Genomic DNA, 53,455 nt, shown 5'->3' with positions numbered 1-53,455 from the left:
GAAGGTGACGGCGACGGGCTTGTCACCCTTGCTGACGAGGTAGACGCCGCACTGCCGGACACTCTTGCCGGGCTGAACCATGCCGTAGGGCACGGATGATTCGCAGCCCTTGGGGCCGTTGCTGCCGATCGCGATGAGGGTGAGCGGGCGCAGGGCCTGGCCGCTCGCGGTGCGCAGGAAGACCGCCCTGTCCATGCCCGGGTACAGCTTGGAGGTGCCGTTGTTGCGGTACTGGAGCGTGACGAAGTACGCCGTGGCGGCCTTCTGCCTGGCGTTCAGGTTGTAATCGGCGAGCGCGTCGGGGCCGGCCTTGCGCACGCTCTTCGGCGTGACGGTCAGCGGCACCTCCTTGTCCCGCGCGTCCTTCCACGTCACCTCGGCCGACTTGCCCGAGGGCAGCACGCTGCTGCCGGTGTCGCCGCCCTCGACCTTCCACATCTGGATGCCGGACTCGTCGCTGTAGGAGACGGTGGCGGGCTGGGTGTCCTTGGGAAGCATCACGACCCGGCACTCGGTCGCCGCCTGGCCTGCCGCCAAGGCACTCGGAGCCTTCGTGCCGTTGCACGTCTCCAGCGGGCCGCTGCCGGGCGAGGCCAGGGGGTTGCTGCTGAAGAACGAGACGCGCTCGCCGGCGGTGCCGTCCGCGAGCGCCAGACAAAAGTTGTTGACCACCTGAGCGCTCTTGACCTCACCGGATCCGGTGTTGGTGATCGACACGGTGAGGTAGTGCGGCACCATCCCACGTACGTCGTCGTCGAGCCGCACGTCCTTGAGGTCTTCGGCCGAGCCGAGCTCGAGCAGGGTCGGGTGGAGCGTCAGCTCGTGCGCCTTCTTGCCGCGGTCGGTGTAGTGCGCACGCCGCGGTGCGGTGTCGAGTGTCAGCGGCGTAGCCGTGGACGCGGCCTGGTCCGCCTCCGGCTTGTCACCGCTGACGTTCTTGCTGGTATCGGAGCCTCCGCAGCCGGTCAGGAGCAAAGCGAGAACGCCCGCCCCGGCGATGGTGCTGACCCGTCGGCTGACGCGCTGCACTGCGACTCCCGTCGTTTCCGTGGTCCTCTGCAACCCCCGTTAGGTCGGGGACCACCCTAATACTCCGGTGACAGTTCGCGATCATAGGGTCGGATTTGCGCTGCCCGGTAGGACCCTCTTCCTATTCTCCTGGCCACGCGGCCAGGATCTCGATACCAATCACCCGGCCGCTCTCGTCCAGGTCGAAGTTCACCATGGGACTGTCCACCATGACCGTCCGCGCCACGTCACCGGGCGCGATCGGTCCCCGCAGGTAGATGTATGCGGCCTTCGCCTCGGGATCGTAGGTCCACGTGCCGGGATGCTCTTCCAGAGTCACGGAGTCACCTGTTCGCAAGATCGACGAATTGTCCTGACAAACACAAAGCCCCTGAACCGGAAACACCAGTTCAGGGGCTTCATCGTGAAGAGCCGACGTGGGGAATCGAACCCCAAACCTTCTGTTTACAAGACAGATGCTCTGCCGATTGAGCTACGTCGGCACGGCCTATCAGTGTAGACGGTCACCGCCGTCGATGACGAGCCACTTCGTACAAGGTCACCCCTGCCGCCACCCCCGCGTTGAGCGACTCCGCCGCCGCGCGCATCGGGATGCGGGCGACCACGTCGCACTGCTCGCGGACCAGCCGTGACAGCCCTTTCCCCTCGGAGCCGACCACCACGACCAGGGGCTCCGCCAGGAGGTCGACGTCGCCGATCTCCGCGTCGCCCGCGCCGTCGAGACCGATGACGAAGAGGCCTTCGTCGCGGTATTCGCGGAGGGCGGCGGTGAGGTTGGCGGCGCGGGCGACGCGCAGGGTGGCCAGGGTGCCGGCGGAGGTCTTCCAGGCGCCGCCCGTCACGCCGGCTGAGCGGCGGGACGGGACGAGCAGGCCGTGGGCGCCGAAGGCGGTGGCGGAGCGGGCGATGGCGCCCAGGTTGCGGGGGTCGGTGACGCCGTCGAGGGCGACGATGAGCGGGGTCTCGGCCGCGTCGCGGGCCAGCTCGACCAGCTCCGCCGGGTGGGCGTAGTCGTAGGCCGGGATCTGGAGGGCCACGCCCTGGTGGACGGCGCCCTCGGTCAGCCTGTCGAGCTTGTCGCGGGTGACCTCCATGAGGGCGATCCCGCGGTCGGCGGCGATTTTGACGCTGTCTCGTACGCGGTCGTCGTTGTCGACGCGGTGGGCGACGTAGAGGGCGCTGGCCGGGACGCCGGCCTGGAGGGCCTCCAGGACGGGGTTGCGGCCGCCGATGTATTCGGGGGCGTCGTCGGAGCGCCTGGTGCGCGCGGGGGCGCGGCGGGTGCCGCCTCCCTGCTCCTCGCGGGCGACGCGCTCGGCCCTGGCCTTGTCCTTGTACCAGTGGCGCATCTCGGCGGGCGGGGTCGCGCCCCTGCCTTCGAGGCCGCGGCGACGCTGACCGCCGGCGCCCTTGGTCGGGCTCTTCTTCTTCGCGGGCCTGCCCGGCTTACCCCCTGCTGCCATGGAATCAAGGGTACTTGCGCCGCCAAGTCCCTTGGCCCGCCTAGGTTGGCGGACGTGGACCTGAATTACTACGACACGCTCATCGCGGTCGCCGAGGACACCGAGGTCATCCGGGCCGAGGTTCCGCTGCCGAGGGGTGGCAAGCCGACGGTCGCGAGCGTTCAGTACGAGTTGCTCGCGGCCGATCCGGGCGCCCTCACCCAGGAGGACGTGCTGTTCGAGAGCTGGCTGCGGCGCCAGGACGACCCGGAGCCGCCGCAGGACGTGCGGGACGAGCTGCGCGACCGGTTCTTCAGCAGGTCGCAGGCCTGCCTGCGGGCCTCGCCCCTGCCGAAGAAGCACGGCTGGGGCCTGCTCTTCGACGGGGCGGGCCGCATCACGCTGTGTCCGATGGAGTCGGACGAGTATCAGCGCATCGTCGCCGGCGAGGTGGCGGGTGTCCGCGTGCTGAAGGCGATGCGCACCCGCCGCCGTTAGCCGCGCAGCTCCCAGCGGGCGCCGTGCGGGGTGTCCTCGACGGTGACGCCCGCCTCGGCGAGCTGGTCTCTGATCGCGTCGGCGGCGGCGTAGTCCTTACGGGCCCTGGCCGCCTTGCGCTGCTCCAGAGCGACCACGACCAGCGCGTCGACCACCGGCTTGAGGTCGGAGCCGGCCGTGCGCCACTGCGGCGAGCGCGGGTCGAGGCCCAGCACGTCGAGCATGTTCTGGGTCTCGGCGAGCAGCCGGGCCACCGCCTCCTTGTCGCCCTTGGACAGCGCGACGTTGCCCTCGCGGACCACCTCGTGCACGACCGCGAGCGCCTGAGGCGTGCCGAGGTCGTCGTCGAGCGCGTCGGCGAACGCCTGCGGGAGCGGCGCGTCGGCGTCGACGTCGTGGATAACCTCGGCGGCGCGGGTCACGAACCCCTCGATCCGCTGGTAGGCGGTCGCGGCCTCCCGCAGCGCCTCCTCGGAGTAGTCGATGGAGGAGCGGTAGTGGGGCGCGGCGAGGTAGTAGCGCAGCTCGACCGGGCGGACCTTCTGCACCATGTCCGGGACCAGCAGCGAGTTGCCCCGCGACTTGGCCATCTTCTCGGCGCCGATCTTGACCAGGCCGTTGTGCATCCAGTAGCGGGCGAAGCCGTCGCCCGCCGCCTGGGACTGGGCGATCTCGTTCTCGTGGTGCGGGAAGATCAGGTCGAGGCCGCCGCCGTGGATGTCGAACGTCGGGCCCAGGTATTTGGTGGCCATCGCCGAGCACTCGAGGTGCCAGCCGGGACGGCCGGGGCCCCACGGGGTCGGCCAGGTGGGCTCGCCGGGCTTCTCGCCCTTCCACAGGGCGAAGTCGCGCGGGTCGCGCTTGCACGACTCGTCGTCGGTGTCGCCGGCCGCGCGCATGTTGTCCAGCTTCTGGTTGGAGAGCTTGCCGTATTCGTCCTCCCAGGAGCGCACGTCGAAGTAGACGTCGCCGCCGGAGGCGTAGGCGTGGCCGCGGTCGATGAGCCGCCGCATGAGCTCGATCATCTCCGGCACGTGGCCGGTGGCGCGCGGCTCGACGGTCGGCGGCAGGCAGCCGAGCGTGTCGTAGGCCCAGGTGAAGGCGCGCTGGTTGCGCTCGGCGACGACGAACCACGGCACCCGCTCCTCGGCGGACACTCTGATGATCTTGTCGTCGATGTCGGTGACGTTGCGGCAGAACAGCACGTCGTAGCCGGAGCGCATGAGCCAGCGCCGCAGCACGTCGAAGTTGACGCCCGAGCGGATGTGGCCGATGTGCGGAGGGGCCTGCACGGTGGCGCCACACAGGTAGATCGACGCCCGGCCGGCTTCGAGCGGGACGAATGCGCGAATGTCGCGAGTGGCGGTGTCGTAAAGGCGCAGGCTCACAAAAGCAAGGCTAACGCCTCAGCCACCGTCGTGGATGCGATTACCGCGCCACCATGTGCGATGACGGTCGCGTTGATCGGCCCGGGAGTGCATTGTTCTGTAGGCTCGAACCGCCATGGACGTGACTCCCCCCTCTACGCTCCGCCGCCTGGGCATCGCCCTGGCCGGACTCGCCGTCGCCGCGCTGACGGGCGCCGCGTGCGTGCTCTCGTTCGACGATCTGCGGGCGCTGGCCGTGCACGGCGGCGCCCGTCCCGACCTCGCCTACCTCTACCCGGCGGGGTTCGACGCGCTGCTCGCGGTCACGCTGATCTGCGTGCTGCTGCTGCGCTCCGCCCGCGCCCTGGTGCGCGCCCAGGCCGCGGTGGTGCTGGTCCTGCTCATCCTGGCTGCCGCCGCGGTGAACGTGGCCACGGCGCTCGGCCACGCGTTCCCGGCCTCTCCGACGGCCGTCGGCGTGGCCGTCGCGCCGTGGGTGATGCTCGCCCTGGGGCTGTGGCTCTGGATGCTGCTGATCAAGCACGTGCAGGACGGCCGGGGGTCCGCGCGCGACCACGACGGTACGGGGGAGCACGACATCGTGCCGTTCCATCGGGGCGCCGAGGCGGACAGGACGGTCGAGCTGCCGCGCCCGGCCGCCGGGCCGCGGCCGTCCGAGGAGCCGCCGCCCCTGGCCGCCGCCGCCCCGGCCGCGCTGGAGACGACGCCGGTCGTCGGCCCCACTCCCGCCCCGGAGACGCCGCCGGTCTCGGAGCAGGTCACCCGCTGGCCGGCCCACCGTCCCGACGAGGAGACGGCCCCCTCGCCCGCACCGGATTCGGCCCCCGAACCGTCCGCGGCCTCGCCCGTACCGGATTCGGCTCCTGAACGATCCGCGTCCTTATCGGAACCGGCCCCCGAGGAAGCCCCGGAGCCGGAACCGGAGCCCGAGCCTGAGCGGCCCGTGCGGTGGGGTGATCGGGTCAAGCCGAGAGACGTCCTGGTGCATCCCCGCGCGGCCACGGGCGCCGAGAAGGGCGCCGACACGCAGCCCGTGCCCGTGGTGCGGGACGACGAGCCGGACCCGGGGCACGGCCGGGAGGCCGCCGACGCCGGTGAGCGCGGGCAGGACGGCCGGGCCGCGGACGCCCTGGAGGACACCGCCCCTCACCCCATCGTCGAGGAGAACGACGGCCACCGGCCGTCCCCCGGGGAGGCGCCGTCGGGGCGGCTGCGCAGCACTCCCCTGCCGCCGGAGGACTGAGAACGCCGCCTGACATGCGGAAGCCCGCCCGGCATCAGTGCCGGGCGGGCTTTGCGCGTGTTGCTCCGTGCTCTCGGGATCAGGCACGGTTCCCGGGGTCACAGGCCCCGGCTAGATGCTTGTACCGCGAGGTCCACGGCGTAGGCCGGCGACGATGCCGACGCCCACGACCGCCAGGACGACCTGCAGCACCAGCTCTATCCAATCGATGCCGGGGGTCGTCTCGACGCCGATGACCTGAGCGATCATCGTGCCGATGAGGGCGGCGACGATGCCGACGACGATGGTGAGGATCCACCCGATGGCCTGCCGGCCCGGAAGCAGCAGACGCCCGATGGCGCCGATGACGGCGCCGATCACGATGGCGCCCAGGATGGACTGGATTGTCATGACACAAACCTCCCCGTGAGGATGAGCGGTTCATCCTCACGGGGAGTGGGATACCCGATCTCCAGCCTTTATGCCGGGGATTTACAAATTTGCAGCTCAGGTGGTGGTTCGTCCTCTTCCGCCGCCCTTCCCCCTGGCCGATCCGGCCACGATCGACACTCCGATCACCGCCAGCACGAGTTGGAGGATGTGTTCGAGCCAGTCGATGCCCCTGGTGTCGGCCCAGCCGAACAGCTGAGCGATCAGCGTGCCGAGCAGAGCCGCCACGATGCCGACGATCAGTGTCAGGCCGATGGACATGTTCTGCCTTCCCGGCAGGATCAGCCGGGCCAGCGCGCCGACGATGGCGCCGATGATTACCGCGGAAACGATCGCGCCGATCATGTATAGCTCCCCCCGAAAGCGTCTTTAGAGGGACATACCCGGCATTTCAGCAAGTTATCCCTGGTAGACGGCGATCCGCACCGCGCCAGAGCGGACCGCCGTCGGCCATGGAACAGGCGGGCGGCAGGTTGCCCACCGGTTAAAGGACGGCTGATCCCGGCGTGAGGTTGACGACGAGCGCGGTCGCGACCGCGGCGATCCCTTCGCCGCGTCCGGTCAGCCCGAGCCCGTCGGTGGTGGTGGCGCTGAGGCTCACAGGAGCCCCCAGAGCGGCGCTGAGCGCCTTCTCCGCCTCCAGGCGCCGGGGAGCCAGTTTCGGGCGGTTACCGATCACCTGGACGGCCACGTTGCCGATCTCGAAGCCGGCCGCCCGCACCTTGCGCGCGGTCTCCTCCAGCAATGCGGCGCCGGACGCGCCCGCCCAGCGCGGGTCGGCAGTGCCGAACAGGCCGCCCAGATCGCCCAGGCCCGCGGCGGACAGCAAGGCGTCGCAGGCCGCGTGCGCGGCGGCGTCGCCGTCCGAGTGGCCGGTCAGGCCGGTCTCGCCCGGCCAGTGCAGGCCGGCGAGATGCAGCTCCCGGCCCGATGCGAACGGGTGGACGTCGACTCCGACGCCCACCCGTGGAACGATCGCGCTCAGGAGTTCAGGACCTCGTCGAGCAGGGCCTCCGCCTTGTCCTCGTTGGTCTTCTCGGCGAGCGCGAGCTCGCTGACGAGGATCTGGCGAGCCTTGGCGAGCATGCGCTTCTCGCCCGCGGACAGGCCGCGCTCGCGGTCTCGGCGCCACAGGTCGCGGACGACCTCGGCGACCTTGTTCACATCACCGGACGCGAGCTTCTCCAAGTTGGCCTTGTAGCGCCGCGACCAGTTCGTCGGCTCCTCGGTGTGCGGCATGCGCAGCACGTCGAAAACGCGCTCCAGGCCCTCCTGGCCGACAACATCGCGCACCCCGACGAGTTCTGCGTTTTCAGCTGGCACCTGGACGGTAAGGTCGCCCTTGTCGACCTTGAGCACCAGGTAGGTCTTTTCCTCACCCTTGATGGATCGCTTCGTGATTGCTTCGATCCGAGCAGCCCCATGGTGGGGGTAGACGACAGTGTCGCCGACCTGGAAAGTCATGTGACAAGTACCCCTTCCGCTGTACTCCAGAGTACCACGCATCCACAGGGTCCCGGAACAGTGAAATCATCATAACTGCAGGTCAAAGCCGCATATTGGGGATTGACAAGAGGTCAACTCTGTGAATCGCATATCCGGACATACCGAATGACCTGCGGGGGTGTGGAAATGACCTTGGAAACAGGTGGATATGGTAGGCGCTGCCCATCCCCATGTGCGAACCAAGGAGAACCCGCTCGTGACCAGCCGTCGCTGGATTGTCGCCGCCGCCGCGTTCCTGGCAGCCCCCGTACTCGCCGGCTGTTCTGTTGGTTTCGACGCCAACACCACCAAGCCGTACGCTCCGGTGGAGGCGGCGGCCCTGATCAACCAGGGCGCCTACGGCAAGCAGAGCATCCACGTGCCCCAGGCGTTCATCCTCGGCCCTGAGCCCGGCGGCAGCATCCCGTGGCGCGGCTCCGTCCCCGTCCACCTGACGATGCTCAACAACGGCGACTCCCCCGACACGCTGCAGTCCGTCAGCGCCGGTGACGCCGCGAGCGCCAAGCTGGCCGCGCCCGTGCAGCTCCCGGTGGGCCAGCTCGTCAAGGCGGAGGCCGCCACGCCGCAGATCACCCTGGAAGGCCTCAGCAAGGCCCTCAGAGGCGGTGAGGCGCTCCGGCTGGACCTCCAGTTCGCCAACGCCGGCACGATCACCCTGGACGTCCCCGTGATGCCGCACAGCCGCGAGTACGCGTCCTACCCGGCGGTCGAGGGCGCCGTCCCCGCACCGACCCCCTCGCCCACGCCGACCGAGGCGGCCGGGGAAGAGGCCCACTGACCCCAGGACACGCCAGAACCCTTTCGTCCCGTACGCGCACTCGTACGGGACGAAGGGGTTCTGTCAGTCTTCGGCGGTGTCGAACTTGTAGCCGAGGCCGCGCACGGTCAGGATGCAGCGCGGGCTCGACGGGTCGGCCTCGATCTTCGCGCGCAGCCGCTTGACGTGCACGTCCAGGGTCTTGGTGTCACCGACGTAGTCGGCGCCCCACACGCGGTCGATGAGCTGGCCGCGGGTGAGCACCCGGCCGGCGTTGCGCAGCAGCACCTCCAGCAGCTCGAACTCCTTCAGCGGGAGCTGCACCGGCTCGCCGCGCACCGCCACCACGTGCCGGTCGACGTCCATGCGCACCGGGCCGACGGCGAGCACCGCGGTCTCCAGCTCCTCAGGGGCGTCGCCCTGCCGGCGCAGCACCGCGCGGATGCGCGCCACCAGCTCGCGCGAGGAGAACGGCTTGGTCACGTAGTCGTCGGCGCCCAGCTCCAGGCCCACGACCTTGTCGACCTCGCTGTCCTTAGCGGTCAGCATGATCACCGGGACCTTGGAGCGCTGCCGCAGCGAGCGGCAGACCTCGGTGCCCGGCAGGCCCGGCAGCATCAGGTCGAGCAGCACCAGGTCGGCGCCGTTGCGGTCGAAGGTGTCGAGGGCCTCGGGCCCGGTCGCCGCGACCGAGACCTCGAAACCCTCCTTGCGCAGCATGTAGGAAAGGGCGTCGGAGAAGGACTCCTCGTCTTCCACGACGAGTACACGGGTCACGGGGCGGCCTCCAGAGGGATTGCAGGTTGTGCCGGAATGGCCGTCCCGCCGAAGGCGGGCAGGCGCAAAGTGAAGGTCGAACCGGAGCCTTCTTTGCTCCAGACGGAGACCTCGCCCGCGTGCGAGGCGGCCACGTGCTTGACGATGGCCAGGCCGAGACCGGTGCCGCCGGTCGCGCGCGAACGGGCGGTGTCGACGCGGAAGAAGCGCTCGAAGATGCGTTCCTGCGCCTCCTCCGGGATGCCGATGCCCTGGTCGCTGATGCTGATCTCGACGCTCTCCCCGGCGGGGCGGGTGCTGACCACCACGCGGGTGTGCTCCGGGCTGTAGGCGATCGCGTTGTCGATGAGGTTGCGCAGCGCGGTCACCAGCAGCTCCTCGTCGCCCCAGATGCGCAGCCCGTCGGTGCCGCCGGTGACGAGCGTGATGTCCTTGGCGCCGGCGCGGGTGTTGCAGTGGTCGATGGCGACGCCGATGGCCTCGTCGATGGAGACCTGGGCGGGCGCCGGGATGGGCTCGGCACCCTGTATGCGGCTCAGCGTGATGATGTCCTGCACCAGGTAGGTGAGCCGGGCCGCCTCGTGCTGCATGCGGGCCGCGAACCGGGTGACGGCCTCGGGGTCGTCGGCGGCGTCCTGGATCGTCTCCGCCAGCAGACTCAGCGCGCCGACCGGGGTCTTGAGCTCGTGGCTGACGTTCGCCACGAAGTCGCGGCGCACCGCCTCGACCCTGCGCCGCTCGGTCTGGTCCTCCGCCAGCACCAGCACCTGGCCGAACGAGCCGAGAGGCGCCACGCGGACCGCGAAGCTCGTGGTCTCCTGGCCGAACTTGTTGCCCGCCACGTCGATCTCCGTCTCACGGATCTCGCCGTCGCGCCGTACCTGCCGCGCCAGCGCGAGCAGCTCGGCGACCATCAGCCGGTCACCCTTGACGAGCCCGAACGCGCGAGCGGCCGAACTGGCCCTCAGCACGCGGTCGTGCGCGTCGAGCACCACCGCCGACGAGGGCAGCACCGCGAGCACCGAGGCCACACCCTGCGGCAGCGCCGTCACCCCCGGATCGGAGACCTCGCTCTTCCTGCTGGGCGCCTCGATCTGGTTACGGTAGAACAACACAGCCAGAGCCCCCACGACGAAGCCGGCCAGGGCCGCGAAGCTCAAGGCCATCTCACTCATGTTCCCGATGGTAGGCGGCGCCCCCGCGCGCACAGACCCCTCACCAGGGAGATGAACCGCCCTTTCCCGGAAAGTTCACCTCCGAGTCGGAGTTCGTTCACAGACGTCGCCGTACGGTGACGTCATGCGTGACGCGTACCACGAAGAACTAGACGCCCTCACTGACAGGCTGGTCGAGATGACCAGGCTTGTCCGCTCCGCCATCTCGCGCGCCACCACCGCGCTGCTCGACGCGGACCTCCAGCTCGCCGAGCAGGTCATCTCCCGCGACGAGGAGGTGAACGCGCTCTACTCGGGCATCGAGGGGTCCATCTTCGACCTCATGGCCAGGCAGCAGCCGGTGGCCGTCGACCTGCGCCTCGTCATCACCGCGCTGCGCATGGGCGCCGACCTGGAACGCATGGGCGACCTCGCCGTCCACGTCGCCAAGGTGGCCCGCCTGCGCCACCCCGACTCCGCCATCCCCGCCGAGATCCGCTCCACCATCATCGAGATGGGACAGATCGCCGAGAACCTGGTCACCAAGGCCGGCGGCTGCATCGCCTCCCGCGACGTCGAGGTCGCCCTGGAGCTGGAGCAGGACGACGACGCGATGGACCGGCTGCACCGGCGGCTGTTCCGCACCATCCTCAGCAAGGACTGGAGCCACGGGGTGGAGCCGGCGATCGACATCACGCTGATCGGGCGGTACTACGAGCGGTACGCGGACCACGCGGTGAGCGTGGCGCGCGACGTCGTCTACCTGGTGACGGGGACGCGGCCGGAGTGATCGCCCGCCTTCCGAGCGGGCTTCCCGGCCACCGGGCTTCCGGACGGGCTTCCGGACCGGCTTCCGGACGGGCTTACCGGGCGCGGGCGAGGCGGGCGCGGGCGAGGCGGGCGTCCCGATCGGGCGACAGTCACGAGCTTTTCGGGAAACCCCTCGGGCCGGGCGCCGTGACGCGTGCCTGCGGCCCGCTCATCCCGCCGTAGCCGAGGTCCTCGGTCTCCTGCGGTGCGCGGCGGCCAGGGCGAGGGCGGCGTACCCGCCGGCCACGGCCAGCCCCGCCCAGGGCGGCAGGGGGTAGTAGCCCACGATCGGCGACCGGTCCACGTCCACGTGCGCGAAGGCGGGCACGCTCTGGGTGATCGCAAACCCGGCGGCGGGAGTGATCGTCAGCAGCCACGGCGCCAGCCCGGCGGTGGCCAGCAGGTAGGGCACGACGATCAGCGCGACGGCCGGCACGACGGCCACGACGGCCCGCTTGACCAGCGCGGCGAGGCCCGCGGTCAGCACGGCGGCGACCGCGGTGAACACCGCCCAGCCGACGACCACCCGGAGCCCGGTGGCCAGGGTGATCGGCTGGATGGGGTTCTGGTTGGCCCGCAGCAGGATCAGGCCGACGGGGATCACCACCCCCGAGGCCGCCAGTCCCGCCACGAAGGAGGCGCCGCCGACCACCACGCCCGTGGCCACCGGGGTGCGCCCGCCGCCGGCTGTGACGAACGCGGCGGCCGCCACGAGCACCGGGACCAGCCCCAGGACCCCGCCGGTCAGCAGGAGGTCGGCGCGCAGTCCTGCGCCTCCCGTGGCGGGGCCTATGTCGCCGCTCCCGGTCACGGCGAGCCTGCCGCCGGACTCGACGACGCCGCCCGGGTGGTGCGGGGTCTTGCCGCCGAGCGTCAGCTGGGCGCCGACGTCGTCACGCAGCCACGGGCCGTTCGCGCCCCGCAGTCCGATGTGGTCGAAGACGGCGGTGGCCTCGGCGAAGGCGCCCGCCATCTGCCACACCACGCTCGGCGAGGCGGCGAACAACCCGATCTCGACCGTCTCCGGCAAACCGGTCAGCTCGGCCGTGCCGACCTCGGTCCACGCCTTGCCGTCGACCGACTCGTACCCGGTGATGGTGTCGCCCGATCTGGTCAGCCGCAGCCAGCGCGGGCCGTCCACCGGGCCGCCCGCCACGTCGTGGACGAAGTTGTGCTGCATCCGGACGCCGTGGCCGCCGGTGACCATGACGGCCGCGTACGGGGTGCCCTGTTTGAGGCTCTGCCTGATCAGGAGCCCGGCCTTCGCCCACGGCACCGTGCCGCCCTTCACGTTCCGCACACCGGGCGTTTCATCCGGCATCCTCATCTGGCCGGTCATGTCCGACACCCTGGCGGTGATGCCGCCGTCGCCGGTGAGCGGCTGGTGCACGAAGTAGTGCTTGTCGTTCACCGCCGTGCCGTCGGGCCCCACCAGCGGCGCGGGGCAGGCGCCGTCGCCCTGCCAGGTGACGCAGCTGCTGCGCGCGCCGCCGGCGATCAGCAGTCCGATCGACACGGTGATCAGCGCGGAGGCCGCCATGGCGAGGGCCCAGCGGCGGGCGGAGCGGAACCTCGCCCACTCCGCGCGCAGGGCCTGAGGGAATCGGTGTGTGCTCATGCCGGTGGTTTCTACGCGGTGCGTGGTTCCGGGACGGTCGCGGCGGCCGCGACCCGGCTGGAACCCGGCATCTGGCATCGTCGAGGCATGGCACCTCGATCCGGCGGCGGGTTCGGCCGCGCGACACGATGAGGGTCCTCGTCGTCGAGGACTTCGAGATCCTCGCCCGGTCCATCGGGACCGGGCTGCGCCGCGAGGGCATGGCCGTGGACGTCGTCCTGGACGGCACCGCGGCCCTCGACCGTCTGGCGGCCACACGCTACGACGTGGTGATCCTGGACCGCGACCTGCCCGGCGTGCACGGTGACGAGATCTGCCGCGGCCTGGCCCAGGACCGCTCGGAGACCCGCGTGCTGATGCTCACGGCGTCCGGCACGATCGAGGACCGCGTCGACGGGCTCAGCCTCGGCGCCGACGACTACCTGCCCAAGCCGTTCGCGTTCGCCGAGCTGGTCGCCCGGGTCCGTGCCCTGGCCCGCCGCGCCGCGCCGCCGCTGCCGCCGACTCTGACATGCGGGGACATCACGCTCGATCCGGCCCGCCGGGTCGCGTTCCGGGCGGGTCGCCGCCTGGAGCTGAGCCCGAGGGAGTTCGGGCTGCTCGAATGCCTGCTCGCCGTGCCGGGCCTGGTCATCCCCGCTGAGGAGCTGCTCGAACGCGTGTGGGACGAGGCCGCCGACCCGTTCAGCAGCGCCGTCAAGCATGCCGTGCACCGGCTGCGGGCCAAGCTCGGCGACCCGCCCGTGATCGAGACCGTCCGCGAGGCCGGCTACCGTCTCCGGCCGTCATGACGACCCGGCGGTTCGCCAGGAGGTCCCTGCAGAAGCGGCTCGCCCTCGCCTACGCGGCCGGCATCTACGCCGCCGGGGCCTTCGTGCTCGTCTTCGTCGGCGTCCCGCTCGTCAGCATCGACGCGGCCACGCCCGACGGCGCCACCTCGGGGCCGGTCGCGGAGACCGGGATCAGCCTCCCCCAGTTCCTCGTCGGGTCCGCCGTCGCCCTGGTGCTCCTGGTGCCGGTCGCGCTGGCACTGGGCTGGTACGTGGCCGGACGGTTCCTGCAACCGCTGCGCGCCATCACCGGCACGGCCAAGAGCATCTCCGCCGGGGACCTGCACCGGCGCCTCGACCTCGGTGAGCCGACGGACGAGCTGACCGAGCTCGGCCACACCCTCGACGACCTGTTCGCCCGCCTGCAGGCCGCCTTCGACGCCCAGCGCCACTTCGTCGCCAACGCCTCGCACGAGCTGCGCACCCCTCTCGCGGGCCTGCGCACCCTTCTCGAGGTCGTCCTCGCCGACCCGGACGCCGACGCCGACACGCTGCGCTCGGCGTGCCGGGAGGCGCTCGCCCTGGGCGAACATCAGGAGCGGCTCGTCCAGACCCTGCTCGAACTGGCCGTCAGCGAGCGCGGCGCGGCCCGCTGGGACACCCTCGACCTCGCCCGCGTCGCGGAACGAGTGCTCGCGGCACGCCGCGACCAGGTCGCGGAGCGGGACGTCGACCTCGCCGAGCACCTCGCGCCCGCCGTGACGGCCGGGGACCTCGGACTGGTCGAGAGCCTGGTCGCCAACCTCGTCGACAACGCCGTCCGGCACAACCATCGAGGCGGGGACATCCGGATCACCACCGGGACCTCCGGCACGCAGGCGACGCTCACGGTCGCCAACAGCGGGCCGGTCATCCCCGGCGACCAGATCCCGCGCCTCTTCCAGCCCTTCCAGAGACTCGCGAAGGATCGCCACGGACGGCACGGCTACGGACTCGGCCTCGCCATCGTCCACGCCGTCGCCCACGCCCACGCCGACCTGACGGCCACGGCCCGCCCGGAAGGCGGCCTGGTGGTCACCGTGCGGTTCACGGCCTCTACGGCGGGCTGAGCGGGCCGCAGGCACGCATCACGGCGCCCGGCCCGAGGGGTTTTCCCAAAGCTTTTGATGTCGTGAACCTGGGGACGGCGGCCACACTGGATCCATGGACTACGTCGGACGGGTGCCTGATCCGCCGCTCGACCGGTTCGTCGACGACGTCTACTGCCTGACGGGCGTGCCGCGGCATCGCCTGATGAACGTGCCGCCGATGCCGTCGGCGCACCTGATGGTCAATCTGGGCGGACCCGTCCGCCTGTGGGACTCGGACCCTTCGGTGCCGCCCGCGACCGTCACCGGCGGGTGGTTGATGGGGGTCTGGACCAGGCGGTTCCTCATCGAGTACCCCGCGGCGGTGCGGGTCGTGGGCGTGCACTTCAAGCCGTGGGGGCTGTCCCCGTTCGTCGACGTGCCGCCGACCGCGCTGCGGAACCGGTGGGTGCCGGTGGACGCGGTCGACGCCGTCTGGCAGCGGTCCCTGGACCGGATGCGCGACCGGGCCGGCGCGCTCGCGTCGCCCGCCGAGACGCTGCGGATCGTGGAGGAGGAGCTGCGCTCGCGTCTCGCCGAGGCGCCGTCGCGCAGTCTCGACCTGGTCCGGCACGTGGGCGGGCAGCTGGCCGCCGCCTGGGGCGCGGTCCCGGTGGGCGCGCTGGCCGACACCGCCGCAGTGAGCGGCAACCATCTGGCCACGCTGTTCAAGTCCCATGTCGGGGTGACGCCGAAGCGGGTGGCGCGGATCTACCGTTTCGCGCGGCTGATCCTGTCCGTCGACGCCCCGCGTCCCGTCGACTGGCCCGCGCTCGCGCAGGCCGTGGGCTTCGCCGACCAGGCCCACTTCAGCAGGGAGTTCAAGGAGTTCACCGGCCACACCCCGACCGAGTATCTCGCCCTGCGGCGCCGCTTCCCCGCCGAACGTGACTTCCCGCCCGACAACGGCCCGATGCCCATTGATGGATTTTCTTCAAGCCCGGACGCCCCGGAGACCGACAGGATCGACGGCGAACACACCAGCGGATCCGAGGAGAACCTGTGGGCAAAGTGATCATGCACAACGTGATGTCGGTGGACGGCTTCATCGCCGACGAGAACGACGGCGTCGGGCCGCTGCACGACTGGTACTACAACGGCGACACCCCGCTCGCCGAGCAGGACGAGCAGGGGTTCGACCACTCCGAGGGCGGCAACGGTTTCAAGGTCTCCCGGGCGTCGGCGGACTACGTCCGGAAGATGTGGCGGTCGATCGGCGTGATCGTGATTGGCCGCCGCCTGTTCGACCTGACGAACGGCTGGGAGGGCAGTCCGCCCACGGGCGACCACGTGGTGGTCGTGTCCCACCGCCCCAAGCCCGAGGGCTGGCATCCGGAGGCTTCGTACCATTTCGTGACCGACGTGACCGCCGCGATCGCCAAGGCCCAGGAGCTCGCCGGGGAGCGGACCATCAGCCTGAACGCCGGCGACGTCGGCGGCCAGATCCTGGCCGCCGGCCTCGTGGACGAGGTGGCGATCGACGTGGTGCCGGTGGTGTTCGGGTCGGGCCGGCGCTACTTCGGCGGCATCGGCGGCCAGCACCTCCTGGAACAGCCCCACCTGGTCGTCCAAGGCGACGGGGTCCTGCACCTGAAGTTCAAGGTGCGCCGCTGATGAGCCCGGATGACCTCGACGCGCACGCCCGCGCGCTCCTCGACGCCAACCTGTATATGACGCTCGGCACCGTGGACGCCGAGGGGCGGCCGTGGGTCTCGCCGGTGTACTTCGCGACGGCCGACTATCAGGCGTTCTACTGGGTGTCGTCCCCCGACGCCGCACACTCGCTCAACCTCGCACGGCGCCCTGAGGTGAGCATGGTCGTCTTCGACTCGGGGGTGCCGCCCTACCACGGCCGCGCCGTCTACCTCTCGGGCACGGCCGCCGAACTATCCGGGAGCGACCTCGACCACGGCGTCGGCGTCTACCCCGGCCCCGCGACCCGAGGCGGGAGCGCGATCACCGTGGACGACGTGACCGCGCCGGCGGCCTGGCGGCTGTATCGCGCCACCGTCACGGAGGCGTTCGTGCTCTGCCCGCGAGAACCCCGCCGGCCGTGCCCGCCGCACTCCATCAACGCCGACCACCGAACATCCATCGTTCCATGGCGGCGCGAGTAGTTGTTCTCTGTTTTTCTGTTCTTTCCGTGACGAGATATCTTTCCGCGGCTGCACGTCTTTGTGGTGACACGTTTGCGGTGACACGGCGCATGGCCGCCGTGGGCGATCGGCGGGCGGGCGCGTGCTGGGCGGGACCTGTCGTCTTGGTTCACAACCAGAAACCTTTGGGGAACCCCCTCGGGCTGGGCGCCGTCATGCGTGCCTGCGGCCCGCTCAGCCCGCCGTAGGGGGTGGCGATGCTGTTCCTGCGCAGGCGCGTGCTCACGCAGGCACTCTGAGGGGCTCGAGGGCGGCCAGGACGAGGTCGAGGCCGAAGGTGAACTCCTCCGCCGGGTCGTAGCCGGCAGCGGCGAGCACCGCGGCGGACTCGTTGAGGTAGGGGAACTCGTCAGGAGGAAGCTGGGGCAGGAAGACGTCCTCGGCCATGTCCGCGAGCTCGTCGGCGGTGTCGAACGGCAGGCTGGCTTCCTGCAGGGCGAAACCGTAGACATAGCTGTCGAGCAACCAGTTGGCGTGCGTAGTCATCACGACCGAGAAGCCGGCCCTTCGCAGGCAGGCGGTGACCGCTTCGCGGTGGCGGAGGTTCGCGGGCCCCGGCGATGTCCGCGACTCCATCAGGCCGATCGCCCACGGGTGGCGTGCGAGAACCTGTCGGGCGGATATCGCCCGACGTCGCATCGCTGACTGCCAGTCGGTCTCCGCAGGCGGGAGCTCGATCTCTTCGAACACGACGTCGATCATGGCGTCCAGCAACTCTTCCTTGCTCGCCACGTAGTAGTAGAGCGACATCGCGCCCGCGCCGAGCGAGCCGGCCAGCCGGCGCATGCTCAGCTCGCCGACCCCCTCGCGGTCGGCGAGCCGGACCGCCTCGTCCACCACCCGCTTCTTGCTCAGCCCCGCATCTGACGCGACCTGGCGTCGTTCCCTCGCAGACAACGGGTCTCCTCGCTCCTTCGAACGGCTTGACAAGCGTTCAACGTAGGGTCATGGTACAGCGTACGAGCTTAGTACGGTGTACGACGTACGGTGTACGAACTAGGTCGTAGCTCGGACGTGAGGAGGCTTCTGTGGGGATCGAACAGCGATCGAATGCCGGAGCACGCCTGGTGCCGGGGGCGAGTCCACCGAGGGCGACGACGACGCGGGCCGCCGCCCCAGCACCGCTACGGCCTGCCCTCAGTGCTCGCGTCGTCCGAGGTCCGGGCTACCGCTGCCCGGTCGAGGCGATGTGCCCGTCCAGGTGAGGTGCTGGTCACGGGCACGTCGTCGTCACCGTCTGACGACCGGACCGACGAGAACGACCCGACCCCGTGCGTGTGTACGTCCCAACCTGCCGCCACTCCGGCGGACGGACCGCTCCTCCCGAAAGAAGAACCGATGACCATCCAGACGAAAACTCCGACCCTGCTCGCCAACCCGCCGGTCCCCGTGCAGGTCAAGCTCGCCGCCGCATGGACCAGCATCATGTTCCTCTACATCTACGTCGATTACTTCCACCTTTACAAGCCTGGCACCGTCGACAACATCCTGGCCGGCGTCGTCTTCGAGTTCGACATCAGCGCGACCTTGTTGACCGTCATGCTCGCGTCCATGGCGATCCCGGCCCTGATGGTGATGCTCTCCGTGACGCTGCCCGCCCGGGTGAACCGCGCCACGAACCTCGTCGTCGCATCGCTCTACATCCCCTACTCGGCGTTCAACGCGGTAGGGGAGTCCTGGGAATGGGCCTCCTTCTACGGCCTCTCCATCGGAATCGAGGTGCTGCTCCTGGCCTTCATCGTGCGCTCCGCCTGGACATGGCCTCGAACCCCCGCCGACCCGGCCGGTCCCGCGACGACCGGCCTTCGACAGGATCTTCGACAGTAGGTATCCGGGTGAAGCCCCGCGGCATGAAGCCCGCCGCCGCGCTGAGGGCTTCCCTGGACATGAACGACCGTCGAGCACACGCCCTTCACCCCCTACGGCGGGCTGAGCGGGCCACGGGCACGCATCACGGCGCCCAGCCCGAGGGGGTTCCCAAAAAGATCTTCAGGTTTTTCCGGAAGCGGCGGTCCGGTCAACGCCCCTGGTTGGCGACGGCTTCGGCGGCTGCCTTGGCGGCCTCCGGGTCGAGGTACTCGCCGCCGCGCCGCAGCGGCCGGAAGTGCTCGTCCAGGTCGTAGCGGAGCGGGATGCCGGTGGGGATGTTGAGCCCGGCGATGTCGTCGTCGCTGATGTCGTCGAGGTGCTTGACCAGGGCGCGCAGCGAGTTGCCGTGCGCGGCCACGAGGACGGTCCGGCCCGCCGACAGGTCGGGCACGATCTCGTCGTACCAGTACGGCAGCATCCGGTCCACCACGTCCTTGAGGCATTCGGTACGCGGCATCAGCTCGGGCGGGAGGAGGGCGTAGCGGCGGTCGCCCACCTGGGAGAACTCGTCGTCGTCGGCGATGGGTGGCGGGGGCGTGTCGTAGGAGCGCCGCCAGAGCATGAACTGCTCCTCGCCGAACTGCTCGCGGGTCTGGGCCTTGTTCTTGCCCTGGAGGGCGCCGTAGTGGCGCTCGTTGAGCCGCCAGGAGCGCTTGACCGGGAGCCAGAGGAGGTCGGCCTCGCCGAGGGCGAACTGGGCCGTCTGGATGGCCCGGTTGAGCAGGCTCGTGTGGACGACGTCGGGGTAGAGGCCGGCGTCGGTGAGGAGCTTGCCGCCCCGGCGGGCCTCGTCCTCGCCCTTCGCCGACAGGCTCACGTCCACCCAGCCGGTGAACAGGCCCTTCGCGTTCCAGTCGCTCTCGCCATGCCGTAGCAGCACCAAAGTCGCCATGCGCCCCATCCTAGGGCGGCCTGGTTCAGGAGCGCTCCGGGTCCGCGAAGCGGGCGAAAGCCTGCAGGTTGGCGAGCGATTCGCCGCGTTTCTTGCGCCATTCCCACTCGCGCCTGATGGAGGAGGCGAAGCCGATCTCCAGGGCGCGGTCGAACGACTCGTCGGAGTAGGTGAGCACGCAGCCGAGGATGCGGTCGATCTCCTCCTCGGTGACGGCGGTGAGGGGCATGCGGCCGACCAGGTAGACGTCGCCGACGGGGTCGACGGAGAAGTGGACGCCGTACATGGAGCCGTTCCTGGCGAGCAGCCATTTGTAGAACTCGGCGTGGTTCTCGTCGGGCTGGCGGCAGAAGAACGCCTCGATGTGCAGGACCCGTTCGCCGACGATCAGCCAGGTCATGGTGGCGAGTTTGTGCCGGCCCGGCAGCTTGGCGAGGAACGCTCCCGGCCGCGGCTCGTCGTGTTCGACGTCCGCGGCCTTGAGCGCGGCTTCGATGAGGTCGCGCATGCGCTACAGCCTACGAGTTCACCGCCACCGGCTGCCGGTGCAGGTGGGCGACGGCTTGCGCGTACACGTCCATGAGGCGTGCGGAGGTGGCCTGCCAGCCGAAGGCGGCGGCGTGCTCGCGCGCCCCCGCGGAGAGGGCGGCGAGGCGGGCCGGGTCGGTGAGGAGGCCGCCGATGGCCTGCGCCCAGTCGTGCGGGTCGTGCCCGTCGACGAGGAGCCCGGAGACGCCGTCGCGGACGGCGGTGCGCAGCCCGCCGACGGCGGCGGCGACCACGGGGGTGCCGCAGGCCTGGGACTCCAGGGCGACGAGGCCGAAGGACTCGCTGTGGGAGGGGACGACGGTGAGGTCGGAGGCGCGGTACCAGTCGGCGAGCTCGTGCTGCGGCGCCGGCGGCACGAGCCGGACGGTGTCGGCGAGGCCGAGTTCGGTGGCGAGTTCGGTGAGGATGGACGGCCTGGCCAGGCCGTTGCCGGAGGGTCCGCCGACGCAGGCGACGACGAGGCGGCCGCGCAGTGACGGGTCGTCGATGAGCATGCGGGAGGCGGCGCGCAGCAGCACGTCGGGGGCCTTGAGCGGCTGGATGCGGCCGACGAACAGCAGGACGCGCGCGCCCTGCGGCAGGCCGAGCCGCTGCCGGGCGGCGCCCTGTGAGGCGGGCTGGAAGACGGTCAGGTTGACGCCGGGGTTGACGACGGCGACGCGCTGTTCGGCGGCCCCGTACAGGTCGATGAGTTCGTGCGCCTCGTCGGCGGTGTTGGCCACGAGGCGGTCGGCGATCTGCACGACCTGTTCCTCGCCGACGACGCGGGCCTGCGGCTCGGGCCGGTCGCCCTCGGCGAGGAGCCGGTTCTTGACCTTGGCCATGGTGTGCATGGTGTGCACGAGCGGGACGCCCCAGCGTTCCTTGGCGAGCCAGCCGACCTGGCCGGACAGCCAGTAGTGGGAGTGGATCACGTCGTAGTGGCCGGGCTCGTACATGGCCTCGATGCGCAGCACCTCGGACAGGAACGCGCACATCTGGCCGGGCAGGTCGGCCCGGTCCATCTCCTCGTACGGTCCGGCGGTCAGGTGACGGACCAGGACACCGGGCGCCAGTTCGGCGACCGGTGGCAGGTCGCGGGCCGTGGCGCGGGTGAAGATGTCCACCTCCACGCCCGATTGAGCCAGCCGTTTGGCGGATTCGACGATGTACACGTTCATGCCGCCGGCGTCGCCCGTACCGGGCTGGTCGAGCGGTGACGTGTGCATGCTGATCGTCGCGACCCGGTTGACCCGTCGTCGCCTCACCCGACATCACCTCCAAGTGACTTACAACTGTCCAGATTTTTTCGACATTCCCGACAAGGCGTCACAGTGGGGGTCCCCGAACGGCGGCCTGGCAGGATGTGGCGCATGAAGAGAACGGCTGTGGTGACCGGCGCGAGCAGTGGCATCGGCGAGGCGACAGCGCGGCGGCTGGCCGCCGAGGGCTACCACGTGGTGGCCGGAGCCAGGCGGCGCGACCGGCTGGAGAAGCTGGCGGCCGAGGTGCCCGGCGTCACTCCGGTGACGCTCGACGTTACCTCCCAGGAGTCGGTGGACGAGCTGGCGGCCTCGCTGGATCGCTGCGACGTGCTGGTCAACAACGCCGGCGGCGCGCTCGGGCTGGAGCCGGTGTCCGAAGGCCGGGTGGACGACTGGCAGCGGATGTACGACACCAACGTGCTCGGCTCGCTGCGCGTCACCCAGGCGCTGCTGCCGAAGCTGATCGGCTCGGGCGACGGCGTGCTGGTGATGCTGACCTCGACGGCGGGGCTGGTCTCGTACGAGGGAGGCGGCGGCTACTGCGCGGCCAAGCACGCGCAGACGTCCATGACCGAGACACTCAGGCTGGAGCTGGTCGGGCAGCCGGTGCGGATCGTGGAGATCGCGCCCGGCATGGTGCGCTCTGAGGGGTTCGCGCTGACCCGGTTCCGCGGCGACGCCGAGCGGGCGGACAAGGTGTACGAGGGCGTGCCCGACCCGCTCAGCTCCGACGACGTCGCCGACGCGATCGCCTGGTGCGTGACGCGGCCCGCGCACGTCAACGTCGACCGCCTGGTCATCCGCCCCCGCGCCCAGGCCGCCCAGCACAAGGTGCACCGCGTCAGTGGCTAGACCGGTCGGCTCGATCACCCGGGGCACGACCGGCCACAACCGGCTGCGGCGCGCCGACCGGTGGATCGCCGCCGTCCACGGCCGGCTGCTGCGCGCCACCGCCAGGCCGCTCGTGGTGGACCTGGGGTACGGGGCCTCGCACGTGACGACGCTGGAGCTGTTCACCCGGCTGCGGCGGGTGGCGCCGGACGTCGAGGTGGTGGGGATCGAGATCGACCCGGCCCGGGTGGCGGCGGCCAAGCCGTACGAGCGGGAAGGGCTGAGCTTCGCGCTCGGCGGCTTCGAGCTGCCCGTCGCCCGGCCGCCGGTGCTGGTGCGGGCCTTCAACGTGCTGCGCCAGTACGGGGAGGCGGAGGCCTGGCGCTACTGGCGGGCGCTGCTGGAGAGGCTGGCCCCCGGCGGCGTGCTGGTCGAGGGCACCTGCTCGGAGGTGGGGCACCGGGCGGTGTGGGTGGGACTGGACGCGTCGGGCCCGCGGACGCTGACGTTCTCGGCCCGGTTCGACGCGTTCGAGCGGCCTTCGGACCTGGCCGACCGGCTGCCGAAGACGCTCATCCACCGCAACGTGCCCGGGGAGCGGATCCACGCGTTCCTGCGCGACTGGGACCACGCGTGGGCGGTCAGCGCCCCGTACAGCTCGCACGGCGCGCGCCAGCGCTGGATCGCCGCGGCGCGGACCCTCGCGGCCACCTGGCCGATCCCCTGTCACCCGCCGCTCGGCGGCCGCGCCCGCTGGCGCCTCGGCGAGCTCACCGTGCCCTGGCCGGCGGTGGCGCCGGACGTCCGGGACGCGTGACGGTCACAGCGCCGCTTCGAAGGTGGCGTACGCGGTCGCCTCGAACAGCACGAACCGCACCTCCGCCACCGACGCCACCGACACCGCCGACGCCAGCGAGGTGCGCACGGCGTCGATCGCGACGCGGGCGCCGTCGGCGAGCGGCCAGCCGAAGATGCCGGTGCCGATCGCCGGGAACGCCACCGACTCGGCGCCCAGCGACCCGGCCACCCGCAGCGACTCCCGGTAGCACGAGGCCAGCAGCTCGGAACGGTCCTCGAACGGCGAGTGCACGGGCCCGACCGTGTGGATCACCCAGCGCGCGGGCAGCCGCCCGGCGGTGGTGGCGACCGCTTCGCCGGTCGGCAGGCCGCGCCCGTACTGGGAGGCGCGCAGCCTCCGGCACTCCTCGATGATCTCGGGCCCGCCGTTCCGGTGGATCGCCCCGTCCACCCCGCCGCCGCCCATGAGAGAGGAGTTGGCCGCGTTCACGATCGCGTCCACTTCCTGTTTGGTGATATCTCCCTGTACCAGCGTGATATCCATCTCACCAGGATCCCGGATGGCTGCTCGACGCCGTGTAGTACTACGCTGGAGCGTGTGAAGGGTCTTGGCGAGCTTGAACGCAGCATCATGGATATTTTGTGGGTGGAGAGCATCCCGCTGACCGCCCGCGAGGTCGGCCGTCTCATCGCCGACCGTGACCTGGCGCCGACCACGGTCATGACCGTTCTCGACCGCCTCACCCGCAAAGGCTTCCTCCGGCGCACCCGTGACGGGCGTGCCTGGCGCTACGAACCCGCGGAAAGCCGCGACAGCTACATCGCCGAGCTTATGCTTGGAGCTCTCGACATGACGGGCGACCGTTCCGCCGCCCTGACCCGTTTCGCCCAGGCCGTCTCCGGAGACGAGGCGGAGATCCTGCGCAGAGCCCTTACGGAGCTGGAGGAAGAGTGATCACGGCAGCGGTGCTGGCCGCGCTCGCCACGGCGTGCGCGATCGGCTCCTGGCGTCTCACCACCGCTCGCTGGACCTACCGCGCGCCCCGGCTGGCCATCATCCTGTGGCAGTCGCTGGGCGTGGCGTGGGGGCTGGCCACCACCGGGGCCATGCTCGCCTTCGGGGTGCAGCCCTACGGCATAGGCGTGCTGCCCGGCCTGGTCGCGTTCGTCCAGGGCGAGGCGCCCGGCACGGCGTGGGACCCGCTGCACGTGCTCGCCATGATCGCCGGCCTCACCTCGCTGACCGTGCTGGTCGTGGTGCTGATCTCGGCGGGGGTGCACGCGCTGCGCGCCCGCAGGCGCCACCGCACGCTGCTCGCGCTGATCTCCCGCGACGACCCCGGCGTGCCGGGCGTGCGGGTGCTCGACCACCCCGGCGCGGCGGCGTACTGCGTGCCGGGGTTGCGCTCCCAGGTGGTGGTGAGCGAGGGCGCGCTGCGGCTGTGGTCGCGCGACGAGCTCGCCGCCGTGCTGGCGCACGAGGCGGCCCACGTACGCGAGCGCCACGATCTGGTGCTGTTGCCGTTCGCCGCGCTGCGCAGGGCGTTGCCCTGGTCGAAGGTGGTGTGCGAGGCGCAGGAGCAGGTGGAGCTGCTCATCGAGATGGCGGCCGACGACCGGGCCCGCCGTTACTGCTCGCCGCGCCGGCTGGCCACGGCCCTGCTGCGGTTCGGCACCGCGGGCGCCATGCCGGCCCCCAGCGGGATGCTGGGCCTGCACGCCAGCAACGTCATGGCCAGGGTCGACCGCCTGATCAAGCCCGCTCCCGAGCTGCCGCGCAGGGCCCGGGCGGGCATCGTCGCGCTGTCCGTGACGTTGGTCACATCGACCCCGTTCCTGTGGATTATCCAGCTCTAGCGCTTGCAGGTGTTAACCAGTTCGTTTGCAACTGCAAGCAACGGGCGGCATAATCGAGGTATGGCACTTCCCAAAGTCGGCTCGATCGGCGAATACATCCGCGAGCAGCGGCAGCAGGCGAAGATCTCGCTGCGCCAGCTGGCTGCCGCGGCGGGGGTGTCCAATCCCTACCTGAGCCAGATCGAGCGCGGCCTCCGCAAGCCGAGTGCGGAGATCCTCAACCAGATCGCCAAGGGCCTGCGCATCTCGTCGCAGGTGCTCTATGTGCAGGCCGGTCTCATCGAGGATCACGAACCTCCCAGCGACGTCATCACGGCGATCCGCGAAGATCCGCACATCACCGAGCGGCAGCGCCAGGTGCTGATCGACATCTACGAGTCGTTCCGGAAGGAAGGACCGGCCGGGGACGAGCAGACCTCCCAGAACGCCCACCCCCGGCCCGCCTCCGCACCGGACGACGAACAGCCGCTGCCGCCCGAACTCCTCGCCGCACTTGAGCCCTACGCGGCGGGCAACGGCAACGGCCCCGTCAACCAGGAAACGAAGGAAGGTTAACCCATCATGACGCTCGCCACCGAAGTGAAGAAACTCGCCGACACCAAGCCGTTCTACGCGGTCGCGGGGGCCGGCGACTACGCCGTGGAGAAGCTGCGCGAGCTGCCCGAGCGGCTGCAGAAGCTGCAGTCGCGCCGCGCGGAGCTGACCAGGGAGCTCCCCGAGAGGGCGCGCGCCTACGCCGGCAAGGCCGAGGACATCGCGAAGGATCTCCCGGAGAGGGCCCGCGAGTACGCCGGCAAGGCCGAGGGCATCGCCAAGGAGCTCCCGGAGAAGGCCCGTGAGTACGCCGACGAGTTCACCAACCGCGCCGTCAAGGTCTACGAGGAGTTCGCGGTCCGCGGCCGCAAGGTCGTCAGCAAGACCAGCGGCGAGGCCGCCCTTGAGCTGGAGGAGATGTCGGAGGCCGCCGAGCCGCCGGTCGCCCAGCCGGTCAAGAAGACCCGCACCACCAAGGCCAAGGCCTGACCCACCCGGCGAAGCCCGTCTCCTCGCGGAGGCGGGCTTCCGCGCGTTTCCGGCGCTCGAGCGGTGCCCGTGGAACACGGGCGGCCATTAGGCTGAAGCCCGACTCATCGCGGCATTGGGCGGGAGCCAACACATGCAATTCATCAACCTGGTCTTCAACCTCCTCTTCTCGGTGCTGTCCCTGATCGTTCTGGGCATGTCGGGATACGCGCTGGTGCATGCGCTCCGGGTGCCGGCCGACGCGTTCGTCTCGGCGGGCAAGCTGCAGAAGAACATCTGGCTGATCATCCTGATCCTGGCCACGCTGTTCTCGGCCGCCGGCGCCTACTCGTACGTGATCAACTTCCTGGTCATCGGAGGCCGTGCCTTCCTGGGCATCGGGCTGGGGCTGTTCTCCATCGCCGCGGTGATCGCCGCCGCCATCTACATCGTGGACGTCAAGCCCGCGGTGAAGGGCATGGGCGGGCGCGGCGGCAACAGCGGCCCCTACGGCCCCTGGTGACGCGCGGCATGACCACCGAGCTGCACGGGCGCACCGAGCGCCTCGAACTCTCCGACCAGAGCCTGCGCGACTTCGAGGCCGTGGTCCTCGACGCGACCCCCGAGGGCATCGTGGTCAACAGGTCGGCCTTCTACCCCGGCGGGGGCGGCCAGCCCGCCGACCACGGCGTGCTCATCTGGCAGGGCGTCGAGACCCGCGTCGTCGGCGTCCGCAAGGGCGACGACCTCCAGCTGATCCCCGCCGAGGGCGACCCGATCCCGCCGGTGGGCACGGTCGTGCGCGCCGCCGTGGCGGACGAGCGGCGCTCCGCGCTGATGCGCACCCACTCCGGCCTCCACGTGCTGTGCGGGGTGGTCTTCCGCGACTTCCGCTGCCCGGTCACCGGCGGCAACATGGAGCCGCTGACCGCCCGGATGGACTTCAACCTGCCCGAGGTGCCGCCCGGCTTCAAGGAGGCCGTCGAGGACGCCTGCAACGCCGAGATCCTCGCCGACCGCCGCATCGACGTGCGGGTGCTGCCGCGTGACGAGGCGTTCGCGATCCCCGACATCATCCGCACCGCCACCAACCTGGTGCCGCCGGAGGTGCGCGACGTGCGGATCGTCGACATCGTCGGCCTCGACACCCAGGCCGACGGCGGCACCCACGTGGCCTCCACCAAGCAGATCGGCCGCATCAAGGTGACCAAGGTCGAGAGCAAGGGCCGCGGCTTCCGCCGGCTGCGCATCGCGATCTCCGACTGATCCAGACACCTACGGATGTGTCAGGCGGACCCGATACGATGACCGGCCATGACGGGTTTCAGGCTGACGCTGGCCGCACTGGTGACGACCGCTCTCGCGCTGATCGCCGCTCCCGCCATGGCGGCGAACGCCGGCATCACCGCCGACGTCACCATGACCCTGGGCAAAGGCGGCACCGTCCACGTCGTCGAGAAGCTCGAGGGCGGCTCTGGCGAGCTGAAGCGGACGTTCCTCACCCGCACGCGCCACGACGACGCCAACGACCGCCTCTACGAGATCTCCAACGTCAAAGGCGGCACCTACGCCGACGGCGTCCTGACGGTCACCTCGCCCGCGACCGTCGAGTACGACGTGAAGGGCGCGGTCGCCCCCGCCGGTGACGCCGAGGAGCTGCGCTGGTTCGCGGTGAGCGGCTGGGACACCGCCGTCGACAAGGCCACGGTCAAGGTCACCGGCCCCGGCCTGGTGCAGAACCTCTCGTGCTTCGCCGGCGAGCTCACCTCCGCCATCGGCTGCACCTCCGCGGCGATGGACCACACCGGCACCCAGGCCGACTTCGAGCAGGAGGGCCTCGCGCCCGGTCAGGCCCTCACCGTCGTGGTGGGCTTCCCCGAGGGCGCGAGCGGCGGGCAGCCGATCCTCGACAAGCGCTTCTCCCTGGCCGGCGCGTTCGCGCTCAACCCGGTGACCGGCGGCGCGCTGGCGGCCCTGCTGGTGCTGCTGCTCGGCGGCGTGGCACTGCTCTACTGGACGCGGGGCCGTGACGCCCGCGTCGTCAGCCACGAGACGGGCGCGGTCAACCCCGTGCGGAACGGCCACTTCTCCCCGCCCGACGGCGTCCGTCCGGGCCAGATCGGCACGCTGGTGGACGAGCAGGCCGACGTGGTCGACGTGACCGCGACCATCGTGGACCTCGCCGTACGCGGCTATCTGCGGATCGACGAGCAGCCCCGGCAGGCCTACGACGCCCCCGACTGGCTGCTGGTGCGGCTGCCGCACGCGCCGTCCCACACGCTGCTGCCGTACGAGCAGGCGCTCTACGACGCCATCTTCGAGGGGCGTGAGGCGGTGCTGCTGTCGCAGCTGTCCGGCTCGTTCGCGGCCCACCTGGGCAAGGTCCGCGACGCCCTCTACACCGACGTGGTGCGGCAGGGCTGGTTCGCCCGCCGTCCCGACGCCGAGCGCACCCTCTGGACCACGGTCGGCGTCGTGCTCCTGGTCGCCGGCGTGGTGTCCACGGCCCTGCTCGCCTGGTTCACCTCCTACGGCCTGCTGGGGCTGGCCGTCATCATCGCGGGTGGCGCGCTGGCCGTCGGCGGCCAGTACATGCCGGCCAAGACCGCCAAGGGGGCGGCGGCGCTCGCGCACACGCTCGGCTTCCGCGACTTCCTCTTCTCCGGCGACGTGGGCAACGTCGCGGAGAAGGACCGGGTCGAGCTGTTCTCCCGCTATCTCCCGTACGCCGTGATCTTCGACGGGGTGGAGCACTGGTCGCGGCTGGTGGCGTCGGTGACCGGCAACGGACACCAGGCCGACAACCTCTACTGGTACCACGGCCCGGCGGAGTGGGACCTGTCGAAGTTCGCCGGCTCGATGCGCACGTTCACCACGACCACGTCGGGCGCGATCTCGGCGAGCCGTCAGTTCCGCACGCTCTGAGGTCAGCGGTGGGTGGTGCGCACGCGCAGCTCGCCCACCGGCTCGCCGCCGCCCATCACGCGGTGGACGGCGAGCCCGTCGAGCGCCGGCGAGGTCAGGCCGAGCGAGCGCAGCGCCGCCACGGTGAGCGGGGTGCGGGCCCGGCCCGAGCCGTCCTCGATCTTGATGACGCCGGTCCTGCCGTCCTCGAACACGAACGCCTGGAAGCCCTCCGCGCCCGCCTTCACCAGCAGGCCGGGCAGCGCCCGCATGAGCGCGGCCTCCGGCCGATGGGTGCCTGACGTCCACTCGGGATGGGCGCGCATCGCGTCGAACACGGCCCGCTCCCTGCTGTCGTCGGCGGCCAGCGCGAGCGACCGGAACGCCTTGGCCACGCCCAGCATCGAGACGAAGAACAGCGGCGCCCCGCACCCGTCGACGCCCGAGGCGGTGATCCGCTCGCCGGTCAGCTCCTCCACGGTGGTCCGGATCGCCCGCTGCAGCGGGTGGGTGACCGCCAGGTAGGAGGCGGTGGGCCAGCCGTTGGCGACGCACGCGGCGAGCATGGCGGCGTGCTTGCCCGAGCAGTTCATGTAGAGGCGGCCGCGCTCGGTCACCGCCCGGTCCTCCGGGTAGTCCTCGGGACAGAGCAACGCCGACTCGTCGAGCCCCGCCCCGGCCAGGATCTTCGTGACGCCTTCGACGTGGAAGGGCTCGCCCGCGTGGGAGGCGCAGGCCAGCGCCAGCAGCTCGCCGCTCAGGTTGAGGCCGTTGTGGAGCATGGCCAGCGCCTGCAGCGGCTTCATGGTCGAGCGGGGCGAGGCCGGCACGTGCACCGCCCCGTGCGCCTCGGCGGGGCTGCCCACGGTGTCGAGGGCCAGCATGCGCACCTCGTGCCTGGACTCCACGAACCCGGACCGGACGACCTCCACGACCAGCGACATCACGCACCCCTTTCGTCACGAGTCTACGGAGGTCTCACGGCTGGGCCAGAATGGGATCCCATGCGAGCAGTCGTTCAGCGGGTGAGCTCCGCCTCGGTGGCCGTCGACGGGCAGACGGTCGGCGCGATCGACGAGCCCGGCCTCCTCGTCCTGGTGGGTGTGACCCACACCGACACGCGGGCCCAGGCGGCCAAGCTGGCCGCCAAGCTGTGGGGCCTGCGCGTCCTGCACGGCGAGAAGTCGTGCTCCGACGTGGCCGCGCCGCTCCTGGTGATCAGCCAGTTCACCCTGTACGGCGACGCCCGCAAGGGCAGGCGCCCCACCTGGCAGGCCGCCGCGCCGGGACCCGTCGCCGAGCCGCTGGTCGATGCGGTGGTCGAGGAGCTGCGCGGGCTGGGCGCGCACGTGGAGACGGGCAGCTTCGGCGCCGACATGAAGGTGTCGCTCGTCAACGACGGCCCGATCACGCTGATCGTGGACGTCTAACCGCTATCTGATGCGCCGCCGCAGCCCCGGGTCGATGCTCACGTTGCGGCCCGCGTCGGGCGGCACCACGACCTCCTGGGCGGCCGCCACGCCGCCCGCCAGAAGCTGGGCGTCGACCGGGACCGTCCGCTTGATCACCGCCAGCGCGATGGGCCCGAGCTCGTGGTGGCGGGCCGCCGAGCCGACGGTGCCGACCTCCTGGCTCTCGAAGATCACCGGCGCGCCGTGCGCGGGCAGCGTGTCGACGCTGCCGTCGAGGTGCAGGAAGACCAGCCGCCGCGGCGGGTGGCCCAGGTTGTGGACGCGGGCGACCGTCTCCTGGCCGCGGTAGCAGCCCTTGGTGAGGTGGACCGCCGGGCCGATCCAGCCCACTTCGTGGGGGATCGTCTTGTGGTCGGTGTCGAACCCCAGCCGCGGCCGGTGCGCCTCGATCCGCAGCGCCTCGTACGCCCACAGGCCCGCGAGCGGCTTGCCCAGGTGGTCGCCCAGCTCGGCGCGCGGCACGTAGGAGTCGCCGGCGGCGGTGGACAACACCGCGAGGTCGTCGGCCCGCGTCACCTCGACCCTGAGCATGAACCGCATCCGGTCGAGGTAGCCGATCAGGGCGTCGGCGGTGCCGGGCTCGACGTGGGCCAGCACGGACTCACCGTCGTCGACCAGGGTCAGGTGGTGTTCGACGCGGCCTTGGGGGTCGAGCACGAGCGTCTGCGTCCACTCGCCCGGCCGGAGGGTGTCGAGTTTCTGCGAGGTGAGGTCGTTGAGCCAGGTCAGCCGGTCGGCCCCGGAGACGCGCACCACCTCGCGGTTGCTCCGGTCGACGACCGCCTCGCCTTTGACCAGCGCGCGCTGCTCGGCGAACAGGTCGCCGTAGTGTGCCGCGACGTCGGCGTCGGGGGCGTCGGCTGCGACGGCTCCCGGCAGATCCAGCAGTGGGCTACGCATACCTCCCAGGCTATCGGCACTCGCGGCAGCGCCCGAAGACGGTCAGGTGGTGGACGTCGGCCGCGAACCCCAGCTCGTCGTCGAGCCCGCGCACCAGCCCTTCGGCCAGCTCGGGCCGGACCTCGATGACCTGGCCGCAGCCCCGGCACACCAGGTGGACGTGGTCGGCCTCGGCCGCCAGGTGGTAGGTCGGGGCGCCGTGACCCAGGTGGGTGTGGGTCACCATGCCGAGCTCTTCGAGCAGCTCCAGAGTGCGGTAGACGGTGGAGATGTTGACCCCGCGGGCGGTCTCGCGTACCTTGCCGCAGATCTCCTCGGGCGTGGCGTGCTCCAGCTCCTTGACCGCCTCCAGGACGAGCTGGCGCTGCGGAGTGACCCGGTAACCCTTGGCGCGAAGCTCCTCATGCCACTGCGTCTCCGTCATGCCCCGAGTCTACGGCCGGACGTTAATCGCTTGCCCTGTCAGCCGGAGACCGCATAGCTTCGTGAATACGCGGAAAGGAGGTGGTCCACATAATGGTTAGCCATAAGAGGACCAGCGAGGTGGTTGTCCGCTGACGACGCGGGCTGTTGTCTCGCAGTCGTTCGCGAGTACGAGGCAACCACCGGGGCCCCTGGCAGCCGGAGGGCGTGACACCTGTCATCGCCTTTGGTCCATCCGGCCCGCTCTCCCCGAGAGCGGAACGTCGCCCGGGGCCCTTCTTCGTTTCTCAGCCGACCTTCTTCAGCTCCGCCGACATGTGCGACGTGAGCGGATGCCCCACCGCGGCCATGTCGTAGGCCCACATCAGGTTGCCGTTGACCAGCCCGTAGAGGCGGCGGCCCGCGGTGTACTCCTTGGCCGTGACCGTGCGCGCCACCACATCCGTCCGCAGGTCGATCTTGTGGAAGACGACCTCGCCGACGTAGATCTCCACGATGCCGGTCGGGTGCGACAGCACCACCTCCAGCTGCCGTTCCGGCAGCGCCCGCCAGTAGCCCGACTCCGTGGCCAGCGGCCTGACCCGGTTGCCGTCCTGGTCGAGCAGCCAGGTGCGGCTCACGTACGTCAGGAAGGGCTTGCCGTTGTGGCCGAACTCGATCTCCTGACCGAAGTTGAAGCTCTCGATCGTCGGGTAGCCCCCGACGCCGGCGCCTTCCCACCGTCCGAGCAGGAAAGCGATCGGTTCCAGGTCAGGATGCACCTGTGGTTCCTCCATATGCAGAACCCTAGTGGCGCGGGGCGGGCGGGTGACGTTCTAGGGTGGCGGGCATGGCACGATCACTGGTGATCAAGGTGACGGCGGGCGCCGACGACCCCGAGCGCTGCAACCAGGCGTTCACGGTCGCGGCCGCGGCGCTCGCGAGCGGGGTTCCCGTCTCCGTCTGGCTGACCGGCGAGTCCGCGTGGTTCGCGCTCCCCGGCCGGGCCGAGAAGTTCGAGCTGCCCCACGCGGTCCCGCTCGCCGAGTTGCTCGGCGCGGTGCTGGCCGGCGGGCGGGTGACGCTCTGCACGCAGTGTGCGGCGCGGCGCGAGATCACGGTCGAGGACGTGATCGAGGGCGTGCGCATCGCCGGAGCGCCCACGTTCGTCGAGGAGGTGACGGACGAGGGCGTCCAGGCGCTCGTCTACTGACCTACTGGGCCAGCACGGCGCTGAGCCGTTCCTGGCGGAGCTGCTCGTAGCGGGTGTCGTCGAGCGGGGCCAGCTCGCCCACCCGCCACGACAGCAGCAGGTCGGCCAGCGCCGGGTTGCGGGCCAGGGCGGGGCCGTGCAGGTAGGTGCCGACCACGTGGCCGGCGTAGCAGCCCTCGAAGCCGTCGCCGTTGCCGACGCCCTTCACGGTCCTCGACAGCGGCTTGACGCCGGGGCCGAGACGGGTGACGCCCATGTGGTTCTCGAACCCGGTCAGCGTCGGCAGCCCGAGCGCGGCGTCGACCTCGGCCACCAGCTCGCCCACGGCCCTCGCGGGACCCCGGGCGCTGGCGAGGTCGAGCAGGCCGATGCCGTCGACCGGCTGGCCCTCCTCGCCGCCGAACGTGCTGCCCATGATCTGGTAGCCGGCGCAGACGGCGAGCAGGGAGGCGCCGCGGGTGACCGCGCGCTGCAGGCCGCCGTCGCGGCGCAGCCGCTCGGCCGCGAGGATCTGCGGCCGGTCCTCGCCGCCGCCGATGAGGTAGACGTCGCCGGTCTCCGGCACCGGGTCGGAGGAGCGGACGTGGACCGTCTCCGTCTCGATCCCGCGGCGCTGGGCGCGATGCTCCAGGACGAGCACGTTGCCCTGGTCGCCGTAGGTGCTCAGCAGGTCGGGGTAGATCCAGACGATGCGCAGGGCGCTGTCAGACGGCACGGCCGAACTCCGATCGGATCTGCTGGAAGGCGGTGTAGTTGGCGATCACGTCGACCCGGCCGGGCGGCTGCATGGCCAGCGCCTCCGAGAACGACGCGCAGAGCGCGAACGGCACGTCGGCCACTTCGAGCCGGAGCGCCAGGTCGAGGCGGCGCTCACCGGTCACGAACACGGGCCGCCCGCGCAGGATGCGGTAGTCGACGTCCCACAGCCAGGAGGTGTCGCGGCCGTCGGGGCCCTGCGCGTTGACCGACAGGATGATCGGCAGGTTGGGGTCGGAGACGTCGAACGCCTCCAGCCAGCCCGCGGGGTTCTTGGACAGCAGCAGCCGCGCCTGGCGGCCGTCGCGCTCGACCGTCGTGTAGCGGCCGGCGACCGAGGTCACCTCGCGCAGCCGGGGCATCGCCCGCTCCACCGACAGCCCGAACGCGTCGGCGACGGCCAGCGCCATCGCCGCGTTGGACCGGTTGGCCAGGCCGGGAAGCTGGATGTCGATCAGCCAGCGCTGGCCGCGCGGGTCGATCACCGCGTCGTCGTCGAGCACCCACTGCGGCTCGGGCCGGTGGAAGGTGCACTCGCGGCAGGCCCAGTCGGCGTCCTTGCGCTCCAGCGGGCCGCCGCACTCGGGGCAGCTCCAGGAGTCTTCCTTCCAGCGCTGCCCGCCGGCCACCCAGGTGACCTTGGTGGCCGTGGAGGCGCCCCAGGTGACCAGCGGGTCGTCGCAGTTGGCGATGACGTGGGTGGGCTTGCCCGACAGGGCGTTGCGCCACTTCTGCGCCAGGAGCCAGATCTCGGCGGCGCGGTCCATCTGGTCGCGGCTGAGGTTCATCAGGCAGACGACGCCCGCGCCGGTGGTGTCGAGCACCTCGGGCAGGTATTTCTCGTCGACCTCCAGCACGCCGTAGGGCGCGTTCTTGTGCGTGGAGAGGGCGGAGACGTGGCCCGCGGGCATGTTGGCGCCGAACGCGTTGGTGGCCACCTCCCCCAGCTCCAGCAGTGCGGACGTGATCAGCCGCGTCGTGGTCGTCTTGCCGTTGGTCGCGCTGACCAGGGCCAGCTTGCGGTCGCGGGCAAGCTTGCGGAGCAGGTCGGGCTCGAGCATCAGGCCGACCCGCCCGCCGATCACCGAGCCGTCGCCGCGCCCGGTCATCCTGGACAGCGTGGCGGCACTGCGGCCCAGGGCGCTCGCGAGCTGAGCCCGCAGTGAAAGCTGGGTCATGCTGACAAATCCTAGTCCGGATCGGACATGCCCAACCGCTTACTCGCGATCACCGGACCTGTTCCGCCAGGTGAGGCTCCGCGAACGAGATCTCGGGCGCGCTGTCGTGCCCGAACGGCAGCACGAACCTGTGCGGCCACGCCAGCACCCCTTCCAGCCACCCGGCCCCCATGATCTGGCCGACGTGCCGGAGCCTGGCCTGCGGCTCGACGCCGATGGCCACCGCGTCGACGTCGCGCCTGACGCCCTCGTGCTCGTCGTCGCCCAGGATGACCCGCCAGGCCAGCTCCCTGTTGTGGTCCATCTCCATCGACAGCGGGTGGTGGCGCAGCGCCTTGGCCCGGTGGCCGAGCAACTCCCCGTGGGGCTCCGGGTGCGGGCCGTCGCCGTTCTGCCGGAAGATCGCGTACTCCATCGGCGGGGCGGGGGTGCGCAGGTCCGGCGCGGGCCGCCCGTACGGGAAGAGCCTGTCGACCTCGTGCAGCCAGCGCACCTGCGGGAGCACCCACGAGGCGCCGGGGCGCTCGCCGCCCCCCTGGCCGCCCAGCAGGCGGGTGGCGGCGGCGGCCGCCTTCTCGGTGAGCAGCGCCGGGTCGAACCAGCTCCGCAGCGCCCAGGCGCGGCGCCGCACCGAGCGCTCGACCAGCGTGGCGAGCAGGCACTCGGCGCGCCGGGCCGGCAGCTCGGCCCAGGCGGCCGCGAGCGCCCGCGGCACGCCGGGCAGCGGCCGGTTGCTGACGAAGGCGAGCACGACCGTGTCGCACCAGATGCGCAGCCACGCCCACTCGGGCGCGTCGGCGAGCACGTCGGCCTCGCGCAGCTCCACCAGCGTGCAGGCCTGGCCGGTGCGGCACGGCGCGCCGCAGGCGGCCGAGCGGCGGCCCCTGATCGGCGGCGGCGGGCCGGCCAGCGCCTTCTCGCGCGACTCGCCGAGCGGCACGCGCACCCGCAGCGGCCGGTCCATCCCGTCGGCGAACACGGCCGCGTCGCCGGGCGGCAGCGAGACGACCTGGCGGGACTGCTCCTCGCTGAGGTTCATGGCCGCGCCGACGAGCTGCCGGTCGTCCTCGGCGGGCAGCCGGTGCACGACCTTGAGCGCGGTGTTCTTGACCACGTCGGAGACCAGCTTGGTGGGGATCTGCTCGGCCACCACGATGCCCTCGCCGTACGCCCTGATCTCGGCGAGCATGCCGGCCAGCAGCTCCACCGCGTGCGTGGCGGCCCGGCCGGTGCCGCGGTCGCGCAGCAGCCGGTGCGCCTCCTCGATGACGATGACGTGCCGCAGGCCGGCGCTCTTCTCCTGGCGGGCGCGCATCCGCAGATGTTCGACGACCCGGATGATCAGCGTGCCCATGAGGAACGCCTTGTCCTCGTCGTTGGCCACGTCCTCGATCGCCAGCACCACGTTGCGGCGCAGCAGCCCGCCGATGTCGGCAGGGTGGCCGCCCTCGAAGAACCGGCCGGCCGAGCCGACGCGCAGCGAGCGCAGCCGCAGCGAGATGAACCCCTCCACGTCGGCCTGCACCTCGCGGCCGTAGCCGATCTCCTGGATGACGTCCATCGCGTGCCGCTGGAGCTGCTCCAGCGTGGGCACGCTGGGCGGCACCTTCGACCCGGGCACGGCGCCGCCGGTGACGACGTCCCAGCCCGTGGCCTCGTACACGCGCTGCAACGCCAGCGACATGATCTGCGGGAACGGCTCCTCGGCGTCGAACGCCGCCATGAACAGCGCCCTGATCATGTCGATGTGCGCCTGCACCGGGTAGCCGGGCTCCGGCTCCAGCGGGTTCACGCTGAACGGCACGCCGTCGGGCGCCGACGGGTTGATCACGGTGACCTGCGCCGGTTCGACCCGCCCGGCGATGGCCGCGTACTCGGACTTGGCCGCCTCGATGGCCAGCCACGGGATGCCCGCGTTGCTGAGCTGCTCCAGCAGGTGCCTGACGGTCTGCGACTTGCCCGAGCCGGTGGCGCCGGTGACGAACGCGTGCCGGTTGAGCGTGGCCAGCGGCACCCGGAACGAGCCGACCGGCCGGTCCTGGCCGTCGAGGATCTCGCCCAGCTCCAGCTCGCCCTCCCCGGCCTCGGACGTCACGTCGAAGAACCCGGAGTCGAGCACCCGCACGCCCGGCACCTCGCGCCTGGGCAGCCCGGCCAGCGCCGCCAGCGCCCCCGCCGTGGCGGCGAACGGGGCCGCCGCGCCGTCGGCGGGGTCCTGCATGGTCAGCGCCAGCGCCTCCGGCAGCGCGTGCACCGCGCCGTGCGCGCTGCGCAGCCGGTACGGGTGATGGCTCATCTCCACCGACCCGACCAGGACGGGCGCGATCTGCCGCAGTTCGTCGGGGTTGGCCGCGCCGGCCAGCACCCGGACGTTCCAGAGCCCGGCCTCGCGGAAGGCGTCGAGCTCCTGCATGCGCCGCTCGGCCCGCTCGGCGTCGAACCTGGACCGCTCGGAGGCGTCGCCGTACTGCCTGAGCACGTTGAGCTGGGTGCGCAGGTGAGCCACCTCGGCGTCGAGCAGGTCGGTCGGCTCGGCCACGACCAGCCACGCGAAGGGCCGCGACATCAGCGTGACCAGCGTCGCCTCGAACAGCGTCGGCCTCTTCAGCTCGTCGGCGTCCGGCTCCCTGCGGCCCCCGAGCGGCGGCGCCTGACGGCCGGGGCACGGGGTCCAGACCAGGTCCGCCAGGTCGGCCAGGTAGCCGTCGTCGAGCTCGACGCCGCGCGCGCCGCCGGGGAAGAGCAGCGGCTGCGGCCCGGCCGGGCGGTCGGTCGACTCCGGCGAGCGGCGCGGCTGCCGGGGCGGCGACAGCGGGCCCGCGTTCGTGATCAGCTCCAGCGGCGCGCCCGACCCGCGCGAGAGCCAGCCGATGACGAACGGCCTGTCGCGCGCCGCCGCCGACAGCGCGGCGGGCAGCACGGTGACGAAATCCCACTCGGCCGACGAGCTGCGCGAGGGAGCGGCGATCGACTGGATCCGGTACCAGGGTCCGCTCAGCGACACACTCGGCTGCATTTCATCCCCCCACAGACGGTTGTCAGTAAACTCCCGCCGAACGCCAGCGCATCACGTGGACTTTGACCATTTCCTTGCCTGTCATTGCCTGTCCTTGCGCCAGTCGAGGCGTGCCGGTGGCGGGCCGAGGTTCGGCGGCGGCTCGCGGTGGCCGTTCTCGGAGGGCTCCTGGATCGTGGTCTCGCGCACCTCCTCCAGCTCGGCGAGCGTCGTCTTGGGGAAGGTCAGGATAGCCGGGTTGGCGTCGGCCAGGCGGACCCGCCGGCCGTGCGCGGTCGCGTCGGTGACGATCACCGACGTGGTGGGGAGCTGCTGGAGCTGGTGCGGCTCGACGAGGAACTCGCGCGAGCGCTGCAGCACCCGCTCCTTCTCCGAGATCTTGTCGGCGGTGCGGCCCCACTCGGTCGACTCGGTGATGTCCTCGGCCAGGTCCGCGGCGCTCTCGTCGGGCCGCCCGCCGGCGTCGTCGAGCTGCTCGATGGTGGAGGTGTAGCCGCCGTCCAGGCCCGGCAGCGACTCGCTGATCGTCTCGGTGAGCTGGGCCAGCTCCAGCCGGTGCTCGGTGCCGACGTGCTCGCTCGCCACCCTGGCGTCCTCGGCGTTGCCCAGCCGCATGAACGCGACCGCCGCGTGGCCGCGGCCGAGCCGCTCGCGCACGGTCGGCGTGAGCGAGCGGTAGGTCAGCACCAGTCCGGTACGGGACGTCTCGCAGGCGTCCATGAGCCGGTCGAGCACGTCGCCGCGGAGCTTGTCGGCGCCCGCCACGATGATCGTGTGGTACCACGGCCGGTCGGAGGCGGGCGACTGGCGCAGGATGTGGGTGAGCGCGGTCGCCACGTACGTGCCGAGCACGCGGTTGCCGAACACCCCGGCCTGCCGGTCCATGCTGACCACGCGCAGCCGGGCGGGCGGCAGCCGGACCGCCTGCGTGCCGAGCGTCTCCAGCTTGCGCAGCTGCGACTCCAGCGCCCAGGCCCGCTCGATCACCACCCGGTCGCTCACCCCGCGCCCGAACAGCGTGCCGATGCGCTCCAGCTGGGTGGCGGTGATGAGGCCGAACCGCAGGTCCTCGCGCGGGTCGCCGACCTGCGCCAGCGCCCGCAGGGCGGCCGTCACCTGGCTGATCGTGGCGTTCTCGCCGAGCACCTCGAGCACCCGCTCCAGGATCGCGTTGTCGAAGCTGAGGTCGCGGGTGGTGCGGTGCTCCTCGCTCACGCTGACCACGTGCGCGAGCACGTCGGCGAACGCCTCGGGCTTGAGCGTCGCCCCCAGGTCGAGCCGAGGCAGGTCCACCGGCAGCACCCACACGAGCGGGTCGTCGCCGCCCTTGCGGGCCAGCTCGATCAGGTCCTTGGCGATCGCGCCCTCCGACAGGTCGAGCACCGTCAGGTGGCCGCCGCTGTAGAGGCGGGTCGCGCCGAGCAGCGTGATCAGCGCCGACCAGCCCGGCAGCGTGCCGCCGGCCACGTCGACCCGGTCGATCTCGTCGGGCACCGCGACCGCGTACCAGGTGAGCTGGCGGTCGAAGCGCTCCTTCTCCTCCTGCCACTCGCGGTAGAGCTGGGCGTGCTCCTCCTGCGCCCTGAACAGCTCCCTGTCACGTTCCTGGCGCTGGCGGTCGTTCCTCGCCTGCTGCTCCGACACGCGGTAGCGGACCGCCCGGTCGCCCTGGACGAGCGCGTAGGCGCAGATGGCCGCCACCCCGCCGGCCGCGAGCACGCCGATCAGCGCGAACTGCCAGGCGAGGTAGCCGACCAGGGCCAGCACGACGATCAGCGCGGCCAGCACGAGCATGAACGCGCGCACCAGCCGCACCGGCCGGTTCAGCATGTCTTCCTGGAGCCGCTCGCGGCGCAGCAGCGCGGCCCGCTCCTCGTCGTCCCGCTCGGTGACGGGCGGCTCCTCCGCCGGAGACGGCCGTTTCGGCGGCGGGCCCGGGTCGGGATGCGGCAGGATGTACTGCCAGCCCAGGTAGATGCGGTCGGCCTGGAGCTGCGCGTGATCGGGATGCACGTCCGCCACGTGACCCCCTCCGGCTGCGCTATGTCGTTCTGTTTTCCCTCCGCTCCGTGACAGCGTATGAGCTACAACCCCTGCTGCGGCAGGGTTCTCGGCAATTCCGCCAGCTTGATGGGCGCAATGGGGTGAGTGGGACAAGGTTGACCTATTACCATCACTAGCCATGACGGAAGCGCCCGCCGGCAGCAGCGAACACAGACGCCCGGTCGTGGTGCCCGTCATCGCCCTGCTGACCGTGACCGTCGTCGGCATCGTCGCGCTGCTCGGCGGACTGGAGGAGGTCGAGGTGCCGCCCAAGACGCTCAGCCAGGGCGCGGTCCTCGACCAGGGGCTCTACTCCACCAGGTTCGTCGAGGCGCGGGTGACGGTGGAGAAGGGCGAGCTGACCTTCGAAGAAGACAAGCGGTTCGTGGAGATGGTCTTCGACGTCACCAACCTGGGCGACGAGACCATGAGCGTCGGCATGCCGCCCGCCAAGCCCGATCAGGCCGGGTTCGGCTCCTCCTTCGCCAACTCCCTGGTCAGGATCACGCCGGCGATCAAGGAGGGCAAGGGGCCGTTCACCTTCGCGCTGGCCGAGGAAGACCAGACGAACCAGCTCCATCCGGGCACGACGACCAAGGTCGTCGTGCGCTACCGGCTCGACGCGGGCGAGCGGCCGCCCGAGCAGATGACGCTCGACGTGGCGACTTTCGCGTACGAGCCCGGCTTCCAGGACGAGACCGTCCGGTGGCAGATGGTCACCGAGCAGGCGGGCGAGAAGTGGGTGCCGACCGTCCAGGCCAAGGTGACGCTCCCCGTCAAGACCGGAGGCTCGGCGTGACCGCCACCGCCCGGCGCCCCGAGGCTCCCGAGGCCCCCGGCCGGCGCTCCGGGCGGCGGGGCGGCTCGCGGCTGCTCAACGCCGCCGTCGGGCTCGTGCTCCTGGGCGCGGCGATCGGCCTGCAGTCGCTGGACCTCAGCCACAACGAGTACTCCGCCCCGCTGACCTACCTCGGCGGCAAGGGTGAGAACGTCGACGCCACCCGGTTCGTCGTCCGGCTCAACTCGGTCACCGCGGCCAAGAGCATCCGGCACCTCTCCGACACGCTCAAGACGGACCGCCTGTTCCTCGTCGTCGACGTCTCCGCCAAGTCCAAGCTCAAGCCGTACAAGCTCGGGCCGGCCGTGCTGCTGACCGCCGACGGCAAGAAGTTCTCCGCCACCGACCGGATCGACAGTTCGGCCACGGCCAGCGCCAAGTGGGTGCAGCCCGACATCTGGGCCGGGGGGTCGTACTTCTTCGAGGTGCCCGCCTCCGTGCTCGCCGGCGCCCGGCTGGTCGTCGGGCTGCCGCCGACGGCGCTGGTCGAGCCGTACCAGCCGGAGGCCGAGATCGACCTCGCGCTGGACGAGGCGGCGGCGCGCAAGCTCGTCGGCTCCGCCCAGGACGTCTACTCCACCGCCGAGAAGTGATCTGCCGATGAGCAACGAACGCGACTGGTTCGCTCCCAGGAAGGACCACCGGCGCCCGCAGGAACCCGACACCCCGCCCTCCCCCGGCCCGTACGACCAGGTCCCGCCGGAACAGGACGACCCGCCGTACGATCCGGAACGGCCCTCCCGCCCCCGGCACGCGGCACCTCCTGGTCAACCCCCGCATCACGGAGATCCGGGACAGCCCGGCGCGGGCAGGCCCACGTACCCGGACCAGCAGGCCGCCGAGCAGCACCCCGCCACCGGCCATCCGGCCCGCCCTGACCGGCAGCCCTCCGCCGGGCAACGCTCCCCCACGGGCCGACCTGCGCGACCGCGACGCCAGGCGCGGCAACCCCAGCCTGGACAGGCGCCCCCACAGCGGCCCGGGCCCGGCTGGAGCGCGCCCCAAGGCCCGCACGGGCAAGGCGCCCCGGGAGGGCCGCCCGCGACACCCGGCACGCTCCCTGGCCGGAGCCGCCCCATGCCCCCCGACCAGCAGGTCTGGCCCCCCGTCCCGCGCCGCAACCCCATGGGCGCCACCCAGCCCATCCCGGCGGTACGAGCCGACAAACCCCTGCCCCGGCCCTTCCCGCCCCCCGGGAAACCCGCCCCCGGACCGGCCGCACCCGAAGCGAGCCCGCCGGACCGCCGACCCGCCGTACCCGAAGCGAGCCCACCGGAGCGCCGGCCCGCCGCGGAAACCGGCGGGTTCCACCCCGCGCCCGGCCCCGACGCGGCCCTGGGGATGGGCGGGCTCGGCGCGGCAGCCGCCGCCGGATCGACGGAAACCGGTGGCCCCGCCTCGGCAATCGGCGATCCCCGCGCGACCGGCGCGCGTGGTCACGGCGCCGATGCGCCGGGAAAGACCGGTCCGGCCGCCTCGGGGACCGGTGAGAGCGGTTCCGTGGCGACTGCCTCCGGAAAGGGGGGCGCGCGGTCGCGGAGGAAGCGGATGGTGTTCGTCACCGTGGGCGCTGTCGTGGCGTCCCTGCTCGCCACCGCCGCCACCGCGTTCGACGGCTACCGGTTCTACGAGTCCGTCACCACCAGGGGGCTGTACCCGAAGCAGGTGACGGTCCCGGCCGGTGGCTCGTACGAGGTCTACAAGACGGAGTTCAAGGCCGCCGTCGCCCCCACCGACCCGCCGAAGGACAACAAGCACGGCCCGGAGGTCACCTGGCTCGCGATCGACATCAGGAAGAAGGTCCTCGACGAGGACAGCGCGACCATGGTGGCCGAGCCCACGGATCTCGAGCTGACCGACCGGGCGGGCCGCACCTGGGTGGTGGAGCTGATCCCGGGCGACCGGCCGACCGACCGGCTGGTGGTGGGCCAGGAGTATCGGATCCAGGGCGTCGCCGTGGTGCCCACCGAGGTGAAGGACGAGGTGGAGCTCTCCTTCAGGCCGAGCTCGTACCGCTCGGACACTCCCATCGACGACCTGTTCAAGAAGGACTCGGAGGCGGTCAGGATCGACAACCTGGTCGAGCTGACGTTCAGGAGGCGTTGAGCGGCTCGCCGCGGAGCCGGGCGCGGGTGGCGGCGATGTCGAAGGTGGCCGCCAGGAGCGCCATGGTCAGCGTGGTCACCAGCAGGTCTCGGACGAAGCCGACCGGCGCGCCCAGGTACATCCAGGCCCAGTCGGCCTCGGAGCCGATGAGGGTGCGGACCGCGCGGTCGCCGTAGCGGGACCCCACGGTCAAGGCCACGTAGCACAGGCACATCATGCCGAACAGCGGGGCGCCACCCCTGACGATCATCCGCAGGGAGTTGGCCAGCGGCAGCCAGCGGTCGGTGAAACCGCTGGTGACGTGCTGGAACGACTTCTGGGTGATCTCGTGGCTGCTTTCCAGCCGGTCCACGCCCTTCTCCAGGCGGGTGCCCCTGACCAGGGTGCGCGCCTCGTCGGAGAAGGCGCCGAAGACGAGCATGGCCACGGTGAGCCAGGCCAGCGGGACCGCCACCGCGTCCAGGAACAGCGGCCAGAAGGCGCCGAACGCCTCGGTGAAGGCCTCCCAGGCCGGGACCGTCTCCTTGGCGTCGGCCAGCGCCTGCCTGGTGCCGGCGACGGCCGCGCGGCTGTCCGTCCACTCGGCGCGGGCGTCGGCGAAGGCGACCGTCGCGTTCAGCCCGTAGAAGACGAAGCCGAACTCGGAGAAGGCGGCGGCGAACCCGTAGAACCGGCCCTTGCCCTTCTCCACCAGCTTGGCGAAGAGCGTCTTCAGCAGGAACGTGACCGCCATCGCGCCGAGCGACACCCGCCAGTCGAGGTCGGCCAGGCTCATGCCGACGTGGGTCTCCTCGCCGAACCACTGGGCCTCGGTCATGTCGTAGAAGTGGTGCAGCAGGTCCATCTGCTGGAAGTCGCGCGCGTCCTCGGTGTGGAAGCCCCAGGCGAGGTAGAGGACCGCGAACGCGGGGGCCATCCGGTCGAGCGTACGGAAGAACCGCTCGTCCTCGACCCCGTCGGCGGCCCGCGCCCGTACCTCCCAGAGCGCGCCGCGCATGCTGTGGAGCATGCCGGTGGTGACGGTCATCGCGGCCAGCACGACCAGCGTGAGGATCGTCATCACGGCGACCAGGCGGAGCTGGCGGAAGTCCCCGTAGGCGACCTCCGTGCCCGCGTACAGCAGCACGTAGCGGACCAGTTCGCCGGCGGAGAACCAGAGGATGAGGGGCAGCGCGCACTTCCCCGCGAGCCGCAGGGTGTGCATGGGCAGTGAGAACGGCGACGGCATCCGCCGGCCCGGTGCTGGGCCGGGCCGTGGCGGCGCCATCACACCAGACGTTCCGGACATCGGTGGAATCGTAGCGGGATGCCACAACCGGCCGCAGCCGCATCCGGGCAACCGGTCCACCGTGAAGCCCGGCGCGGTCGCGGGCCCGGAGATGCATCATGGCTCCATGGACTCGCGGCCCGCGCCGGACATCGATCCGCGCGTGATCGGGCAGCGGGTGCGGCAGCTGCGCCAGGCGCGCGGGGTCTCGCTGTCGGAGCTCGCCAGGCGGGCGAGCATCGGCAAGGCCACGCTCTCCGGCGTCGAGACCGGCACCCGCAACCCCACTCTGGAGACGCTCTGGGCCATCACCGCCCAGCTCGGCGTGCCCATCGGGGCGATACTCGACTCCCCGCCCGAGCCCCGGAACGTCCGCGGCACCGCCGTGGAGGCGGCGCTGATGGAGCTCTTCGAGGACGATCACGTCACCTACGAGCTCTACCGGCTGCGCGTCCCTCCGGGGATCACCCAGAACTCACCTGCCCACCTGGAGGGGGCGACGGAACATGTCACGGTCTTCAGCGGCACCCTGGCGGCCGGGCCCCTGGACGCCCCGCTGACCGCGGGGCCGGGCGAGCACATCTCGTGGCGCTCGGACGTCCCGCACGTCTACCGCGCGACGGGCACCGACGTCGTCCACGCCACCCTGCTCATGCGGTATCCGGCCAAACTCTGAGAGCCGCCGCACGCGAAGGGCCCGCGTCCGGGGGCGTATTCGAGGGGTCGTCGCAACACAGTGATCACTTACTGGCAGCGGTCAGCATAGCGAGACGGCTGGGTTCCGTGTTCCCGCGTTGGGGGAAGACGGAACCCAGCCGGAGGCCAGAGGATCGGCCAACGTGGGTGACATGAAGCCGACCGAGATCACCCTCGGCATAGTGCTGGACAAGGAGATGAACGAAGCGGCGGCTGCTGAGGTCGTCACCCACGCCACCATCAACGAGTGGTTCTGACCTAACCCAGAAGGCTGGGCTGGTCGATCACCCACAACCACGTGCCGTCATCCTGGCGGCGAGCCACCTCGACGGTGATACCGCCGTCGGGCAAGCGCACCGAGGTGAGCGCCAGATCTCCATTGCGCAGCGTGGGCTGCTGTTGCCCAGGGGAGAAGGTGGGTCCGTCGGCGACCAGGTGCTCGTATGCCTGGCGGATCTCTTCGGCCCCCTGGGCGACTTGGCCGTTCGGCAACGCCAGCACGGCGTCCGGTTCGTACAGCGCTACCAGCCCTTCGACATCGCCCGCGTTGAGCCGGTCGACGATGTACCGGCTGAGATCCTCGGGTTGGACGGCGCGCTTGCGGACATCATCAGTGGTCATTGCCTGTAGTTCCCATCAGATCGCAGCAGAATGCCTCGGACGGCAAGCGATCATGCCAGGGAGGTACGACAAACCATCCCCTACCGGAGACAGCCACTGATCAACGTCTGAAACAGGTCCTCGGTCAGGCGCCGGTCGCCAGAAGCTTTGCGAGGCGTTCAGCCGGGGTGTCCCAGTCGAGCGTCTTGCGAGGTCGGGAGTCTAATTCGGCGGCGACGGCGTCGAGCTGGTCGCGGGTGTGGACGGACAGGTCTGTGCCTTTGGGGAAGTACTGGCGGAGCAGGCCGTTGGTGTTTTCGTTGGAGCCTCGCTGCCATGGGCTGGCCGGGTCGCAGAAGTAGACCGGGATGTCGGTGGCGAGGGTGAAGGCGGCGTGGGAGCCCATTTCTGATCCCTGGTCCCAGGTGAGGGATCGCAGCAGGTGGCGTGGCAGGGTCGTGACGGTCTGGGTGAGAGCCTCGCGCATCAGTTCGGCGCTGCGGCCGTGCGGGAGGTGGATGAGCATCACGTAGCGGGTGGAGCGCTCGACCAGGGTGCCGATGGCCGAGGCGCCGTTCTGGCCGATGATGCAGTCACCTTCCCAGTGGCCGGGCACGGCCCGGTCGTCGGCCTCGGCAGGACGCTCGCTGATCATGACCATGGGCGTGCTGTAGCGGGGCTGGCGCTGCTGGGCCAGACGACGGGGCTTGCGCATGGCGCGGCCGGTGCGCAGCGCCCGGGTCAACTCGCGGCCCAGCTCGCCGCGGCCTTGGACGTAGAGCGCCTGGTAGACGGTCTCGTGGCACACATGCATCTCCGTCCGCTCAGGGAAGTTCTTGCGCAGACTCTGGCAAATCTGCTCAGGACTCCAGCGCTTGTGCAGGTGGTCCTGAATGTATGCCCGTAACTCGGGATTCTGCCCGATCTTGCCGGGCTTGGGGCGAGGCCGGCGCGCATTGGCGCGAGCCTGAGCCGCGTGTGGCCGGTACTGACCGTTGCCGGGGTGCCGGTTGCGGCGGATCTCCCGGCTGATGGTGGAGGGCGCGCGGCCGAGCTCACGCGCGATCTCCCGGATAGACGCCTTCTCCCGCACTCGATCAGCGATGTGGATCCGCTCGGTCTCGTTCAGGTAGCGGCCACGCACGTCTGGGGGCGCCGCCGATGTGATCGGTAGCGCCCCCACGTGCTTGCCGGTCGGATTGCGTCCGTTACGCCATCGCCGTCCCGTTCGAGAATTGATGCCGACGATCCGGCATGCCTCCTCGTTACTCAAGCCCCGCTGCACGAGCCGCAAGCATGCCGCCCGCTCACGGGAAAGAGCCCTGCGCCCCCGAGTACGTTCCCGGTCCTCCCGAATCTCGAAGTCCATCGCACTCCCCAAGCTGGGGTGTTGCGACGACCACTAGAAGAGAAGGGGAAGGACGCGGGCCCTTCGGCGATCGACGATCAGACGGCGACGGCCAGCTCGGACACCTCACCGAGCTTGGCGCTCACCTGGACGTCGCGGGTGACGCCGCCGCCCGCGATGATGCGTACGGTCCAGTCGCCGGGGCCGGCGAAGAAGCGGAACACTCCCTCGTCGGACACCACGACCTCACCGGTGAACTCGCCGGTGTGGTCGAGCAGCCGCGCGTAGGCGGTGCCGACGCCGGTGACCCTGCCCTGGATCACCGCCTGGTTGGACAGATCGATCCCGGCCGGCAGCGCGATGGTCTGCTCCGGCGCTCCGCAACCCTGCGCGCTCATCGGGCCTCCCCCAGCTCGATCGGCACGCCCACGAGCGAGCCGTACTCGGTCCACGAACCGTCGTAGTTCTTCACGTTCTCCTGGTCGAGCAGCTCGTGCAGGACGAACCAGGTGTGGGCGGAACGCTCGCCGATGCGGCAGTAGGCGATGGTGTCCTTGCCGAAGTCGACGCCCGCCTCGGTGTAGAGGGTGCGCAGCTCGTCGTCGGACTTGAAGGTGCCGTCGTCGTTGGCCGCCTTGGACCACGGGATGCTGCGGGCGGTCGGCACGTGGCCGCCGCGCTGCGCCGACTCCTGCGGCAGGTGGGCGGGGGCGATCAGCTTGCCGGTGAACTCGTCGGGCGAGCGGACGTCGACCAGGTTGAGCTTGCCGATCGCGGCGACCACGTCGTCGCGGAAGGCGCGGATGGACGTGTTCTCCTGGGCGACGACGTACTGGGTCTTGGCACGCTCCGGCACGTCGGTGACCAGCTCGCGGGACTCCAGCTCCCACTTCTTGCGGCCACCGTCGAGAAGCTTGACGTTCTCGTGGCCGTACAGCTTGAAGTACCAGTAGGCGTAGGCCGCGAACCAGTTGTTGTTGCCGCCGTAGAGGATCACGGTGTCGTCGTTGGCGATGCCGCGGTCGGAGAGCAGCGCCTCGAAACCGGTCCTGTCGACGAAGTCGCGGCGGACCGGGTCCTGCAGGTCCTGCCTCCAGTCGATCTTCACTGCGCCACGGATGTGGCCCTTGTCGTAGGCGCTGGTGTCTTCGTCGACCTCGACGTAGACGACACCAGGGGTGTCGAGGTTGGCCTCGACCCAGTCGGCATCCACCAGGACGGCGGAGCGGCTCATTGTGGTACCTCCATGTTGGCGGCGGGCAATATACGGCGGATCAGCAGATACATTTCGCAGCCAAGGCAGAATCCGAAGGCTGCGTTGAGGAATGCGGCGAGGAGGGCCGCGGCCGTGGCCACGAGGGCCAGCGACATGATCCCGGTGGCGAATCCGGCCAGCCCCGCGACCGCGAAGACCAGCCCCACCCCCTGCGCGAAACGCGGCGGGCGGGAGTCTTCGGTCTCCTTAGGGGCGCTCCTGACGAACGCCCCGAAAAGCATCCCGTACGGTGATCTGCCCGCGATGCCGAACGCGAACACCACGGCCTGGGCGGCGAGCAGCCAGGCGCTGCCCGTCACCAGGACGAGGAGGAGGATCAGAGTGGTCATGGCCGCGCCGAAGCGCAGCGCTCTGGGATCGGCACGCATCGTGGGATGCTCCTGCAAGGGGGTCGGGAAGAGGCGGATCGGAAGTCCGCGCGAGACCGTCCTCAGGCAGCGCGACAGAGCGCGGTCGCGACGCGGCAGAAATCAACCGCGCGCCGCTTCGTCAGCAGCTCTGTCGATGGGTTCATGCCGAGAAGACTACTCGGCGTCTCGACATCTGTCACATGTCGTCCGGCTTGTGAGACGGGTCGTGAGACACGACCGCGGCGAGCGCGTTGAGCACGTCGGCCTTCCTGGGCTGCCCTGACGCCTTGCGCACGATGGCTCCCCGGCCGTCGAGCACGAAGACGGTCGGGGTGCGCAGCACGTCGAGCCGCCGTACGAGGTCGAGCCTGGACTCGGCGTCGATCTCCACGTGCGCCACGCCGGGGACCAGCGCGCTCACGTCGGCGAGGATCCGGCGCGTCGCGCGGCACGGCTGGCAGAAGGCGGTGGAGAACTGCACGAGCGTGGCCCGCTCCCCCAGCTCCGCGCCCAGCTCGCCGGCTCCCAGCCGGTCGCCGGGATCACGGTCGCGCAGGCGTCCGTCGGCGCGCAGCCTGATCACCCCGATCGCCGCTCCGAGCGCCAGCGTGGCCAGCGCGATCCACACTCCGGTCATCTTCCGGTGCAACCACCGGCCCCGCGGATTACTTCCCTGTCACCGGGATCCGCACCAGCACCTCGCCGCCGGCATCGGTGATCTCGAACGCGGCGATGTCGGCCATCGCGGTGCGCGTCTCGTGCCGGAAGACCGCGTTGTCCTCGTACATCTCGCGGGTGACCTGCCACGGCTCGGTCCGCTCGCGGGAGCCGTCGGCGGCGACGACCACGAGCCTGCAGTCCGTGCCGGGCGGGATCCCTTCGACCTGCACCATCAGATCCGTGCGCCGGCCGTCGGGCGCGGCGGTCACGGTCGCCCGGTAGCCGGCGTCGGCGCCGGTGAACGCGCGTCCCAGCGGGGAGCGCAGCGGGGCGGGCGCGCGCGAGTCCGAAGGCGCCGGCGAGGACTCCTGCCGGGTGGTGAGCTTCTCGCTGTCCTGCGCCTCTGCGCTGTTGTCCTCGGCGAGCTCCGACTGGGCCGCGTCGCCCTCGCCGGCGCTGAACTGGCTGGCCTGCTCGGCGGCCGGCGCCGAGGCGGCCGGCGGAGCCTCACCGGGCATGGCGGACCACACGACGCCGCCCACGCCCACCACCGCCGCCGCGGCCGCGACGGCCATGAGCGCGCGGCCCCGCCTGCGCCGCCTGGCGCGGTCGGTGAGCAGCCGTTCGAGCACCCGCCGCGGCGGGCTGGCGACCAGCTCGACGTCGCGCTCGGACACCTTGCCCAGGAACCCGGCGACGCCCGCCAGCTCCTCCAGCTCGCCGCCGCACTCCTCGCAGGTGGCCAGGTGGAGGTCGATCTCCTCGGCCTCCCGCGGGTCGAGCGCGCCGAGCGCGTGCGCGCCGAGCGCCAGCCGGACCTCCTCACACGTCGTCATGGCGCCAGCCCCCGCTCTTCCAGCGCGAGCTTGAGCGCCCGCAGCGCGTAGTAGGTGCGCGACTTGACCGTGCCCGCCGGGATGCCCAGCTTCGCCGACGCCTCCTTCACCGATCGCCCCCGGTAGTAGACCTCCATGAGCACCTCGCGGTGCTCGGGCCGCAGCGCGGCTAACGCCTCGGCCACGGCCCACGACTCGACCGCGCGCTCCAGCTCGTCGTCGGCCGGCAGCACCGCCAGCGCCTCGTCGCCCGTCTCGGGGGGCCGCGCCCGGCGGGCGCGGTGCTGGTCGACGACGAGGTTGCGGGCCACGGTGAACAGCCAGGCGCGGATCGGGCGGCCCTCGAGTGCGCCGGGATGCCGCCACGCCCGCAGCAGCGTCTCCTGCACCACGTCCTCCGCCCGTCCCGAGTCGCCCGTCAGTCGCAGCACGTATCCGTACAGTGGCCCGGCGTGCTCGTCGAACAGGGTCCTCACGAGTTCCTCGTCGGCGGTGCCAGCTGAGCTCACCCCCTCATCACGTACGAGAGGGCGGGACGGTTCACGCTCATCCACGGAGCGGCACGTCAGACGCTTCGGCGGAGATCCGCAGACCTCCGGACACGCTCTTGACCTCGGTCACCTTCACGTCGAAGGGCAGCTTCCCCTGGAACGGGATCGTGTAGGTCACGAACCGGGCGAGCTGGGCGGGCACCCCCTCGATCTTCTCCGCCTGCAGCCGGATGCCCTCCTCGGTCATCTCGACCTTCATCTCCGCGGTGAACTTCACCTTCTGCGCGCCCACCGCCAGCTCGCCCGAGGCGACGAACCGGTCGCCCTTGCCGCTGACCTTCACGCCCTGCGGAGCGAACCTGTCGATGGTCGCGTCCGTCAGCGTGCCGGTGACGGCGACCCGCCCGGCCCGGATGTCGGCGCGGTTCTGGAGGAGGTCGGCGAGCGGCGCGGTCACGTCGTACGCGGCTCCCTTGAGACCCTCGATCGGCACCCCGCCGTAACGCAGGGTGCCGAGGTCGAAGCGGACCTCCTGGTAGTGGCCGGAGATCGCCTGGGTCAGGAAGGGGATGCCGGTGATCTCCACCTCCGGGGTGCCCCGCACGTCGGAGGCGGCGGCGATCCTGTTGGCGAGGTCGCGCTGCACGCCCGCGACCGCCACCCGGTCGAGCACGGCGAGGAGGATGATCAGCAGGATCAGGAAAACGAGCAGCTTGCGCATCGCACTCCCTGTCTCGGGCGGGGGTCAAGAAGCTTATCGGCTCCATTCCCCGCGAGACGGGCGGATCACCCGCCGGCGAACGGCGGCAGCACCTCCACGGTCACGCCGTCGGAGAGTTCGACCTCGCCATGAGGTCTTTTACCGACGGGCGAACCGTCGATCAGAAATGACGATCTCCTGACCACACGGGCGAGTTCGGCGCGATCTGCTGTGATTTTCGTCATGAGTTCGCCCAGTGTGACCGCCTCGAACTCCTCTTCGGCCACACCTGCCGCCGCCTTCGCCGCCGCCCAATAACGCACTTTTCCCGAGGCCATGGCTGTCTCACCGATCCTTCTCCACCATTGTGCGTTCCTGTTTACCTGGTTGTTTCATGCGATGCGTCGTTCACCTGCCGGACGCTCAATGGACGCGACTTGCTCCTGGGATATCCTCGCCTACAGGACTCGGGCGACGTAGCCCCCGGGTCCTTACTTGTTCGAGGAGGCCGCCATGAGCAACCTGCTTCTGCTCACCAACGCGCTCGAGCCGTCCGCGGAGGTGCTCCCGGCTCTGGGGCTGCTCCTCCACTCGGTCCGCGTGGCCCCCGCGGAGGCGTCCGCCCTCCTCGACGCGCCTCCGTCGGACGCCGTGATCGTCGACGCGCGCAAAGAGCTCGTGCAGGCCAAGAGCCTGTGCCGGCTGATCCGCACCACCGGCGTCGACTGCCCCCTGATGGTGATCGTCACCGAGGGCGGGCTGGCCGCGATGACGGCGGAGTGGGGAGTCGACGACGTCCTGCTCGACAAGGCGGGCCCGGCGGAGGTGGAGGCGCGGCTGCGCATGGCCATCGGCCGCATCTCCCAGGCTTCCGGCGAGGACGTGCCCGACGAGATCCGCAGCGGCGACCTGTCCATCGACGAGGCCACCTACACCGCGCGGCTGCGGGGCAGGGTGCTCGACCTGACGTTCAAGGAGTTCGAGCTGCTGAAGTACCTCGCGCAGCACCCCGGCCGGGTGTTCACCCGCGCCCAGCTGCTGCAGGAGGTCTGGGGCTACGACTACTTCGGCGGCACCAGGACCGTCGACGTGCACGTGCGGCGGCTGCGGGCCAAGCTCGGCACCGAGTACGAGTCGCTCATCGGCACGGTCCGCAACGTCGGCTACCGCTTCGTCCCCGACCGGGCCGACACCGCGACCGTCTGATCGCCCCCTCCGGTTGACAGGGCCCTTTCCCCGGGTTGGACTGTCCTGACAGGTCTGCCCCGACCTGGGTCGTGCTGTCATGCCGCGGACACCGCCGTCCCGAGATGGGTGGTGCCGGTGAACGTGTTCCGATCCCTCGTCGACGAGAACGCCCGCGCCCGGGTCTACCGGCGCGGTGAATGGCTCTGCTCCCCGCTGCGGCCCACCGGCCGCGTCTATCTGATCGAGCACGGCTACGCCATGGAGTACCTCCCCGGCGGCGACCGCGAGATCGTGCACGACCTGCGTTCCGGCGGCGACCTGGTGGGCGAGCCGGCGTTCTGGCACCCCGGGGAGCGGGTGAAGGTCGACGCGCTGACCGAGGTGCGCGCCTGGCCGATCGACATGCGGCGGCTGCGGGAGCACGCCGCGTCCAGCACGGCCGTGGCGACCGCGCTGGTGCAGGAGCTGTTCGCCAGGAACGTGGCGGCGCGCAGGCACGAGGCGCTGGCCAGGGCCCCGGTGGCGACCCGGCTGGCCGTGTGGCTGCTCAACCTGGACGCCCGCTACGGGCTGGCCTCCGAGTCGGCCCCGCCGCTGTCCATGGAGACGCTGGCCGACCTGGTCGGCAGCGTGCCCGACGTGGTGCAGCGGACACTCGCCCAGTGGGTGCGGCGCGGCTGGCTGGTGCGTCCCGGCTACCGCCGGTTACGCGTCGCCGACCCGGCCGCGATGCGGACGCTGGCCGGCGACTGGGAGCATCTGGCCGTGCCGTGGGAGGGCCGGATCACCCCGTTCCTCACCGGGCCGGGCGCGCCGGCCGAGCCGCTGCCCGCCGCCGAGGTGCCCCATCCCGCGCAGCTCCCCGCGGACGTGCCCGACTTCACCGGGCGGCAGCAGAGCCTGGACCTGCTCACCGAATGGCTGGAGCGGACCCGCAGGACGAACACGATGGTGATCCAGGGCCTGCCGGGCGTCGGCAAGACGGCGCTGGTCACCCACTGGGCGCACCTGCACGCCGGCCGGTTCCCCGACGGGCAGATCGTCATCGACCTGCGCGGCCAGTCGCCCGCCCAGCCCCCGATGACCACGGCGGAGGCGCTCGGCCAGATCCTGCGGTCGCTCGGAGTCGGCGAGCACATGCCGGCCGCCGACGAGGCCGAGCTGATGCTGCTCTACCGCAGCCGGATCGCCGGGCGCAGGCTGCTGCTCATCCTGGACAACGCCGCCGACCCGGCCCAGGTGCGCACGCTGCTGCCCGGTGGCAAGGACTGCGTGGTGCTGGTGACCAGCCGGACCAGGATGGCGCCGCTGCGCGCCACCGGCCAGGCGGACCTGATGGACCTGCACGTGCTCGACCCGGGCAACGCGGTGGCGCTGCTGGTCGGGCTGCTGGGTGAGGACTCGCCGCGGGCGGCCGACCGCGACGGGCTGGCCGAGCTGGCGCGGGTGTGCTCGTACCATCCGTTCGC

63 protein-coding genes and 1 tRNA gene (2 of these 64 cut by a window edge) are annotated in these 53,455 nt (G+C 71.1%); 27 read left to right on the top strand and 37 right to left on the bottom strand.

What is annotated here, in order from left to right; genetic code table 11:
- The 4 genes from KME79_RS22555 to rlmB form a co-directional block, all read right to left on the bottom strand.
- Positions 1-1,029, bottom strand: the 5' portion of a protein-coding gene (locus tag KME79_RS22555) for a hypothetical protein (protein WP_219546176.1). It extends 48 nt beyond the left edge of the window; only the first 1,029 of its 1,077 coding nucleotides appear in the window; its start codon is at positions 1,027-1,029; its stop codon lies beyond the left edge, outside the window.
- A gap of 121 nt (positions 1,030-1,150) precedes the next feature.
- A complete protein-coding gene (locus KME79_RS22550) occupies positions 1,151-1,348 on the bottom strand; it encodes a DUF2283 domain-containing protein (protein WP_308249010.1) in 198 nt (65 codons plus the stop codon).
- A gap of 90 nt (positions 1,349-1,438) precedes the next feature.
- Positions 1,439-1,511 (bottom strand) — tRNA-Thr (locus tag KME79_RS22545).
- 21 nt (positions 1,512-1,532) lie between these two features.
- Complete coding sequence (gene rlmB / locus KME79_RS22540; protein WP_219546175.1) at positions 1,533-2,492, bottom strand: 23S rRNA (guanosine(2251)-2'-O)-methyltransferase RlmB; 960 nt, start codon at positions 2,490-2,492, stop codon at positions 1,533-1,535.
- A 54-nt stretch (positions 2,493-2,546) separates the two neighbouring features.
- On the opposite strand from rlmB, the gene KME79_RS22535 reads away from it, so the two are divergent.
- The gene (locus tag KME79_RS22535; protein WP_219546174.1) at positions 2,547-2,969 is read left to right on the top strand and encodes a DUF6157 family protein; all 423 of its coding nucleotides are present in this window, start codon (positions 2,547-2,549) and stop codon (positions 2,967-2,969) included.
- On the opposite strand, the gene cysS is transcribed toward KME79_RS22535, so the two are convergent.
- The gene (gene cysS / locus KME79_RS22530; protein WP_148036692.1) at positions 2,966-4,357 is read right to left on the bottom strand and encodes a cysteine--tRNA ligase; all 1,392 of its coding nucleotides are present in this window, start codon (positions 4,355-4,357) and stop codon (positions 2,966-2,968) included. The genes KME79_RS22535 and cysS overlap by 4 nt on opposite strands.
- A 115-nt stretch (positions 4,358-4,472) precedes the next feature.
- Here cysS and KME79_RS22525 point away from each other — a divergent pair, with 115 nt between their 5' ends.
- Complete coding sequence (locus KME79_RS22525) at positions 4,473-5,600, top strand: DUF2637 domain-containing protein (RefSeq protein ID WP_219546173.1); 1,128 nt, start codon at positions 4,473-4,475, stop codon at positions 5,598-5,600.
- Between the two features lie 111 nt (positions 5,601-5,711).
- Here KME79_RS22525 and KME79_RS22520 read toward each other — a convergent pair whose 3' ends face one another.
- From KME79_RS22520 to KME79_RS22505, 4 genes are all read right to left on the bottom strand, one after another.
- Positions 5,712-5,990, bottom strand: a complete 279-nt coding sequence (locus KME79_RS22520; protein ID WP_219546172.1) for a GlsB/YeaQ/YmgE family stress response membrane protein — start codon at positions 5,988-5,990, stop codon at positions 5,712-5,714.
- A 96-nt stretch (positions 5,991-6,086) separates the two neighbouring features.
- Entirely contained in the window at positions 6,087-6,374 is a 288-nt protein-coding gene (locus KME79_RS22515) for a GlsB/YeaQ/YmgE family stress response membrane protein (protein WP_219546171.1), read from the bottom strand.
- Positions 6,375-6,513: 139 nt separating this feature from the next.
- The gene (gene ispF, locus KME79_RS22510) at positions 6,514-6,993 is read right to left on the bottom strand and encodes a 2-C-methyl-D-erythritol 2,4-cyclodiphosphate synthase (protein ID WP_148036688.1); all 480 of its coding nucleotides are present in this window, start codon (positions 6,991-6,993) and stop codon (positions 6,514-6,516) included.
- A gap of 17 nt (positions 6,994-7,010) precedes the next feature.
- On the bottom strand, positions 7,011-7,493 hold the full coding sequence (locus KME79_RS22505) for a CarD family transcriptional regulator (RefSeq protein WP_043624891.1): 483 nt from the start codon (positions 7,491-7,493) through the stop codon (positions 7,011-7,013).
- 238 nt (positions 7,494-7,731) lie between these two features.
- Here KME79_RS22505 and KME79_RS22500 point away from each other — a divergent pair, with 238 nt between their 5' ends.
- On the top strand, positions 7,732-8,313 hold the full coding sequence (locus tag KME79_RS22500) for a copper chaperone PCu(A)C domain-containing protein (protein ID WP_308249009.1): 582 nt from the start codon (positions 7,732-7,734) through the stop codon (positions 8,311-8,313).
- A 63-nt stretch (positions 8,314-8,376) separates the two neighbouring features.
- On the opposite strand, the gene KME79_RS22495 is transcribed toward KME79_RS22500, so the two are convergent.
- The gene (locus KME79_RS22495) at positions 8,377-9,069 is read right to left on the bottom strand and encodes a winged helix-turn-helix domain-containing protein (RefSeq protein ID WP_148036687.1); all 693 of its coding nucleotides are present in this window, start codon (positions 9,067-9,069) and stop codon (positions 8,377-8,379) included.
- Entirely contained in the window at positions 9,066-10,244 is a 1,179-nt protein-coding gene (locus tag KME79_RS22490; protein WP_246640229.1) for a sensor histidine kinase, read from the bottom strand. Before KME79_RS22490 ends, KME79_RS22495 begins: the two co-directional genes overlap by 4 nt.
- 124 nt (positions 10,245-10,368) lie before the next feature.
- On the opposite strand from KME79_RS22490, the gene phoU reads away from it, so the two are divergent.
- A complete protein-coding gene (gene phoU, locus KME79_RS22485; RefSeq protein ID WP_148036686.1) occupies positions 10,369-11,013 on the top strand; it encodes a phosphate signaling complex protein PhoU in 645 nt (214 codons plus the stop codon).
- 189 nt (positions 11,014-11,202) lie between these two features.
- Here the strand turns inward: phoU and KME79_RS22480 are convergent, their stop codons facing one another.
- Complete coding sequence (locus KME79_RS22480; protein ID WP_219546170.1) at positions 11,203-12,651, bottom strand: DUF1349 domain-containing protein; 1,449 nt, start codon at positions 12,649-12,651, stop codon at positions 11,203-11,205.
- A gap of 128 nt (positions 12,652-12,779) precedes the next feature.
- Between KME79_RS22480 and KME79_RS22475 the strand changes: the two genes are divergently transcribed.
- The 5 genes from KME79_RS22475 (at position 12,780) to KME79_RS22455 (ending at position 16,665) form a co-directional block, all read left to right on the top strand.
- The gene (locus KME79_RS22475; RefSeq protein ID WP_219546169.1) at positions 12,780-13,442 is read left to right on the top strand and encodes a response regulator transcription factor; all 663 of its coding nucleotides are present in this window, start codon (positions 12,780-12,782) and stop codon (positions 13,440-13,442) included.
- The gene (locus KME79_RS22470) at positions 13,439-14,530 is read left to right on the top strand and encodes a sensor histidine kinase (RefSeq protein WP_219546168.1); all 1,092 of its coding nucleotides are present in this window, start codon (positions 13,439-13,441) and stop codon (positions 14,528-14,530) included. The genes KME79_RS22475 and KME79_RS22470 overlap by 4 nt, the downstream gene beginning before the upstream one ends.
- Before the next feature lie 94 nt (positions 14,531-14,624).
- Positions 14,625-15,563 carry a helix-turn-helix domain-containing protein gene (locus tag KME79_RS22465; RefSeq protein ID WP_219546167.1) on the top strand — a complete coding sequence of 313 codons (939 nt, stop codon included), beginning with the start codon at positions 14,625-14,627 and terminating at the stop codon, positions 15,561-15,563.
- A complete protein-coding gene (locus tag KME79_RS22460) occupies positions 15,551-16,162 on the top strand; it encodes a dihydrofolate reductase family protein (RefSeq protein WP_219546166.1) in 612 nt (203 codons plus the stop codon). Before KME79_RS22465 ends, KME79_RS22460 begins: the two co-directional genes overlap by 13 nt.
- On the top strand, positions 16,162-16,665 hold the full coding sequence (locus tag KME79_RS22455) for a pyridoxamine 5'-phosphate oxidase family protein (RefSeq protein ID WP_219546165.1): 504 nt from the start codon (positions 16,162-16,164) through the stop codon (positions 16,663-16,665). Before KME79_RS22460 ends, KME79_RS22455 begins: the two co-directional genes overlap by 1 nt.
- 261 nt (positions 16,666-16,926) lie before the next feature.
- Here KME79_RS22455 and KME79_RS22450 read toward each other — a convergent pair whose 3' ends face one another.
- Positions 16,927-17,601 carry a TetR/AcrR family transcriptional regulator C-terminal domain-containing protein gene (locus KME79_RS22450; protein WP_219546164.1) on the bottom strand — a complete coding sequence of 225 codons (675 nt, stop codon included), beginning with the start codon at positions 17,599-17,601 and terminating at the stop codon, positions 16,927-16,929.
- Between the two features lie 309 nt (positions 17,602-17,910).
- Between KME79_RS22450 and KME79_RS22445 the strand changes: the two genes are divergently transcribed.
- The gene (locus KME79_RS22445; RefSeq protein ID WP_219546163.1) at positions 17,911-18,531 is read left to right on the top strand and encodes a DUF6326 family protein; all 621 of its coding nucleotides are present in this window, start codon (positions 17,911-17,913) and stop codon (positions 18,529-18,531) included.
- Between the two features lie 190 nt (positions 18,532-18,721).
- Here KME79_RS22445 and KME79_RS22440 read toward each other — a convergent pair whose 3' ends face one another.
- From KME79_RS22440 to mshA, 3 genes are read right to left on the bottom strand one after another with little or no spacing between them, the layout of a single operon-like run.
- Entirely contained in the window at positions 18,722-19,465 is a 744-nt protein-coding gene (locus KME79_RS22440; protein ID WP_219546162.1) for a phosphoglyceromutase, read from the bottom strand.
- A gap of 25 nt (positions 19,466-19,490) precedes the next feature.
- Complete coding sequence (locus KME79_RS22435) at positions 19,491-19,973, bottom strand: type III secretion system chaperone family protein (protein ID WP_148036684.1); 483 nt, start codon at positions 19,971-19,973, stop codon at positions 19,491-19,493.
- A gap of 10 nt (positions 19,974-19,983) precedes the next feature.
- Entirely contained in the window at positions 19,984-21,261 is a 1,278-nt protein-coding gene (gene mshA / locus KME79_RS22430; protein ID WP_417629144.1) for a D-inositol-3-phosphate glycosyltransferase, read from the bottom strand.
- Positions 21,262-21,366: 105 nt separating this feature from the next.
- Between mshA and KME79_RS22425 the strand changes: the two genes are divergently transcribed.
- The gene (locus KME79_RS22425; protein WP_219546161.1) at positions 21,367-22,110 is read left to right on the top strand and encodes an SDR family NAD(P)-dependent oxidoreductase; all 744 of its coding nucleotides are present in this window, start codon (positions 21,367-21,369) and stop codon (positions 22,108-22,110) included.
- Positions 22,103-22,906, top strand: coding sequence for a class I SAM-dependent methyltransferase (locus tag KME79_RS22420; protein ID WP_148036682.1), 804 nt, complete (start codon positions 22,103-22,105; stop codon positions 22,904-22,906). The genes KME79_RS22425 and KME79_RS22420 overlap by 8 nt, the downstream gene beginning before the upstream one ends.
- 3 nt (positions 22,907-22,909) lie before the next feature.
- Here KME79_RS22420 and KME79_RS22415 read toward each other — a convergent pair whose 3' ends face one another.
- Positions 22,910-23,431 (bottom strand): O-acetyl-ADP-ribose deacetylase, encoded by a 522-nt coding sequence (locus tag KME79_RS22415; protein WP_219546160.1) that lies wholly within the window; start codon positions 23,429-23,431, stop codon positions 22,910-22,912.
- Positions 23,432-23,485: 54 nt separating this feature from the next.
- Here KME79_RS22415 and KME79_RS22410 point away from each other — a divergent pair, with 54 nt between their 5' ends.
- From KME79_RS22410 to KME79_RS22380, 7 genes are all read left to right on the top strand, one after another.
- A complete protein-coding gene (locus tag KME79_RS22410; protein ID WP_148036680.1) occupies positions 23,486-23,842 on the top strand; it encodes a BlaI/MecI/CopY family transcriptional regulator in 357 nt (118 codons plus the stop codon).
- Positions 23,839-24,744: a M56 family metallopeptidase gene (locus KME79_RS22405; protein WP_219546159.1), complete on the top strand. Its 906-nt coding sequence runs from the start codon at positions 23,839-23,841 to the stop codon at positions 24,742-24,744. Before KME79_RS22410 ends, KME79_RS22405 begins: the two co-directional genes overlap by 4 nt.
- A 60-nt stretch (positions 24,745-24,804) precedes the next feature.
- On the top strand, positions 24,805-25,299 hold the full coding sequence (locus tag KME79_RS22400) for a helix-turn-helix domain-containing protein (RefSeq protein ID WP_148036678.1): 495 nt from the start codon (positions 24,805-24,807) through the stop codon (positions 25,297-25,299).
- Between the two features lie 6 nt (positions 25,300-25,305).
- Positions 25,306-25,767 (top strand): hypothetical protein, encoded by a 462-nt coding sequence (locus KME79_RS22395; protein ID WP_219546158.1) that lies wholly within the window; start codon positions 25,306-25,308, stop codon positions 25,765-25,767.
- Positions 25,768-25,900: 133 nt separating this feature from the next.
- Positions 25,901-26,269: a DUF2516 family protein gene (locus KME79_RS22390; protein ID WP_148036676.1), complete on the top strand. Its 369-nt coding sequence runs from the start codon at positions 25,901-25,903 to the stop codon at positions 26,267-26,269.
- Between the two features lie 8 nt (positions 26,270-26,277).
- The gene (locus KME79_RS22385; RefSeq protein ID WP_219546157.1) at positions 26,278-27,012 is read left to right on the top strand and encodes an alanyl-tRNA editing protein; all 735 of its coding nucleotides are present in this window, start codon (positions 26,278-26,280) and stop codon (positions 27,010-27,012) included.
- A gap of 48 nt (positions 27,013-27,060) precedes the next feature.
- Positions 27,061-28,671 (top strand): DUF2207 domain-containing protein, encoded by a 1,611-nt coding sequence (locus KME79_RS22380; RefSeq protein WP_219546156.1) that lies wholly within the window; start codon positions 27,061-27,063, stop codon positions 28,669-28,671.
- A gap of 2 nt (positions 28,672-28,673) precedes the next feature.
- On the opposite strand, the gene KME79_RS22375 is transcribed toward KME79_RS22380, so the two are convergent.
- Entirely contained in the window at positions 28,674-29,594 is a 921-nt protein-coding gene (locus KME79_RS22375; protein WP_219546155.1) for an asparaginase, read from the bottom strand.
- 60 nt (positions 29,595-29,654) lie between these two features.
- Here KME79_RS22375 and dtd point away from each other — a divergent pair, with 60 nt between their 5' ends.
- Positions 29,655-30,080 carry a D-aminoacyl-tRNA deacylase gene (dtd, locus tag KME79_RS22370; protein ID WP_219546154.1) on the top strand — a complete coding sequence of 142 codons (426 nt, stop codon included), beginning with the start codon at positions 29,655-29,657 and terminating at the stop codon, positions 30,078-30,080.
- A gap of 3 nt (positions 30,081-30,083) precedes the next feature.
- Here the strand turns inward: dtd and ygfZ are convergent, their stop codons facing one another.
- From ygfZ to KME79_RS22355, 3 genes are all read right to left on the bottom strand, one after another.
- Positions 30,084-31,022, bottom strand: a complete 939-nt coding sequence (gene ygfZ / locus KME79_RS22365; RefSeq protein ID WP_219546153.1) for a CAF17-like 4Fe-4S cluster assembly/insertion protein YgfZ — start codon at positions 31,020-31,022, stop codon at positions 30,084-30,086.
- 10 nt (positions 31,023-31,032) lie between these two features.
- A complete protein-coding gene (locus KME79_RS22360; protein ID WP_148036670.1) occupies positions 31,033-31,446 on the bottom strand; it encodes a Fur family transcriptional regulator in 414 nt (137 codons plus the stop codon).
- Between the two features lie 286 nt (positions 31,447-31,732).
- Positions 31,733-32,221: a heme-binding beta-barrel domain-containing protein gene (locus KME79_RS22355; RefSeq protein ID WP_148036669.1), complete on the bottom strand. Its 489-nt coding sequence runs from the start codon at positions 32,219-32,221 to the stop codon at positions 31,733-31,735.
- Between the two features lie 53 nt (positions 32,222-32,274).
- Here KME79_RS22355 and KME79_RS22350 point away from each other — a divergent pair, with 53 nt between their 5' ends.
- On the top strand, positions 32,275-32,637 hold the full coding sequence (locus KME79_RS22350; protein ID WP_219546152.1) for a DsrE family protein: 363 nt from the start codon (positions 32,275-32,277) through the stop codon (positions 32,635-32,637).
- Between the two features lies 1 nt (position 32,638).
- On the opposite strand, the gene KME79_RS22345 is transcribed toward KME79_RS22350, so the two are convergent.
- The 4 genes from KME79_RS22345 to KME79_RS22330 form a co-directional block, all read right to left on the bottom strand.
- On the bottom strand, positions 32,639-33,352 hold the full coding sequence (locus KME79_RS22345; RefSeq protein WP_148036667.1) for a type 1 glutamine amidotransferase: 714 nt from the start codon (positions 33,350-33,352) through the stop codon (positions 32,639-32,641).
- Positions 33,342-34,571, bottom strand: coding sequence for a MurT ligase domain-containing protein (locus KME79_RS22340; RefSeq protein ID WP_219546151.1), 1,230 nt, complete (start codon positions 34,569-34,571; stop codon positions 33,342-33,344). Before KME79_RS22340 ends, KME79_RS22345 begins: the two co-directional genes overlap by 11 nt.
- A 49-nt stretch (positions 34,572-34,620) precedes the next feature.
- Positions 34,621-37,575, bottom strand: a complete 2,955-nt coding sequence (locus tag KME79_RS22335) for an ATP-binding protein (protein WP_308249008.1) — start codon at positions 37,573-37,575, stop codon at positions 34,621-34,623.
- 93 nt (positions 37,576-37,668) lie between these two features.
- Positions 37,669-39,609, bottom strand: coding sequence for a hypothetical protein (locus tag KME79_RS22330; RefSeq protein WP_148036664.1), 1,941 nt, complete (start codon positions 39,607-39,609; stop codon positions 37,669-37,671).
- A gap of 160 nt (positions 39,610-39,769) precedes the next feature.
- Between KME79_RS22330 and KME79_RS22325 the strand changes: the two genes are divergently transcribed.
- The 3 genes from KME79_RS22325 (at position 39,770) to KME79_RS22315 (ending at position 42,574) form a co-directional block, all read left to right on the top strand.
- On the top strand, positions 39,770-40,429 hold the full coding sequence (locus KME79_RS22325) for a hypothetical protein (RefSeq protein WP_148036663.1): 660 nt from the start codon (positions 39,770-39,772) through the stop codon (positions 40,427-40,429).
- Positions 40,426-41,061, top strand: coding sequence for a hypothetical protein (locus tag KME79_RS22320; protein WP_219546149.1), 636 nt, complete (start codon positions 40,426-40,428; stop codon positions 41,059-41,061). Before KME79_RS22325 ends, KME79_RS22320 begins: the two co-directional genes overlap by 4 nt.
- Before the next feature lie 955 nt (positions 41,062-42,016).
- Positions 42,017-42,574, top strand: coding sequence for a hypothetical protein (locus tag KME79_RS22315; protein ID WP_219546148.1), 558 nt, complete (start codon positions 42,017-42,019; stop codon positions 42,572-42,574).
- Here KME79_RS22315 and KME79_RS22310 read toward each other — a convergent pair.
- On the bottom strand, positions 42,561-43,862 hold the full coding sequence (locus KME79_RS22310; protein WP_219546147.1) for a hypothetical protein: 1,302 nt from the start codon (positions 43,860-43,862) through the stop codon (positions 42,561-42,563). The two genes, KME79_RS22315 and KME79_RS22310, sit on opposite strands and share 14 nt — an antisense overlap.
- Before the next feature lie 106 nt (positions 43,863-43,968).
- On the opposite strand from KME79_RS22310, the gene KME79_RS22305 reads away from it, so the two are divergent.
- The gene (locus KME79_RS22305) at positions 43,969-44,517 is read left to right on the top strand and encodes a helix-turn-helix domain-containing protein (protein WP_219546146.1); all 549 of its coding nucleotides are present in this window, start codon (positions 43,969-43,971) and stop codon (positions 44,515-44,517) included.
- A gap of 278 nt (positions 44,518-44,795) precedes the next feature.
- On the opposite strand, the gene KME79_RS22300 is transcribed toward KME79_RS22305, so the two are convergent.
- The 11 genes from KME79_RS22300 to KME79_RS22255 form a co-directional block, all read right to left on the bottom strand.
- Positions 44,796-45,158: a YybH family protein gene (locus tag KME79_RS22300; protein WP_219546145.1), complete on the bottom strand. Its 363-nt coding sequence runs from the start codon at positions 45,156-45,158 to the stop codon at positions 44,796-44,798.
- A 124-nt stretch (positions 45,159-45,282) separates the two neighbouring features.
- Entirely contained in the window at positions 45,283-46,506 is a 1,224-nt protein-coding gene (locus KME79_RS22295; RefSeq protein WP_219546144.1) for an IS30 family transposase, read from the bottom strand.
- Positions 46,507-46,583: 77 nt separating this feature from the next.
- Positions 46,584-46,883: a DUF1416 domain-containing protein gene (locus tag KME79_RS22290; RefSeq protein WP_148036656.1), complete on the bottom strand. Its 300-nt coding sequence runs from the start codon at positions 46,881-46,883 to the stop codon at positions 46,584-46,586.
- Positions 46,880-47,719: a sulfurtransferase gene (locus KME79_RS22285; RefSeq protein WP_219546143.1), complete on the bottom strand. Its 840-nt coding sequence runs from the start codon at positions 47,717-47,719 to the stop codon at positions 46,880-46,882. Before KME79_RS22285 ends, KME79_RS22290 begins: the two co-directional genes overlap by 4 nt.
- Complete coding sequence (locus KME79_RS22280) at positions 47,716-48,129, bottom strand: DUF4395 domain-containing protein (protein WP_219546142.1); 414 nt, start codon at positions 48,127-48,129, stop codon at positions 47,716-47,718. Before KME79_RS22280 ends, KME79_RS22285 begins: the two co-directional genes overlap by 4 nt.
- Before the next feature lie 62 nt (positions 48,130-48,191).
- Positions 48,192-48,275, bottom strand: coding sequence for a putative leader peptide (locus KME79_RS47465; protein ID WP_350668905.1), 84 nt, complete (start codon positions 48,273-48,275; stop codon positions 48,192-48,194).
- Between the two features lie 32 nt (positions 48,276-48,307).
- A complete protein-coding gene (locus KME79_RS22275) occupies positions 48,308-48,748 on the bottom strand; it encodes a TlpA family protein disulfide reductase (protein ID WP_219546141.1) in 441 nt (146 codons plus the stop codon).
- Positions 48,749-48,776: 28 nt separating this feature from the next.
- Positions 48,777-49,607 carry a zf-HC2 domain-containing protein gene (locus tag KME79_RS22270; RefSeq protein WP_219546140.1) on the bottom strand — a complete coding sequence of 277 codons (831 nt, stop codon included), beginning with the start codon at positions 49,605-49,607 and terminating at the stop codon, positions 48,777-48,779.
- On the bottom strand, positions 49,604-50,116 hold the full coding sequence (locus KME79_RS22265; protein WP_148036651.1) for a sigma-70 family RNA polymerase sigma factor: 513 nt from the start codon (positions 50,114-50,116) through the stop codon (positions 49,604-49,606). The genes KME79_RS22270 and KME79_RS22265 overlap by 4 nt, the downstream gene beginning before the upstream one ends.
- A gap of 37 nt (positions 50,117-50,153) precedes the next feature.
- Positions 50,154-50,819, bottom strand: coding sequence for an LmeA family phospholipid-binding protein (locus KME79_RS22260; RefSeq protein ID WP_219546139.1), 666 nt, complete (start codon positions 50,817-50,819; stop codon positions 50,154-50,156).
- A gap of 65 nt (positions 50,820-50,884) precedes the next feature.
- Positions 50,885-51,136: a MoaD/ThiS family protein gene (locus KME79_RS22255; protein WP_148036649.1), complete on the bottom strand. Its 252-nt coding sequence runs from the start codon at positions 51,134-51,136 to the stop codon at positions 50,885-50,887.
- 175 nt (positions 51,137-51,311) lie between these two features.
- Here KME79_RS22255 and KME79_RS22250 point away from each other — a divergent pair, with 175 nt between their 5' ends.
- Positions 51,312-52,004 carry a response regulator transcription factor gene (locus tag KME79_RS22250; protein ID WP_148036648.1) on the top strand — a complete coding sequence of 231 codons (693 nt, stop codon included), beginning with the start codon at positions 51,312-51,314 and terminating at the stop codon, positions 52,002-52,004.
- Between the two features lie 117 nt (positions 52,005-52,121).
- Positions 52,122-53,455 carry the 5' portion of a tetratricopeptide repeat protein gene (locus tag KME79_RS22245; RefSeq protein ID WP_219546138.1) on the top strand. Its footprint extends 2,119 nt past the window's final position, so only the first 1,334 of its 3,453 coding nucleotides appear in the window; its start codon is at positions 52,122-52,124; the stop codon falls past the right edge of the window.

It is taken from the genome of Nonomuraea harbinensis (genome assembly GCF_019396385.1).
Lineage (GTDB): Bacteria > Actinomycetota > Actinomycetes > Streptosporangiales > Streptosporangiaceae > Nonomuraea > Nonomuraea ferruginea.
Note: the sequence above shows the minus strand (reverse complement) of the source record. Positions and strands in the feature narration are given on the sequence as shown.

What these genes read in the sequence shown, in the direction of transcription:
- rlmB (WP_219546175.1), bottom strand. Translation starts at nt 2,492, where the DNA reads ATGGCAGCAGGGGGTAAGCCGGGCAGGCCCGCGAAGAAGAAGAGCCCG.
- KME79_RS22525 (WP_219546173.1), top strand. Translation starts at nt 4,473, where the DNA reads ATGGACGTGACTCCCCCCTCTACGCTCCGCCGCCTGGGCATCGCCCTG.
- KME79_RS22520 (WP_219546172.1), bottom strand. Translation starts at nt 5,990, where the DNA reads ATGACAATCCAGTCCATCCTGGGCGCCATCGTGATCGGCGCCGTCATC.
- KME79_RS22515 (WP_219546171.1), bottom strand. Translation starts at nt 6,374, where the DNA reads ATGATCGGCGCGATCGTTTCCGCGGTAATCATCGGCGCCATCGTCGGC.
- KME79_RS22505 (WP_043624891.1), bottom strand. Translation starts at nt 7,493, where the DNA reads ATGACTTTCCAGGTCGGCGACACTGTCGTCTACCCCCACCATGGGGCT.
- KME79_RS22490 (WP_246640229.1), bottom strand. Translation starts at nt 10,244, where the DNA reads ATGAGTGAGATGGCCTTGAGCTTCGCGGCCCTGGCCGGCTTCGTCGTG.
- phoU (WP_148036686.1), top strand. Translation starts at nt 10,369, where the DNA reads ATGCGTGACGCGTACCACGAAGAACTAGACGCCCTCACTGACAGGCTG.
- KME79_RS22480 (WP_219546170.1), bottom strand. Translation starts at nt 12,651, where the DNA reads ATGAGCACACACCGATTCCCTCAGGCCCTGCGCGCGGAGTGGGCGAGG.
- KME79_RS22475 (WP_219546169.1), top strand. Translation starts at nt 12,780, where the DNA reads ATGAGGGTCCTCGTCGTCGAGGACTTCGAGATCCTCGCCCGGTCCATC.
- KME79_RS22470 (WP_219546168.1), top strand. Translation starts at nt 13,439, where the DNA reads ATGACGACCCGGCGGTTCGCCAGGAGGTCCCTGCAGAAGCGGCTCGCC.
- KME79_RS22465 (WP_219546167.1), top strand. Translation starts at nt 14,625, where the DNA reads ATGGACTACGTCGGACGGGTGCCTGATCCGCCGCTCGACCGGTTCGTC.
- KME79_RS22455 (WP_219546165.1), top strand. Translation starts at nt 16,162, where the DNA reads ATGAGCCCGGATGACCTCGACGCGCACGCCCGCGCGCTCCTCGACGCC.
- KME79_RS22440 (WP_219546162.1), bottom strand. Translation starts at nt 19,465, where the DNA reads ATGGCGACTTTGGTGCTGCTACGGCATGGCGAGAGCGACTGGAACGCG.
- KME79_RS22435 (WP_148036684.1), bottom strand. Translation starts at nt 19,973, where the DNA reads ATGCGCGACCTCATCGAAGCCGCGCTCAAGGCCGCGGACGTCGAACAC.
- KME79_RS22425 (WP_219546161.1), top strand. Translation starts at nt 21,367, where the DNA reads ATGAAGAGAACGGCTGTGGTGACCGGCGCGAGCAGTGGCATCGGCGAG.
- KME79_RS22415 (WP_219546160.1), bottom strand. Translation starts at nt 23,431, where the DNA reads ATGGATATCACGCTGGTACAGGGAGATATCACCAAACAGGAAGTGGAC.
- KME79_RS22400 (WP_148036678.1), top strand. Translation starts at nt 24,805, where the DNA reads ATGGCACTTCCCAAAGTCGGCTCGATCGGCGAATACATCCGCGAGCAG.
- KME79_RS22395 (WP_219546158.1), top strand. Translation starts at nt 25,306, where the DNA reads ATGACGCTCGCCACCGAAGTGAAGAAACTCGCCGACACCAAGCCGTTC.
- KME79_RS22390 (WP_148036676.1), top strand. Translation starts at nt 25,901, where the DNA reads ATGCAATTCATCAACCTGGTCTTCAACCTCCTCTTCTCGGTGCTGTCC.
- KME79_RS22385 (WP_219546157.1), top strand. Translation starts at nt 26,278, where the DNA reads ATGACCACCGAGCTGCACGGGCGCACCGAGCGCCTCGAACTCTCCGAC.
- KME79_RS22380 (WP_219546156.1), top strand. Translation starts at nt 27,061, where the DNA reads ATGACGGGTTTCAGGCTGACGCTGGCCGCACTGGTGACGACCGCTCTC.
- KME79_RS22375 (WP_219546155.1), bottom strand. Translation starts at nt 29,594, where the DNA reads ATGTCGCTGGTCGTGGAGGTCGTCCGGTCCGGGTTCGTGGAGTCCAGG.
- dtd (WP_219546154.1), top strand. Translation starts at nt 29,655, where the DNA reads ATGCGAGCAGTCGTTCAGCGGGTGAGCTCCGCCTCGGTGGCCGTCGAC.
- ygfZ (WP_219546153.1), bottom strand. Translation starts at nt 31,022, where the DNA reads ATGCGTAGCCCACTGCTGGATCTGCCGGGAGCCGTCGCAGCCGACGCC.
- KME79_RS22360 (WP_148036670.1), bottom strand. Translation starts at nt 31,446, where the DNA reads ATGACGGAGACGCAGTGGCATGAGGAGCTTCGCGCCAAGGGTTACCGG.
- KME79_RS22355 (WP_148036669.1), bottom strand. Translation starts at nt 32,221, where the DNA reads ATGGAGGAACCACAGGTGCATCCTGACCTGGAACCGATCGCTTTCCTG.
- KME79_RS22350 (WP_219546152.1), top strand. Translation starts at nt 32,275, where the DNA reads ATGGCACGATCACTGGTGATCAAGGTGACGGCGGGCGCCGACGACCCC.
- KME79_RS22340 (WP_219546151.1), bottom strand. Translation starts at nt 34,571, where the DNA reads ATGACCCAGCTTTCACTGCGGGCTCAGCTCGCGAGCGCCCTGGGCCGC.
- KME79_RS22325 (WP_148036663.1), top strand. Translation starts at nt 39,770, where the DNA reads ATGACGGAAGCGCCCGCCGGCAGCAGCGAACACAGACGCCCGGTCGTG.
- KME79_RS22315 (WP_219546148.1), top strand. Translation starts at nt 42,017, where the DNA reads ATGGTGTTCGTCACCGTGGGCGCTGTCGTGGCGTCCCTGCTCGCCACC.
- KME79_RS22310 (WP_219546147.1), bottom strand. Translation starts at nt 43,862, where the DNA reads ATGTCCGGAACGTCTGGTGTGATGGCGCCGCCACGGCCCGGCCCAGCA.
- KME79_RS22305 (WP_219546146.1), top strand. Translation starts at nt 43,969, where the DNA reads ATGGACTCGCGGCCCGCGCCGGACATCGATCCGCGCGTGATCGGGCAG.
- KME79_RS22300 (WP_219546145.1), bottom strand. Translation starts at nt 45,158, where the DNA reads ATGACCACTGATGATGTCCGCAAGCGCGCCGTCCAACCCGAGGATCTC.
- KME79_RS22295 (WP_219546144.1), bottom strand. Translation starts at nt 46,506, where the DNA reads ATGGACTTCGAGATTCGGGAGGACCGGGAACGTACTCGGGGGCGCAGG.
- KME79_RS22290 (WP_148036656.1), bottom strand. Translation starts at nt 46,883, where the DNA reads ATGAGCGCGCAGGGTTGCGGAGCGCCGGAGCAGACCATCGCGCTGCCG.
- KME79_RS22285 (WP_219546143.1), bottom strand. Translation starts at nt 47,719, where the DNA reads ATGAGCCGCTCCGCCGTCCTGGTGGATGCCGACTGGGTCGAGGCCAAC.
- KME79_RS22280 (WP_219546142.1), bottom strand. Translation starts at nt 48,129, where the DNA reads ATGCGTGCCGATCCCAGAGCGCTGCGCTTCGGCGCGGCCATGACCACT.
- KME79_RS47465 (WP_350668905.1), bottom strand. Translation starts at nt 48,275, where the DNA reads ATGAACCCATCGACAGAGCTGCTGACGAAGCGGCGCGCGGTTGATTTC.
- KME79_RS22275 (WP_219546141.1), bottom strand. Translation starts at nt 48,748, where the DNA reads ATGACCGGAGTGTGGATCGCGCTGGCCACGCTGGCGCTCGGAGCGGCG.
- KME79_RS22270 (WP_219546140.1), bottom strand. Translation starts at nt 49,607, where the DNA reads ATGACGACGTGTGAGGAGGTCCGGCTGGCGCTCGGCGCGCACGCGCTC.
- KME79_RS22260 (WP_219546139.1), bottom strand. Translation starts at nt 50,819, where the DNA reads ATGCGCAAGCTGCTCGTTTTCCTGATCCTGCTGATCATCCTCCTCGCC.
- KME79_RS22255 (WP_148036649.1), bottom strand. Translation starts at nt 51,136, where the DNA reads ATGGCCTCGGGAAAAGTGCGTTATTGGGCGGCGGCGAAGGCGGCGGCA.
- KME79_RS22250 (WP_148036648.1), top strand. Translation starts at nt 51,312, where the DNA reads ATGAGCAACCTGCTTCTGCTCACCAACGCGCTCGAGCCGTCCGCGGAG.